The 45,796-nt window shown below is 37.1% G+C and carries 55 protein-coding genes (1 of these 55 only partly in view); 35 read left to right on the forward strand and 20 right to left on the reverse strand.

Going from position 1 to position 45,796, the window contains the following annotated elements:
• On the forward strand, positions 1-1,160 hold the 3' portion of the coding sequence (locus BQ3481_RS11115) for a cellulose synthase family protein (protein WP_157928318.1). 859 nt of this gene lie to the left of the window's left edge; the window shows 1,160 of its 2,019 coding nt (coding positions 860-2,019); its start codon lies beyond the left edge, outside the window; the stop codon is at positions 1,158-1,160.
• Here the strand turns inward: BQ3481_RS11115 and BQ3481_RS11120 are convergent.
• A complete protein-coding gene (locus BQ3481_RS11120; protein ID WP_157928319.1) occupies positions 1,157-2,554 on the reverse strand; it encodes a coiled-coil domain-containing protein in 1,398 nt (465 codons plus the stop codon). The two genes, BQ3481_RS11115 and BQ3481_RS11120, sit on opposite strands and share 4 nt — an antisense overlap.
• A gap of 245 nt (positions 2,555-2,799) precedes the next feature.
• Positions 2,800-3,177 carry a peptide-methionine (R)-S-oxide reductase MsrB gene (msrB, locus tag BQ3481_RS11125; protein ID WP_157928320.1) on the reverse strand — a complete coding sequence of 126 codons (378 nt, stop codon included), beginning with the start codon at positions 3,175-3,177 and terminating at the stop codon, positions 2,800-2,802.
• A 303-nt stretch (positions 3,178-3,480) separates the two neighbouring features.
• On the opposite strand from msrB, the gene BQ3481_RS11130 reads away from it, so the two are divergent.
• From BQ3481_RS11130 to BQ3481_RS11150, 5 genes are all read left to right on the forward strand, one after another.
• Complete coding sequence (locus BQ3481_RS11130; RefSeq protein WP_157928321.1) at positions 3,481-4,038, forward strand: hypothetical protein; 558 nt, start codon at positions 3,481-3,483, stop codon at positions 4,036-4,038.
• Positions 4,038-5,636, forward strand: a complete 1,599-nt coding sequence (locus BQ3481_RS11135) for a P-loop NTPase family protein (protein ID WP_157928322.1) — start codon at positions 4,038-4,040, stop codon at positions 5,634-5,636. The genes BQ3481_RS11130 and BQ3481_RS11135 overlap by 1 nt, the downstream gene beginning before the upstream one ends.
• A gap of 45 nt (positions 5,637-5,681) precedes the next feature.
• Entirely contained in the window at positions 5,682-6,101 is a 420-nt protein-coding gene (locus BQ3481_RS11140; protein ID WP_157928323.1) for a hypothetical protein, read from the forward strand.
• 232 nt (positions 6,102-6,333) lie between these two features.
• Positions 6,334-6,900 carry a hypothetical protein gene (locus BQ3481_RS11145; RefSeq protein WP_157928324.1) on the forward strand — a complete coding sequence of 189 codons (567 nt, stop codon included), beginning with the start codon at positions 6,334-6,336 and terminating at the stop codon, positions 6,898-6,900.
• 88 nt (positions 6,901-6,988) lie between these two features.
• Complete coding sequence (locus BQ3481_RS11150; RefSeq protein WP_157928325.1) at positions 6,989-7,837, forward strand: ZIP family metal transporter; 849 nt, start codon at positions 6,989-6,991, stop codon at positions 7,835-7,837.
• Between the two features lie 309 nt (positions 7,838-8,146).
• Here BQ3481_RS11150 and BQ3481_RS11155 read toward each other — a convergent pair whose 3' ends face one another.
• Both BQ3481_RS11155 and BQ3481_RS11160 read right to left on the reverse strand, forming a co-directional pair.
• The gene (locus tag BQ3481_RS11155; protein ID WP_157928326.1) at positions 8,147-8,452 is read right to left on the reverse strand and encodes a rhodanese-like domain-containing protein; all 306 of its coding nucleotides are present in this window, start codon (positions 8,450-8,452) and stop codon (positions 8,147-8,149) included.
• Between the two features lie 45 nt (positions 8,453-8,497).
• Positions 8,498-9,115: a class I SAM-dependent methyltransferase gene (locus tag BQ3481_RS11160; RefSeq protein ID WP_157928327.1), complete on the reverse strand. Its 618-nt coding sequence runs from the start codon at positions 9,113-9,115 to the stop codon at positions 8,498-8,500.
• 623 nt (positions 9,116-9,738) lie between these two features.
• Here BQ3481_RS11160 and BQ3481_RS11165 point away from each other — a divergent pair.
• A complete protein-coding gene (locus tag BQ3481_RS11165) occupies positions 9,739-10,335 on the forward strand; it encodes a hypothetical protein (RefSeq protein WP_157928328.1) in 597 nt (198 codons plus the stop codon).
• Positions 10,319-11,107, forward strand: coding sequence for a nucleotidyl transferase AbiEii/AbiGii toxin family protein (locus BQ3481_RS11170; protein WP_157928329.1), 789 nt, complete (start codon positions 10,319-10,321; stop codon positions 11,105-11,107). Before BQ3481_RS11165 ends, BQ3481_RS11170 begins: the two co-directional genes overlap by 17 nt.
• Positions 11,108-11,224: 117 nt before the next feature.
• On the opposite strand, the gene BQ3481_RS11175 is transcribed toward BQ3481_RS11170, so the two are convergent.
• The 7 genes from BQ3481_RS11175 to BQ3481_RS11205 form a co-directional block, all read right to left on the reverse strand.
• Positions 11,225-11,386 carry a type II toxin-antitoxin system HicA family toxin gene (locus BQ3481_RS11175; RefSeq protein WP_157928330.1) on the reverse strand — a complete coding sequence of 54 codons (162 nt, stop codon included), beginning with the start codon at positions 11,384-11,386 and terminating at the stop codon, positions 11,225-11,227.
• A gap of 3 nt (positions 11,387-11,389) precedes the next feature.
• Positions 11,390-11,611, reverse strand: a complete 222-nt coding sequence (locus BQ3481_RS11180) for a type II toxin-antitoxin system HicB family antitoxin (RefSeq protein ID WP_157928331.1) — start codon at positions 11,609-11,611, stop codon at positions 11,390-11,392.
• A gap of 232 nt (positions 11,612-11,843) precedes the next feature.
• Positions 11,844-12,098, reverse strand: coding sequence for a type II toxin-antitoxin system RelE family toxin (locus tag BQ3481_RS11185; protein ID WP_157928332.1), 255 nt, complete (start codon positions 12,096-12,098; stop codon positions 11,844-11,846).
• Entirely contained in the window at positions 12,099-12,332 is a 234-nt protein-coding gene (locus BQ3481_RS11190) for a hypothetical protein (RefSeq protein ID WP_157928333.1), read from the reverse strand.
• A 416-nt stretch (positions 12,333-12,748) separates the two neighbouring features.
• Positions 12,749-13,081: a hypothetical protein gene (locus tag BQ3481_RS11195; protein ID WP_157928334.1), complete on the reverse strand. Its 333-nt coding sequence runs from the start codon at positions 13,079-13,081 to the stop codon at positions 12,749-12,751.
• 311 nt (positions 13,082-13,392) lie between these two features.
• The gene (locus BQ3481_RS11200; protein ID WP_157928335.1) at positions 13,393-13,788 is read right to left on the reverse strand and encodes a hypothetical protein; all 396 of its coding nucleotides are present in this window, start codon (positions 13,786-13,788) and stop codon (positions 13,393-13,395) included.
• Complete coding sequence (locus BQ3481_RS11205) at positions 13,781-16,096, reverse strand: sensor histidine kinase (RefSeq protein ID WP_162287767.1); 2,316 nt, start codon at positions 16,094-16,096, stop codon at positions 13,781-13,783. The genes BQ3481_RS11200 and BQ3481_RS11205 overlap by 8 nt, the downstream gene beginning before the upstream one ends.
• 285 nt (positions 16,097-16,381) lie before the next feature.
• Between BQ3481_RS11205 and BQ3481_RS11210 the strand changes: the two genes are divergently transcribed.
• Positions 16,382-17,389, forward strand: a complete 1,008-nt coding sequence (locus BQ3481_RS11210) for a site-specific DNA-methyltransferase (RefSeq protein ID WP_157928337.1) — start codon at positions 16,382-16,384, stop codon at positions 17,387-17,389.
• A 114-nt stretch (positions 17,390-17,503) separates the two neighbouring features.
• On the opposite strand, the gene BQ3481_RS11215 is transcribed toward BQ3481_RS11210, so the two are convergent.
• On the reverse strand, positions 17,504-17,908 hold the full coding sequence (locus tag BQ3481_RS11215; protein ID WP_157928338.1) for a very short patch repair endonuclease: 405 nt from the start codon (positions 17,906-17,908) through the stop codon (positions 17,504-17,506).
• 73 nt (positions 17,909-17,981) lie between these two features.
• Between BQ3481_RS11215 and BQ3481_RS11220 the strand changes: the two genes are divergently transcribed.
• From BQ3481_RS11220 to BQ3481_RS11240, 5 genes are all read left to right on the forward strand, one after another.
• Entirely contained in the window at positions 17,982-19,097 is a 1,116-nt protein-coding gene (locus tag BQ3481_RS11220) for a hypothetical protein (protein ID WP_157928339.1), read from the forward strand.
• A 101-nt stretch (positions 19,098-19,198) separates the two neighbouring features.
• Entirely contained in the window at positions 19,199-20,185 is a 987-nt protein-coding gene (gene dcm / locus BQ3481_RS11225; RefSeq protein ID WP_394336737.1) for a DNA (cytosine-5-)-methyltransferase, read from the forward strand.
• Position 20,186: 1 nt separating this feature from the next.
• Positions 20,187-20,471 (forward strand): hypothetical protein, encoded by a 285-nt coding sequence (locus BQ3481_RS11230; protein WP_157928340.1) that lies wholly within the window; start codon positions 20,187-20,189, stop codon positions 20,469-20,471.
• Positions 20,472-20,514: 43 nt separating this feature from the next.
• The gene (locus BQ3481_RS11235; RefSeq protein WP_157928341.1) at positions 20,515-20,868 is read left to right on the forward strand and encodes a winged helix-turn-helix domain-containing protein; all 354 of its coding nucleotides are present in this window, start codon (positions 20,515-20,517) and stop codon (positions 20,866-20,868) included.
• A 79-nt stretch (positions 20,869-20,947) separates the two neighbouring features.
• Positions 20,948-21,892, forward strand: a complete 945-nt coding sequence (locus BQ3481_RS11240) for a PEFG-CTERM sorting domain-containing protein (RefSeq protein ID WP_157928342.1) — start codon at positions 20,948-20,950, stop codon at positions 21,890-21,892.
• Between the two features lie 104 nt (positions 21,893-21,996).
• Here BQ3481_RS11240 and BQ3481_RS11245 read toward each other — a convergent pair whose 3' ends face one another.
• Positions 21,997-24,675: a UvrD-helicase domain-containing protein gene (locus tag BQ3481_RS11245; RefSeq protein WP_157928343.1), complete on the reverse strand. Its 2,679-nt coding sequence runs from the start codon at positions 24,673-24,675 to the stop codon at positions 21,997-21,999.
• A gap of 180 nt (positions 24,676-24,855) precedes the next feature.
• Here BQ3481_RS11245 and BQ3481_RS11250 point away from each other — a divergent pair, with 180 nt between their 5' ends.
• The 3 genes from BQ3481_RS11250 (at position 24,856) to BQ3481_RS11260 (ending at position 27,697) form a co-directional block, all read left to right on the forward strand.
• Positions 24,856-25,314 carry a RusA family crossover junction endodeoxyribonuclease gene (locus BQ3481_RS11250; RefSeq protein WP_157928344.1) on the forward strand — a complete coding sequence of 153 codons (459 nt, stop codon included), beginning with the start codon at positions 24,856-24,858 and terminating at the stop codon, positions 25,312-25,314.
• A 38-nt stretch (positions 25,315-25,352) separates the two neighbouring features.
• Entirely contained in the window at positions 25,353-26,819 is a 1,467-nt protein-coding gene (locus BQ3481_RS11255) for an HNH endonuclease (protein WP_162287768.1), read from the forward strand.
• Positions 26,820-27,016: 197 nt separating this feature from the next.
• Positions 27,017-27,697 carry a hypothetical protein gene (locus BQ3481_RS11260; RefSeq protein ID WP_157928346.1) on the forward strand — a complete coding sequence of 227 codons (681 nt, stop codon included), beginning with the start codon at positions 27,017-27,019 and terminating at the stop codon, positions 27,695-27,697.
• Between the two features lie 102 nt (positions 27,698-27,799).
• Here BQ3481_RS11260 and BQ3481_RS11265 read toward each other — a convergent pair whose 3' ends face one another.
• The 3 genes from BQ3481_RS11265 to BQ3481_RS11275 form a co-directional block, all read right to left on the reverse strand.
• Positions 27,800-28,705 carry a DNA-methyltransferase gene (locus BQ3481_RS11265; protein WP_157928347.1) on the reverse strand — a complete coding sequence of 302 codons (906 nt, stop codon included), beginning with the start codon at positions 28,703-28,705 and terminating at the stop codon, positions 27,800-27,802.
• Between the two features lie 51 nt (positions 28,706-28,756).
• On the reverse strand, positions 28,757-29,416 hold the full coding sequence (locus BQ3481_RS11270; RefSeq protein ID WP_157928348.1) for a hypothetical protein: 660 nt from the start codon (positions 29,414-29,416) through the stop codon (positions 28,757-28,759).
• An 88-nt stretch (positions 29,417-29,504) separates the two neighbouring features.
• Entirely contained in the window at positions 29,505-29,855 is a 351-nt protein-coding gene (locus tag BQ3481_RS11275; RefSeq protein WP_157928349.1) for a hypothetical protein, read from the reverse strand.
• A 258-nt stretch (positions 29,856-30,113) separates the two neighbouring features.
• Between BQ3481_RS11275 and BQ3481_RS11280 the strand changes: the two genes are divergently transcribed.
• The 14 genes from BQ3481_RS11280 to BQ3481_RS11345 all read left to right on the forward strand — a co-directional run bounded on the left by BQ3481_RS11280 (position 30,114) and on the right by BQ3481_RS11345 (position 37,945).
• Complete coding sequence (locus BQ3481_RS11280; protein WP_157928350.1) at positions 30,114-30,956, forward strand: hypothetical protein; 843 nt, start codon at positions 30,114-30,116, stop codon at positions 30,954-30,956.
• Complete coding sequence (locus tag BQ3481_RS11285) at positions 30,943-31,968, forward strand: hypothetical protein (protein ID WP_157928351.1); 1,026 nt, start codon at positions 30,943-30,945, stop codon at positions 31,966-31,968. Before BQ3481_RS11280 ends, BQ3481_RS11285 begins: the two co-directional genes overlap by 14 nt.
• Positions 31,965-32,564: a hypothetical protein gene (locus BQ3481_RS11290; RefSeq protein ID WP_157928352.1), complete on the forward strand. Its 600-nt coding sequence runs from the start codon at positions 31,965-31,967 to the stop codon at positions 32,562-32,564. Before BQ3481_RS11285 ends, BQ3481_RS11290 begins: the two co-directional genes overlap by 4 nt.
• A gap of 152 nt (positions 32,565-32,716) precedes the next feature.
• Entirely contained in the window at positions 32,717-33,556 is an 840-nt protein-coding gene (locus BQ3481_RS11295) for a ParM/StbA family protein (RefSeq protein ID WP_157928353.1), read from the forward strand.
• A complete protein-coding gene (locus BQ3481_RS11300) occupies positions 33,550-33,834 on the forward strand; it encodes a hypothetical protein (RefSeq protein WP_157928354.1) in 285 nt (94 codons plus the stop codon). Before BQ3481_RS11295 ends, BQ3481_RS11300 begins: the two co-directional genes overlap by 7 nt.
• 392 nt (positions 33,835-34,226) lie before the next feature.
• The gene (locus tag BQ3481_RS11305; RefSeq protein WP_157928355.1) at positions 34,227-34,517 is read left to right on the forward strand and encodes a hypothetical protein; all 291 of its coding nucleotides are present in this window, start codon (positions 34,227-34,229) and stop codon (positions 34,515-34,517) included.
• Positions 34,514-34,678, forward strand: coding sequence for a hypothetical protein (locus tag BQ3481_RS11310; RefSeq protein ID WP_157928356.1), 165 nt, complete (start codon positions 34,514-34,516; stop codon positions 34,676-34,678). The genes BQ3481_RS11305 and BQ3481_RS11310 overlap by 4 nt, the downstream gene beginning before the upstream one ends.
• Positions 34,678-34,932 carry a hypothetical protein gene (locus BQ3481_RS11315; RefSeq protein ID WP_157928357.1) on the forward strand — a complete coding sequence of 85 codons (255 nt, stop codon included), beginning with the start codon at positions 34,678-34,680 and terminating at the stop codon, positions 34,930-34,932. The genes BQ3481_RS11310 and BQ3481_RS11315 overlap by 1 nt, the downstream gene beginning before the upstream one ends.
• A 402-nt stretch (positions 34,933-35,334) precedes the next feature.
• Complete coding sequence (locus tag BQ3481_RS11320; RefSeq protein ID WP_157928358.1) at positions 35,335-35,538, forward strand: hypothetical protein; 204 nt, start codon at positions 35,335-35,337, stop codon at positions 35,536-35,538.
• A 2-nt stretch (positions 35,539-35,540) separates the two neighbouring features.
• A complete protein-coding gene (locus BQ3481_RS11325) occupies positions 35,541-36,194 on the forward strand; it encodes an SWIM zinc finger family protein (RefSeq protein WP_157928359.1) in 654 nt (217 codons plus the stop codon).
• A complete protein-coding gene (locus BQ3481_RS11330) occupies positions 36,191-36,553 on the forward strand; it encodes an ArdC family protein (RefSeq protein ID WP_157928360.1) in 363 nt (120 codons plus the stop codon). Before BQ3481_RS11325 ends, BQ3481_RS11330 begins: the two co-directional genes overlap by 4 nt.
• A 105-nt stretch (positions 36,554-36,658) precedes the next feature.
• The gene (locus tag BQ3481_RS11335) at positions 36,659-36,988 is read left to right on the forward strand and encodes a hypothetical protein (protein WP_157928361.1); all 330 of its coding nucleotides are present in this window, start codon (positions 36,659-36,661) and stop codon (positions 36,986-36,988) included.
• Positions 36,989-37,064: 76 nt separating this feature from the next.
• Positions 37,065-37,487, forward strand: coding sequence for a hypothetical protein (locus BQ3481_RS11340; RefSeq protein WP_157928362.1), 423 nt, complete (start codon positions 37,065-37,067; stop codon positions 37,485-37,487).
• 284 nt (positions 37,488-37,771) lie between these two features.
• Entirely contained in the window at positions 37,772-37,945 is a 174-nt protein-coding gene (locus tag BQ3481_RS11345; protein WP_157928363.1) for an AbrB/MazE/SpoVT family DNA-binding domain-containing protein, read from the forward strand.
• Between the two features lie 218 nt (positions 37,946-38,163).
• Here BQ3481_RS11345 and BQ3481_RS11925 read toward each other — a convergent pair whose 3' ends face one another.
• Positions 38,164-38,286, reverse strand: coding sequence for a hypothetical protein (locus BQ3481_RS11925; protein ID WP_255408314.1), 123 nt, complete (start codon positions 38,284-38,286; stop codon positions 38,164-38,166).
• Positions 38,287-38,439: 153 nt separating this feature from the next.
• Between BQ3481_RS11925 and BQ3481_RS11350 the strand changes: the two genes are divergently transcribed.
• Positions 38,440-39,234, forward strand: coding sequence for a hypothetical protein (locus tag BQ3481_RS11350; RefSeq protein ID WP_157928364.1), 795 nt, complete (start codon positions 38,440-38,442; stop codon positions 39,232-39,234).
• Between the two features lie 28 nt (positions 39,235-39,262).
• Here the strand turns inward: BQ3481_RS11350 and BQ3481_RS11355 are convergent, their stop codons facing one another.
• From BQ3481_RS11355 to BQ3481_RS11365, 3 genes are all read right to left on the reverse strand, one after another.
• A complete protein-coding gene (locus tag BQ3481_RS11355; RefSeq protein WP_157928365.1) occupies positions 39,263-40,984 on the reverse strand; it encodes a hypothetical protein in 1,722 nt (573 codons plus the stop codon).
• Between the two features lie 154 nt (positions 40,985-41,138).
• Positions 41,139-41,807 carry a prepilin peptidase gene (locus BQ3481_RS11360; protein ID WP_157928366.1) on the reverse strand — a complete coding sequence of 223 codons (669 nt, stop codon included), beginning with the start codon at positions 41,805-41,807 and terminating at the stop codon, positions 41,139-41,141.
• Positions 41,808-41,828: 21 nt separating this feature from the next.
• Positions 41,829-43,709 (reverse strand): type II secretion system F family protein, encoded by a 1,881-nt coding sequence (locus BQ3481_RS11365; RefSeq protein WP_157928367.1) that lies wholly within the window; start codon positions 43,707-43,709, stop codon positions 41,829-41,831.
• A gap of 83 nt (positions 43,710-43,792) precedes the next feature.
• Between BQ3481_RS11365 and BQ3481_RS11370 the strand changes: the two genes are divergently transcribed.
• Genes BQ3481_RS11370 through BQ3481_RS11380 form a run of 3 tightly spaced genes read left to right on the forward strand, consistent with a single transcriptional unit; the run spans position 43,793 to position 45,259 of the window.
• Positions 43,793-44,227 (forward strand): hypothetical protein, encoded by a 435-nt coding sequence (locus tag BQ3481_RS11370; protein ID WP_157928368.1) that lies wholly within the window; start codon positions 43,793-43,795, stop codon positions 44,225-44,227.
• Positions 44,228-44,264: 37 nt separating this feature from the next.
• On the forward strand, positions 44,265-44,921 hold the full coding sequence (locus tag BQ3481_RS11375; protein WP_157928369.1) for a hypothetical protein: 657 nt from the start codon (positions 44,265-44,267) through the stop codon (positions 44,919-44,921).
• A gap of 23 nt (positions 44,922-44,944) precedes the next feature.
• A complete protein-coding gene (locus BQ3481_RS11380; RefSeq protein ID WP_157928370.1) occupies positions 44,945-45,259 on the forward strand; it encodes a hypothetical protein in 315 nt (104 codons plus the stop codon).
• Positions 45,260-45,796: the final 537 nt, after the last annotated feature.

A 45,796-nucleotide genomic window follows, 5' to 3' on the forward strand; every position in this document is an offset into this window, starting at 1 on the left:
AGTGTGCAGTCAAATTACTTGGGGATGTTGCAATAAAGAAAATACCTGTCGACACAAAAATTCAGGCATTTGTTCAACTCACACGACATATTGTACATCCGCTAGTTCTTGCACAATTTTTAATTCTACCAATACTTTTGGCTTCAAAAATAAATCTCTATGTGATAAGTGGCTTGCCAGCACTCACAATAGTTGCTTACTTGGCAATGGGACCTGTGGCATACATCTTGGTCATTCAACAAATGTATGCAAAAAAATGGAGATCAAAGACACTTTCCTATTTGTATTTGATAATCTATTCTGCTGGCATGTCTGTAAACAATACCGTGGCAGTTTTTGATGCACTCTTTGGAAAAAAAAATGAGTTTTTACGTACACCGAAATTTGGAATAATAAAAAATGATGACGATTGGAGAGACAAGGCTTATGCTCTCCCATTTACAAAAACTACTCTTCTTGAGATATTTTTTGGTGTGTACGGAATAGTCGGCATGTTTGTCGCAATATTTTCTAATAATCCTATATTCGTACCAATAATAGGAATTCAGGTAGCTGGGTTTCTTTACATCGCATATCTTAGCATCTCGCATTCAACATTTAAAAAAGGCAAATCAAGAGGTAGAGTCGAATCAAAGGCAGAAAAAATGGCAAACAATTACTATAAACTAGCATTGGCAGGTATACTTGGATTGATCGTAATAGGTGTGGTCATGGCCTTTGAAGAATATGGAAGTACCATTTATCCGCTTGATCAATCTAGGGGAATTCTAAGTAGAATTCAGGCTACATCTGATCCGCAAATCATTGCCAATGATATCAAAACTGTACAACAACTACTTCCAAAGTCTGGGAACCCTGTTTGGATATTTCCTACACAAGATACAGACTTTGGGATGATGCAAAGAGATCTTAGTACGATGTCGTCTACACTTGACAAAGTTTCGACTACTTCTGCAGATACTGCCGCATTTCACACTGGAATGCTGAATATTCATTCTCAAGCTACTACTATAACATTCAACTTACTCGATGCTACGCCATACATGTACGTCAGCATTTCTAACATGTTATTTGGTGTTGTATGGGTTGCAGTAATTATTGGAATCTTTGCACTTTTGAAGAAGAAAAAACAGAGCCTTGACAAAGACGATGAAAGCTAGGTAATATTCAATTCACGTCTTATTTCATCTACTGCTCGTATTCCGAAAAGATCACGAACCTGTTCTATTCTAATTGTTCTTTTTACAATGTCTGAACCAAGTTCTGTAATCAAAAGTCTGAATACATCTGTAAACCTTATTTCCCATCTGTCTGCACAGTCAAGAATTTTGGAGATGCTCCATTGCTTTACCTCTATAGGCAATGGCATCTTTGATTCTACTTCGATAGAAATTCGATCAAACAGATTCACAATGTCTCTAGTCTGCACTACCATTTTCTCTATGTCCTCTAATGTGCCATATTTTGATTCAGAACGCATTCTAATGTTTGACTGGAATTCTGACAAGCGGAGCAGACCCATGACCTCATGTGATGTATTTTGAGATGTCTTGTGAGTAACATTGCGAACATCCTGTAATTGTTGTGCAATCTCGTATGTTTTCTTGTTAAACTCTGATATTGATGCCGAATTTTTATTGAGCAGTTCTGCAAAATCTGATATTTTTTCATCAAGACTGTTACTCTTGTTAATCACGTTTTCTTTGAAGTTGATAAACTCAGAATTGATGTTTCTAATGTCATCCCCGAATGAAGACAAGGAATCTGTTTTCTTTATCAATGAATCAATCTCAGAACCAACATTTCTTATTTGAGAACTCAACCCTGATATGGAATCTGTCTTTGTAGATATGGTACCAATCTCACCTTTCAAATTTGATATGGCACCCTCTAATTCTGACATTTTTTCAGTTTTTGAGGCTATTTCCTTCGTACTTTGCCTTACCTCTTCAATCTCTTGATGTAGGTTGGAAAGTGACTCTGTTTTGGTTGATATGTCGCTTGTATTTTTTCGTAACTCCTCTATTTCATTACTGATATTAGATAATGATTCTGAACTAGTCATTACATTTTTAATTTCTTCACGTACCTTCTCCGTTTTTTCTGATACATGCATTATCATTTTGGTATTATTTCTAGTAGAGTCTAGATTATCTGCAATACTTTGCATGATTTTATTAGTATCTGGCATAGATTCTTGTTTGTCTCGAATTTTCTCTACGTGGTCCTGCAGTTTGTTTATTTGATTATTTATTTTGTCTATCAAGTTAGAATGTGCTTTGACTTGGGTCATCCCAGAAAACAGGCGTTGTGTATCTTCTTCAATTATGTTTATTTGTCTAGAATTTTTCTGAATCTGATCTAATGCAGAGTTTACTGATGATATCATGTCTTTAAGGGAGATTAGGATTTTTTGATTTTCTGCAAATATTTTTGACATTGTTTTCACTTCAGAAGCCAGAGTCTTGGTAGCGTCTGAAATTGAAGACATTTTCTTGACAACATCATGTGTAGAATCTTTTGGTCTTGATTCTGCACGTTTTGCTTTAGTCACTTTAAATTAGAATGAAGGCAACCGATAAAAGAGTTAGGGTTTGATTTTGTATGGTACAAAAAAAGAACCAGACTTAGTTATTCACTAATTCTGGATCGTGAAGACTTTCATGAAATGTCTTTGCTACCAACCCGTTTGCAGTTTCAAAGAACTGTTTTGGGCAAAATTCGCAATTTAACATATATTACGGTATCATACGGTACTATTAATAACAAGGTAACTTTGCTATTACCCTGATACATAATTTATTTTTCAAGTTTCAGAGAAACAGAATTTATGCAATATCGTAAACCTGTAGGATTTGGGCCATCATCAAATACGTGCCCAAGATGGGCGTCACATTTCTTGCATAATGCCTCAACTCTTAACATGCCATGGCTTGTGTCTTCTTCTGTCTTTACATTGTCTGCAATTGATTCCCAGAAGCTTGGCCAACCGGTTCCAGAATCAAACTTTGTCTCTGAGCTAAATAGTTCGGTTCCGCAACATAGGCACTTGTAAATCCCTTTTTCCTTTGAATCATGATACACTCCAGTAAAAGGCGGTTCTGTACCTTTCATTCTACACACAAAATATTGTTCCGAGGTAAGTTTGTCTTTCCATGAATCATTTTGTGGTTCCAATGTCCTTCTATTGGGTCATTTAGGATTTAATTCTTGAGTTAATATGCCAGTCTCATATTTTTCGTGCAGTCAGATACCCCAGGTATAATTCATCAAATGATATCAGAATACCCAATCATCATTCTGCAATGACACCTTATCTTATTATGCTTTATATTGTGACTGATCTGCATTTTTGGGGCGATTTCTTATGTGTAGCGCCTGTTCATATCAGAGATAACAAATCTTCACCAAATTGTTATCCTATGTCACCTTGGATATTAAATAAAATTTTGTAGAGCCTTGTATGTGAAAGAGGAAATATTGGAGAAAATCAGCGCTTCTGGAATAAGTGGGGTAAAGAAGGCTGATCTGAAAAAAATATTTGGAAAAGACTGTGAGAGCATGCTTGAGGAATTAAAGGCAGATGAGAAAATCTTTATTGAAAAAAAAGGCGTGGCATACTTTGTATGGACAAAAGAGAATTATGTTCAGCATGTAACACAAAACGATCCAAAATTCAAACTAATGCTTAACATGTTAGCAGGTGTGAACCAATCCATTGCAAAAGTGAAGGCTCATGCAGATGTTTTACAAGAAGAACTGGAACGATCTTCGCTACGCGACGATGCACATAAAAATGATGATTTTGAAGGAGTCTTTAACAGTTCATTAAATGAATCTTCTACATCTATTGGATGGATTCCATTCAATAAAATCAGAGAAAAGGTTTGTGAGAATCAAAATCTATCAAAAGAAAAATTCTACCAAATGACAACAAGCCTGATTGAGAATCACCAAGATAGGTATGAAGTATCATCTGGAGGTCAAGAAGGAATTGTGATGCGTGGACTAGTTCATGGTTATGTGAGGAAAATCTAATGTATCCATATAATTTAGATCTAAATCCATATCCAAGTAGTCCGACCCCCACGGAAAAAGATGCAAAGATACTTGGAGGCAAAAGACACAAAGAAGCAAAAGCTGCAGTGGTTGAATGCATAAAGGAACTAAATAGAAAAGTAGAGGGCAAGACTGCTGAAAATGGCGACTTTCGTGTAATCACTGTTGTACAAGACGTGGGTTCTGGTAAAACTCACTTGGCTCTACATGTCAAGAGTCTCAAAGGTCGATATAATGCAGAATGTTCCTATGTTGACTTGTCTACAATTTCGCCAAAGACTGTATCGGGAATTTATGATGCAATATTGAAGGGATTTGATAATGAATTCTTTGTACAATTACGATCAAAGTTCTTGAATTATCTGAGAGAAAATGCGGAACAAGGTGATAACTCTGCAAAAAAGGCGCTTGATTATACATTTGTAAATAAACTTACTGGCATGACGATAAAAGAAAAAACTGAGTATGTACTATCTGGAAAACAGTCTGTATCTTTAGAACACTTGACTGAATTTCTAATTCACAAATTTGACTATCATGAATCTATCTTGATTAAAAATGTTATATCTAATTCATTTGATGAAATTAAAAATTTGGAAACATTAATCGGAATGCTGTCCTCACTATCTAAACTGACTCACAGATTCTTGGGAAAAGTTCTAGTCTTTGAAATAGATGAGCTTGATGGAAATAAGGATTCAATTGAATTCGTCAAGGGTGTGATAAATGCTCATCTTCCAGCATCTGTGCTATTGTTGATAACCACGCCATCAGGCTATTTGGAGATTCAAAACGTTAATCCGTCTGTTTTTGACAGGCTAGAAAAAGCAAATTACAAAATAGATCTGGCAGGATCAAACTCTAAAGACGAACTTGCCGAGATTGTTACAGAGTACATAAAACACAGTGATAAAAATGGCAAATTTGGATCTGAAGAGCAACAAGAATTAAATGAAAAAATCCAGGTCTTGTATGATGAATTTGCAGAATTTCGAAATGTACGCTCTGTCATCAATATCTTGTACCAGGCAATGGAAAAGGCAACCCAATCAGATTCTAAAAAAATTGATGAATATGTAATTGATGACGCGATAAGGCAATCATATCCAGGACTTAGAGTGAGGGGAAGTATAATGAATATACCAATATCTGATTTCTTGACAATACGAAGAAATGAAGGAAATGATGAAAAGGAAATCAAAAACGCAGTAAAAAGTCTCACTGTTTTTGCCCAGAAAATGGGTACTATACAAAAACTAGAGAAACAAAATCTACTTCTTGATGCAGTTTATCAAGACAACTTTGGATCAAAAGTTGGATTGGCCGTGATTGCTGATGAATTAGGTATTCCTGACCTGGAACAAATCTCAGATATGTCAAAATCCGCAGTAGTGGATAGGCTAGTCATACTTACAAACAAAAAAATTCAGACTCCATACAATGCCACAGTTGTAAACATGGACAAGTCCAAAGTAGTGGATTTGATATACTTCAATAACAAGTATAATGGCAAAAAAATCACAGAAGAAGATAATGAGAGAATAGAACTTTTGGCAAAAACTCTAAGCATCATCTGATTTTATCGGTTATCTTTTTAAAAAAGTCATACGCATATTTCTTCTATGGTAAACAACGAGCTTGAAGAGCTTCTCTTGCAACGACACAAGGATGTGACATTGTTTGATTTTGAAGGAAAACAGGTGCCCTGTATTGTTGTGCCTGGTCAAAAATTTGATGATGTGATGAAAGTCATTGCAGGAAAACCGGTTTCTGTTGAGACAAATCTTAACATATTGCAAGATGGTCTTGGCCATGTTTTTGTTAGGATTACATTGCAATTCTCATATGGAAACATTGAAGAAAAATTTCTCATATATGCAAATGAGGCAGTGGATTTTTTTGAGGCGTTAGCGGAAACTGCATTGCTTGCCTTATCTTCTAATTCGCAATATGGAAACTCTAATGTGTTTATGATACAGTTGCCAAAACCTGAAAGAGCTCAGAATGCATTGGAAATAATCAGAAAGGGATTGCATAAGTAAATGCCGATATACAAGTATACAGCTTTGAAGAGGTCTCACACCATAAGGAGTCTGAAATACAATGCGGTTGCCGGTGTGCAGCCCCGAACGAGTTCTTTGATCCGCCCAAAGGAACTAGAATCTATTTGACTCGGTATTTTGCCACTGCTGTGGTTGTGTTCTCTGATTATAAAAACTGGTTACTTGACAAAAGATAAACAATTTATAAGATTGGAATGATGATCCAGCAGCTATGAAACAAACTGGCACGATATCTGTTATCCTAACTATTATCACAATCGTATCTATATCCCCTGCATTTGCGCAAAGTTCCATGTCTGGAATGTCTAACCAAAGTATGGGAAGCATGGCAATGGGCCAGATGTCGTATGACGTGATGGCCGGAGAAAAACATTTCAACATGACGATAAGCTCGACCGGAAAACTTCCGGCAAACCCGCGGTTCAGCGAGGAACAGAAGAGCATAAGCTTTGACGTTTCAGGAATATCATCGCAAGATTTTGTGCATTATGAAGTTGCAATACCAACTGATCTGTTGAGCGGTAATCTTACCGTTAGTCTTGGAGGAATCCCGGTAAAAGCAATCTCAGAGATGAATAGTTCGTTCACAGCAATCCATATCACTGTGCCAAGCTCTTTTGTAAAAAGTAACAACATACCAGATTCCACTACACTTGTCATTACTGGCACCCAGGCGATCCCAGAATTTCCAATCGGTTCATCAATTGCTGTTGCAACCGCATTTTCAGCACTGGTGATCATGGTAGGAAGAAACAAGTTCAAACACAGGCTACACTAACTCTATTTATTATTCCATGTTCTTGGAACACCCAAGTCATTTAAATTGAAGATTAGGTTGTCCTAATTCCAGTCAGTGATGATATTGTTTGATTGACTATACACAAATTCTAATACTTGGAGCAATAGCTGGATTCACTATATTTCTAGGACTACCTCTTGCCATACTTCAAAACGTCAGCTTACGAACCAAGGGATTTCTCAACGCGTTTGCAATAGGCATTCTGGTTTTTCTCATAATTGACGTCTTCAGCCAGTCCTGGGAGGCTGCAGAGACTGCTGCAAAAGATGCAGTCTCGGGAAAAGGAACGCTTGGAGACGCAACAATTGATCTTCTAGTCTTGTTTGGAGGAGTTGCAATTGGGCTCTTGGGTCTGGTGCTATACGAGTCTGGAATAATGCGAAGGTCTGTTCCGAACATTTTGTCGCTAAAAAATATCCAAGCCGGAGACGACCACCTCAAACAACTCTTCCACAAAGAGAGTGCATACAAGCTTGCAATGATGATTGCAATAGGAATAGGAGCGCACAACTTTAGCGAGGGCCTTGCAATAGGCCAGTCTTATGTTGCAGGAGAGATCGGTCTTGCAGTTCTTCTGATAATAGGATTTGGAGCTCACAATACAACAGAGGGTTTTGGAATAGCTGGACCATTAACGAATCTCATAAAAAAACCAAGCATGAGGTTTCTCTTGACAGCAGGTCTTGTTGGTGGGGGTCCTACATTCCTTGGAACGGTTCTTGGAAGCCTCTGGTATTCTCCTGTGTTATACATACTGTTTCTCTCAGTTGCTGGCGGCGCTTTGATCTATGTCTCTATGCTGATGTACAACGCCGGAAGAAAACAGACAACCAACACGGTGCTGATGGTTGGAATTCTTTTCGGTCTAGTTGCAGGGTTTGGCACTGACCTTATAGTCTCGCTTGGCGGGGCTTGACCGTTACACACATCATCGCTGAATTTTCCGCAGACCCATACACGACTCCAGTCGATGTGGCAAAGAGTGGATTGATTACGACGGCAGGACTATGCTCAACACGTCAGAGCAGGTAGTGTACAACCAAGCCATGAAAATTTCAGAGGAGGCCCGTAGATTTTTTTAAATAGCAAAATAACGAGTTCAAAAGGACTCGTCACAACAGTTTGCGCGGGAACCATAGTAATCACACTAATTTGTCATCTATCTAATTTTGATTTTGAAGATCAAAGAGGGTTTGGTTAAATTCAACACTTGACAAACATGGAATCATTTTTGATTTAACTTATTCCAAGCCTCAAATCCACCTTCTAGATTTACTGCTTGTATGCCACATTTACAAAGTTCTTCAGATGCAATATTTCCTCTATATCCAGCTGAACAATGACAAACTATTTTTTTACCTTTTAGGTGGTCAAGTTTTCCCTGTCTTGCGTTGCGTATGACAAGACCTAATGGAATGTTTATTGAGCCATCAATCTGCCTTCCAGCAAGCTCGTCTGATTCACGAACATCAATTATAACAAACTCATCTTTTTGTTCTCTAAGTTTTTCTGCACTAATTGTGTCTGCCATATTTTCTATCCTTTGAAAATGGATTTAAACATAATCCCAAATTTACTATTGTTTTCTAGTGGTAACAAGATAAAGTGTAGCAGGCTCTTCATATTCTTCTTTGATCTCAAATATCTTGAAACCTTTGACGAGATTCTCTATATCTTGTGTAGTAAAAAACCTAATCTGAAATCCATTGATGTCGTACACCTCATCATCTATCTTGATTCCTTTGCCATAGAATTTATCATTGTGATTTCTCACAGAAAAGAAATGAAATCCGTTACCTTTTAACACTCTATTAACTTCTTGAAATAAAAATCGTAATTCATCAGCTGTGAACCTCATACTAAATAGCATGTGGGAATATACTGCATCAAACATGCCATCGTCAAAAGGTAATGGTTTTTTCATATCACATACACGTGCATTTACGTGTAAATTCTTCTGCTTTGATTTTTCAAGCAAACCATTTATTGCAATCTGAGAATGATCCATTGCAGTAACTTTCAAGTTTTTAGACGCAAAAAATAGGCAATCACGTCCCTGACCGCATCCAATTTCTAATACATTTCTTAGGTCATTTTTCTTCATAGTATCATAACATGTGATTGCAAAATTGCTTGGCTCATCTCCGAAAAATGCAGCATCCTTTGCATAGACGTCATCCCATATGTTGTCCATGCAACGATTACAGATTATTGACTATTTGTTACTTCGGTACGGCAATCCAATTGGGTTTCTATTTCTTAATGCATGAATAAAAAATCTTGGACGGTGCCCACTACAACAATTCTAGCGGTAACCCCCCGGCCCGCACCTATCATATTCATAAAAATAAAATGATGTTAACATTGGACCCTTAACAAGAACTTTATAATACCTGTCTCACACCAGTCCATAAAAAATTTTAAACTAGAAGAAAGATACACGATTCTTTTATAGACATAAAAGGGGTCCAAGATGTCAGAATAAATGAAAAAAAATGTAATCCTAAGTTGCAATAGCAGTTGTTATTTCCTATGTGATCTTCACCTCAATCAATGAACCTCCATCCACCTCATTACCTACGCCACAAGTTGTCCAATCTGGAATAGAACCTTCCTATTCTTTCGTCGTTGTGTATAGTTGTGTGGGCAGCTTTAACCATTGACTCTAAGGCTAACCATGGGAAGTGTAGCACTATCTAGCTAAAAATTTCGTATAACGACTACAGGGCCATTATATTACTTAACTTTAAATATTAAGTAGTTTAGTAATATATTACTAATTTGGTATGTATATAAACAATAGTAATAGGTGTTAAAATGCAGAGGGGATACGTACGAGAAAGAATTCTGCGAGTACTACTAAATCACTACAAGGAAAGACTGACAAAATATAGGATTACAAAAGAGGCCCAAGCAAATATCGCATGGGTAATCAAAATTCTAAGAAGGCTGGAAAAGGAAGGAAGCGTACAGGGAACTGAAGTCAAGGATTACCACAAGATCATTCTACTATGGAAAAACTGGAAGATGACGCCAGAAAAGAGAGAATACATGATAAGAGATCCGCTGGAACTGCTCAAGAAAACCGATATGACATATGCTCTGACAACATACTCTGCGGAGAATCTGGTACAGAAATACCTGTTCCCTTCCAGAGTTGATTTTTACATAGATCCTGACGATCTTGCGAAATGGCACAAACTTCTTTCGGAAAATGGGCTTGTTGGAAAAGGAAATGTTAGAGTGTTAATGACAGACAAACATGTCTTTTACAACGCGATTGTTAAAGAAGGACTAAGTATAGTGTCAATACCGCAATTGATAGTGGATTTGTTGACAGAGGGTGCTGTTGCTGCGGAAGCAGCAGATATGCTGTTGGAAAAGGAGGAAAAAGACATTGTATCCAGACAATGAAACCAAGATATCGCAAGAGCATCTTACAGCAGTATTCTCGAATATGAAGGAACCTGTATGTCTTCTTGGAGGATGGGCTGTCTATCTAACGGTAAATGAAAAGTTCAATCAGGCCAACGGCAGAAATTATCTAGGTTCAAGAGACATCGACCTCGGGTTTCATGTGGAACTGAAGTGGTCTACAGCTGAATTACAAAGTTCTGCACTTGCGCAGTCAGTAAAAATCTTGAAGGATAGGGGGTTTGTGGGCGTAGGTTTTAGACTAGTAAAATACTATGACATGGATACGAAGAGGGAGATAACTGAAGCAGAGGCAAAGAAGAAACGACCGTATGAAATATTTCAATTGTACGTAGATACCATGTCGGATAATCCTCATGCCAACGCACAAAAGGTTCTAGGTTTTCCATTGCTTGATGAGCAACTACTATCTTATGTTTTCAGGGATGGAAGGTTCATCTCGCTGAGTGATTTTGGAGGCACATTCAAGATGCCAGCCCCTGAAATCTTGGTCTCTACAAAGTTAAAATCTGCACCGGACAGAACAAAAGATGACAAGAGAATAAAGGACATCTGTGACATATATGCACTTCTGTGGTATTCCAGTAAGACTCTCCCAGAATTGAAAAGAGAAGTTACTGCCATCTTGGGAAGGGAAAAAATTGTAGATACGATATCAAAATTTACAGATGAGGATTATTCCCAAGTATCTGCAGTCACTGGAATAGACAAAGCTGAAATAATCATGGTAATTGGAGAATTAACAAAGTAATTTATTGTTAAAAAAGTCTGGGACTGGTGCCCACTACAGTTCTGGCGGTAACCGAACCCGCTTAAACTTCTCTCAAAAATTGTTCTTTTGAAATCTTTGCCTGAAAAAGAATGGATCTCAAAGTCCCCCTTCCTTGATTGGATCTTGTCGTGGCAGAGTGACATACTTGCCGTCTTTATGCACAAGCTGAATGTGACTGCCACTTTGTCTGTCTACTACAAAGCCATGTTTGTGTAAAACCCTCAGAACATCACGAAAACGATGATTTCGTAAACTCAAATTTTAGGTTGTAATTTCCATGATCTTACTTTTTTCTTTCTTTGCTCTGTCTTTGATGTATTCTAAAACCAGATTAATTGCGTCAGCCATGTTGATTTTTAGCTCTTCCAGAATTTCACCTTGACTAATTGCGCCTGGAATCTCCAAACACTGGCCGCTATAGCCGCCCTCTTTTTCCTTGTTTACAAGAATGGTAAACTTTCTTGATTTCTGAGATATCTCCATACTTGTCATAACATGATATTATAATTAGTGTATTTTGTTCGCAATCTTGACTTGGTATGTATTACCTTTAATTTCAGCTGAATTAGCGTGACTCGAGTAAATTTTTACCTGTAACTCCCCGGACCAGCTAACATCTGTTTTCACGGGCCCTGTTTTTGAAGGACCATCTACAACTGATTTCATGGTAACCATCTGGTCCATGGAATTTTTTCATAAAAAAATTGGTTCAGAATTATCTCTTGTAAATTTTACCTCTATGATCAGTCTCTACAACAAAGATTATCATCTTGCTTTGCTGTAAATCCAAAATTACTCTGTAATTTCCCACACGTAGTCTATAAAATGGCGAATTGGTTAGTCTTATCACGGCTCTGAATGGATCTTCAACACAATCTAACACTGAATCATAAATCTTCTGAGCATTCTTCTTGTCTATTCTTTCTAATTGTTTAACGGATTTCTCAGACCAAATAACTTCCCATGCCATCTACTTTAGTCCTAATTTCCTTTTTACTTGATCTGATGTATATACACGTCCTGCTTTGATGTCTGCAATACCTTCTTCAATATTTCTAATTACCTCATCACTTAGTACATCGCCTTCCTGAGTAATTTTTAAAAGTCGAGCAATCACCATCTCGTAGGTTTCGCCAGGATGGTTCATTTGTTTTCTGAGATCATTTTTGAGCTTTTTAGAAAGCTTAATCGTGCTTTGTTCCATGGTATACTGCATTATACCATGGTATACTATGGTATAAAAATAGATCGCCACAAATTAAGAACGAAGGTTTCAATCCTAGTCTGTTTGCCGTATAATGAAAATAGGGACATGACAAAAGATGAGATCTATGAGTTTGTTTACAAAATGTTTCCAGTAAACAAGCTAGCTAGATGTTTTTTCAAAACTTGATAATATACTAGTTAATCGAGGGTTGGGCATACCCATGTGAAGACTATTTATTGTTATACTACTGAAGGCTGTAGAACTTGTTTCATGAACGTATATCATTTTGTAAAACAACTACAACGTTTAGACAGGTGTTTGTTACAACCAATTATCTTATGGTCTTTGCAACATCTAGAACTTTTTGGAGTTCTGCCGTAGTTGGGACTCGCTCGCTCTCGTATTTCGAATAATCATTGGAGCCGCCTACTAATTTTCTTTCTTACTTCTATATCATTGAAACTCCACCATCTCTTCAGTGCTCTGACATATCCCTTGATGTTGGTGCCTGCACTTTTCTTGTTTTCAAAATGAGTTATGACTTGGAGCAGAAAGTTGCTAGCAGCTTTGTCATTTAATCTTGCAAACTTTTGTGTTGTTGTATCAAATGTCTTGCATATGTGTCCTATTCGTCTAAAGTATTCTGCATCTGTTATCACACTTCCTCTTTCAAGATTCTCTACCCAAAGTTTGAATTGGTTATTTTTTAGATCCTTGTAGGGTGAGTTTTTGAGCAATATCTTCATTTTTTTGACTCCATCTTAAGAGAAAGTTGAGTAAAAAAGGCGAATCTCAGACCCGATTTGAAATGCGGTTGCCGGTTTGCAGTTCCGAACGGGTCCAAGTCCATGCCAAAAATCAAGTTTTTAGTGGATGTTTCCAATTTTATAATTCAAAATAGTAATTCGAAATGATAAACCTTTTGCAAAAAGATTAGACATTCATATGCTTAGTGACTCTGAGTTCTGGCAAAGTGATGTTTTATTTGCCATATGGAACCATGAATTTGATCTATACAACTGGAGCGTAGACACATGATAAGCAGTTTGAAAAATTATTACATTTTATTTTTCTTTAATTGTTCTCGCATATACTCTACAATAATGTTCATATGTTCTTCAGAACCATCATTATCAAAAAATCTATCGAATCCCACTTTTTGATATTCTTTTTCAAGTCCGGGTGCATTTGCATATGCACTACACCCGATCAGAATTATTTTTTTAAATTTTCTGTGGCTACTGACTATCTCCGCTATATCGGTTGCATATTTCTTCCCGTTTATGTCATCATCCGAAATTACTATTTTTGGAGAATTATTCATTATTGCATCATCGAGGCCTTCTATGTTTTTAATAAAAACTATTTTGAACTCAGTTGTGGAAAAGAATGAGGTTGCACCCATTATCATTTCATCCTGATCTTCAATGTATACGACAACTATCTCATTCATTTCTAAGTACCTTTTCCACGGGAAGCGATATCTTAAAAGTTACCCCGGTTTTGAATTCTGATTCATCCTCGATAGTTATTTCACCGCCATAATCTTTTACTGTTTCTTTTACAATTGGTAAACCTAATCCGCTACCAGCTCTGACTGATTCCATGTTTGCGGTTCTGGTCCAAAATAATTCAAAAACAAATTTACGGTCCATCTGAGGAATCCCAATTCCGTTGTCACTGAATTTGATGTATACGTATTTTTTATCGACTGCGGCAGAAATACGAATAGTATTTTTTTTGGCATCTAGTATTTTTTTTCTATCATCAGCCAATAGTTTTAATGATTTAATGGAATTGGATATGAGATTTAACAGGATGGATTGCAGATCCGCTTGGAACATTCTTAATTTGGGTAGATTCTTTGGTATGTCAATTATGAAATTTATGCCCCATCTTTCAAATATTCCACGCAATGAATTTTTAATGAAAACCAACTCATTGTATAAATTAATATCCTTTTTACGTCTGAATTCTTTTTTTCGACTACTCATAGCTGAGGTAAATGAGCCAATCAATGTCATATAGTTGCGAAGATTGACAATTGAGGGTTCCATGTATTCCAAGCTTTTTAGCATAATCTCTTTGTTAATTTCTGGTTTGTTTAATTCTCTCTTCAGAGTTCCGCTGTTTGATAAAATTGAACGCAGATAATCCCTGACCTCATGTGCAACCACTCCGGTAGTAATTCCGACTGATGCTAAATTTCTATATGCGTCCTTCTCATCCATCATTGCTTCTTTTTCTAGTTTGACACGTTCTCCCTCTACAACAAAATGTGATTGAATCTGATCCAAAGTAGAAAGAATACTTTGTTTTTCCATGATTGGAATTTTGGCATTATTGACTACTTGGTCTCTGATTTTTATTATGAATTTTGGTATTTCTTTTTTTGTTTGCTTTGCAACAATATCTGATCTATATTTTTCAGTAAATTTGTAATATTCATGAAGAGTTTGTAGCACGAATCTTTTCAAGTCTTCAAATGCATTATTCTCTATGATTTTTTCCCTTGTTGTTGTATCCATGATCTGTGAATTATTTTTAGCAGTAATTGATACCCATCCTATTACACTGTCATTAGCTAGTTTTCCTGCAGTAGCTCTTGCACGAGACTCCAATCCCAGCCAATCGTTTCCAGATTCTCCATATGGTCTGACTTTAAAACCATCACGATATATTCGAATACCGCCATATTTTTTGACATCTTCACGTATTGTTGCAACTTTTGTTTCTCCATAAAATTCAGTCCATCCGAGAGGTCTACCAGTTGGATCATAGGGAAATCCGTAGTAAGTCAGTTTGACAGGTCCACATAATGCCATTGCAGCCTCTTTCTCTTCATTTAGAAATGGAAACTCTTCAAGTAATTCGTATTTTACTCCTCTAACATTTGGGATGATTGATTCCTTTCTATATTCTGCACTGGTGAAACGGATCAAAGAATCCCCTGTTAATTCAGCTATGAAATGATACGGAGCTTTTTTTAGTATCCCGCCTTTCACTTCAACTGTTACCGTCTTTCCTCCTTTTTCATATGTTGCAGTTATTTTAAATGGAAAATCAGGATCTATTTCTTCAGGTAATACTAGTAACGACAATTCATCTAGAACTTTAGTAATTTTATTTTTTGTCCATATGTCTCTAAGATTTAGTAATTCAATTTTTAGTCCCTGTTCTGATTCATTTTTAGGTGAATATTCTATTGGAATCTTGATCTTATCGAAGGATTTTTTTGTTTTTTCAAATTCATCCCAATTATTATCGACTATTGTGGTGTACTTTGAACCTCTTGTTTTTGAATGTAAAATTGTTCTATGTGATAACCTTTCTACCGCAAATCTGCCTACACCTTTTTCTCCAATTACTCGGCGATTTTTTTCCGTTATCAGTTCGTCTTCTGTTTTGCTAACCCCGATCTTCATCCACTTGTCGCGAATCTGTTCAAGTGTCATACCTTTACCAGTATCTTCAATTATGATTGTTGTTTGATCTTTATATTTTTCTACAAGATTGTATTGTACTACGTACCATGGATCCTTTTTTACTAAATCATCCAATTCTTTTACCGGAGCATCGGGTTTTTCATTTTTTAGTTTTGTAAATAAAATCTTGTATCTACGGTCAAGAGCATTAACAGCGTTACTGAGAAGTTCAACATGATTGAATTTTATGGTAACCGCTTTCGCATCTGCATCATAAGAATTTTTTACTAATTCAAATAATGCTTGAATTTCGGTTGAAACTGATTCTCTTCCCAATAGTTTGGGCAGTTTACTGGCAACTGTATACTTTAAAAATTTAGGTTGTTTCAACATCATAACGATAAATTGATTAGTTTTTTAACCCTATCATCCATGTGCGTATTAAAACCGCTCTCATAAAATGGATTGAATTTCTTCCCGTTTTGTCATTAAGTGTTCTCTTCCTCAAAATCTGTAAATCCCCATATGTCACTGATGGCTACTGTAAGTGTAGGTGAATTGACCTATTTTATGACATATTTTTGGTCCTGGACTTAATTAGAAAAATATAGAAATCCATCAATGAACTCTAATCAAATCATTTGTGAAGATTCTACTGTGGCATTAAGAAAACTTCATAGTGCTTCAATAGATCTTATTTATCTAGATCCTCCATTTTTCTCAAAAAGAAGTCATCAGAAGACAACCGTCCAAGGAGAAATTCGTTCATTTGATGATAGTTGGGAAGGAGGTATTGGACAGTATCTTGATTTTATGCAAAAGATAATTTCTGAATGTCACAGGGTTCTAAAGAAAAATGGAACAATCTATGTCCATTGTGATTGGCACATCTCGCACTATCTCAAGGTGAATCTTGATTCTATCTTTGGTTATTCAAATTTTAGAAACGAAATAATCTGGAAAAGACATAATTCTCATAATGACACAAAACAGGGTGCCAGAATTTTTGGAAGAATACATGATTCGATATTATACTATTCCAAAGGGGATAATCCTACTTGGAATCCCATTTATCAGAAATACTCTGAAGAATATGTCAGAAAGGCATACAGACACTTGGAAGAAGAAACTGGAAGAAATTATGCACATGGAGATCTTGGTGGTCCGGGAGGGGCAGCAAAGGGTGATCCCTACTATACATTCTTGGGAATAACACGACATTGGAGATTTTCTAAGAAAAGAATGGATGAATTATACCGAATGGGAAAAATTGTACAGACCAAACCGGGAAATATGCCGCTACTAAAAAGATATCTGGATGACATGAAAGGAATTCAACTACAGGATATCTGGGATGATATAAAACCAGTCAGATCCTCCAAGGCTGAATCAACAATGTACCCCACACAAAAACCCATAAAGCTTCTTGAGAGGCTGATACACATCTCATCAAATGAAAAGGATGTAGTACTTGATCCCTTCTGTGGCAGTGGCACTACTCTAGAGGCTGCGGACAACTTGGGAAGAAAATGGATTGGGATAGATGTGAGCAAGACTGCCTGTGAGATTACAAAAAAGCGAATGGAAAAAAGAAAAGAAACAGAAAAAATCATGACAGTAAAAACATGATGTATTTTTCTAAGGTTTTTCATGCGCCAGAATTTTGTCTAGCCTCATATTCTACATAATTAATTTTTTTGAAATCGTTGGATTTGTAAAAAATATGAACTGAGAACTGTAATCCTAACCCTTGTCCAAATGTCTGATGATTCGTCTCTTGTATTTCTCCGGGTTTTTCATTATGTCATGCTCCCAAAACCTTAGAACCGACCATCCATCACGTCTGAGTTTTCTTGAAACCCTTCTATCTCTGGCCATGTTTCCTTCTATCTTGTCTTGCCAGAATTTCTTTGCAGGCTTCTTTTGGTCGTGATATCTGCAGCCATGCCAAAAATCTCCGTCACAAAATATTGCAATTTTTTCTGCTGGGATTATGAAATCAGGACTGCCAAACATTTTTGGATACATTTCAAACTTTACGCCCATGTCTGAGAGGGCCTTCTTCATTGCAAGATCTATCTTGGTATTGGATCCGCGTATTCTTGACATCACCCAGGAACGCTTCTCTGGAGTAAACACGTCTGTCATTTCTCATCAACTGCAAGCCCGTGAATGTGGTAATTGGCGGCAACTTTTTCTATGCTATCCACAGTAGTCCTACATGGCAGGGCAGGATAATTACATTAGTTTTTTCAAGAAATGGTTTCCTGTCAACAAGGCCAAGGGACTTCTGGCACAACTGTCTTTTGAAAACGAGTTTGAGAACGGATTTTTAAAAAAATATTCCGGAAATTTTTATCCAGGATGCTGGGTGATTAGCCCGAAATCACACGAATCACACAGGGCACGATATGCAGTTTTTATCCACAACAGAATTGAGGATGCATCAGGTGCGGGAAAGAACGTCGATTCGTTACTGGGATCAAAGAAGGAAATCTTCAACAAGATTGCACGATTTCTTGACAGCTCATCCTTCGGTGTAATCTATGCAGTTCCACATACTGCTGACGGACATCTTGACTTCTCCAAGCTTGACGGTGATGGATTTGATTCTCTAAAATGGAATCTTTTCATTCTGAATGGAACATCATTTGTTCTACTGGATGCAGGAAAATTCTTTTCAAAATGGAGGGGAGGAATGAGGCCGCGCAGGCCGCAGGAATCGCAGAAGTGGGACAGCAATGAACAGATCATCTCCAAGCTTTCAAAAATTCCTACGGAAAAACTTGAGGCATTTGTATTGAAGGAAATATTTTACACCGGGTTTCTGAAATCCGTCATAAAGGTTTCAACGGATGATCCTTATGATGTGGACAGTTTTATCATATCAACGCAAGACAATTCTGTATTTCCAGTAGAACTGAAGGAGAAGTCCCCCGTGTTTGAGAAATACAAAAAGGGGGATCAGATAAGGGAACACTATTTTGGAATAGACTCGGGCAGGATTTCATGTCTTGAAAGGATCTGTTCGCCTAATGATGCCAATGCATTCTATGTAGTAAGGGAAGTCGAGGATGGCAAGGATGGGAAGGAAAGGAATCTTGTAAAATGGAAATGCATGACACTCTCGGGAGTAATCATGGCGGCCTCATGGAATGCAATAGGCGGAGGATCTGGAATGTTTGGAAGCACGACCAGCACCGTCAAACTCCCATATGGAGAGTTTGCAGATCTTACAGACCAGACATTTTCTGAAGAAAACCTGAAAAAGGTCTCATCAAGAACAAGGGCCATGAAGATGATATCCGATGATTACCGATCATCCCTTCAAAAATGACCGGCCTGATCTTGATTCCAACTAAAAATTTTAAATAAATCAAACTAATGGTGACATGGTGTAGCTTGAAACACTTGATAACATCCCGGAGGTTAAGATAGATTGTGAAAAAGGACGCGTTTACATTCATTGATCTTTTTGCAGGAATAGGGGGAATGAGGCTTGCATTTGAAAGAGCCGGCGGAAGGTGCGTCTTTTCCTCGGAATGGAACAAGTTCTCCCAGCAGACCTATGAAGCAAACTTCGGGGAAGTGCCGGAGGGAGATATTACAAACATAAACGAAAATGATATTCCTGATCATGACATACTTGCAGGAGGGTTTCCATGCCAGCCGTTTTCAATTGCCGGAGTATCCAAGAAGCAGAGCCTCAACAGGCCGCATGGATTTGAGGATGAAACACAGGGCACATTGTTTTTTGATATTGCAAGAATTCTAAAAGCAAAGAGGCCCAAGGCGTTTCTTCTTGAAAATGTAAAGAACCTCCAGAGTCATGACAAGGGAAAGACCCTGAAGATAATACTGAAGACGCTGCGGGACCATCTTGGTTATGATGTTCATTACAAAATAATGGATGCAAAAGTTGTTGTTCCACAGCACAGGGAAAGAATATTTATTGTAGGTTTTTCAGAGCCGACAGAATTTTCATTTCCAGAAATTCCTGATAGAAAACTCATTATGCATGATATTCTGGAAAGCAAGGTGGACAAGAAATACACTCTGACCAAGGGAGTGTGGAACGCACTTCAGAGGCATGCTGCAAACAGCAAGGCAAAGGGAAACGGATTCGGATATGGCATGACCAATCTTGATGGTATTTCCAGAACACTGAGTGCAAGATACTACAAGGATGGGTCGGAAGTTCTGATTCCACAGAAAAATAATCCCGTTCCAAGAAGGCTTACTCCCCGTGAATGTGCAAGACTAATGGGTTTTCCGGAATCATTCAAGATTGTTGTCTCCGACTCGCAGGCCTATAGACAGTTTGGAAATGCGCTGGTGGTTCCGCTTGTTGAAGAGATTGCAAAGTCTGTTGTTGAATGTGTCCAGAGTAAAAAAAGAAGAATCACAATAGCGGATTATACTTGACATGGAAAAATATCTGAAGACGCTTTCACGTCCGGAGGCAAGACACCGATACTGGCACATACAAAAAGAAGGCAGGGAATTTTTTCCAGAGTCACTACAGGTCTTCAAGCTAAAGTTTGACGGCAAAATCTATGATATGAAAGTAAATCACAAGGACGACATTATGACAGGGCAGCTCTATGAAAAATTCAGGTTCATGGAAGGGGACAGGATAACTGTTACAAGGAAAAAGCAGGGAGTGTACGAACTTGAATCTCCTGACACAAAACCATATCCTGAACTGTAGATAAAATTTTTGTTTATTAACATCACTGTCTTTGATTTCTGTGATGGCTATTCCTGATCTTGAAACTATCATGCGTCCGCTTTTGGAATTTCTAGCTGACGGTAAACCACATGTCATGGACGAGGCGGAAAACCATCTTGCAAAAATCTTTGGACTTTCCGAGGAGGAAAAAAATAAAATGAAACCAAGCGGAAGTGAGACCCTGTTTCATAACCGAATCCACTGGGCCAAGTTCTACCTGAAAAAGGCAGGACTTGTAGAAAGTCCTCCAAGAAAACCATTCAAAATAACTCCCAGGGGAAGCACGGTTCTCAAGGAAGGCAAAAACAAAATAAAAATAACCTATCTGAAAAAGTTTCAGGAATTCTCCGACTTTGTAGACAGAAAAAATGACTAGTGACGGGTACAATAATAGATCCCATGCTCAACTAAATTCCATTAAAACTGATAAATGCCCGGGAACAAGAAAAAAGATATTGAATAAACGATTGGGCGGATTTGTATTATTTGCAATTATGATCAGTGCTGTCGGTATCGGTCCCGCTTTTGCTTCTCCATATGCAGTACAACAGAATCAAGTAATGGCAAATTCTACAGCCACATCTGGAAATACAACAACTACATCGTCAGCAAATACAATGACGAGTTCCTCGTCAACAAATACCATGATGAGTTCCTCTTCATCAGGTGCAATCACAGTTACAACCGACAAGACTTCATACAATGACGGAGACAAGATTGCAATATCTGGAAGTACGCAGGATTACATTACCGATACTCCAATTACTGTCATAATAATCAGTCCAATAGGAAACCTTGTAAAAGTTGATCAGGTCAATCTTGGTTCAGACAAGACTTTTTCAACATCAATAACGGCTACCGGCGCACTCTGGCAGGCCGCAGGTGCATATACCATAAAAGTGCAGTTTGGCGGTCCGGATAGAACGGCCCAGACAACCTTCCAGTTTGCAGGCTCTGCAGGAGGAGGACCCTCAGGACCAACAATGAAGGTTGACGGTACCGACTTTTCAGTTACATACAGCATTACAAACGGCAAGGTTATCGGAATGAAAATTGATACAAACTCAAAATCACTTGTCGTATCAATACAGACAACAGGTGACGGAGTACTTACAATGACACTCCCAAGAGGCCTTATTGATGCAAAGAATGGAAACACAGATGCCCCGTTCGTAGTAATGAATGACGGACAGGAGTCCACCTTCGATCAAACCAGTACTACGACAACTGACAGGACACTTTCAATTCCTTTCACCAGCGGAACATCACAGATTGAGGTAGTAGGAACATTTGCAATTCCGGAGTTTGGCACAGTTGCAGCAGCCGTTCTTGTCATTGCAATCGTATCAATAATTGCAATATCATCAAAGACGGAATTGCGATTCATTCCAAAATACTAGATTCTACTCTCTGTACCTGACAAACAATTTCAAACTTTCATACAAAACTGAATCGATGTATTACATAATTAGAAATTCCAAAATTAACTCATTAGATTCTCTCATCATGTAGAATGCAATAGTTTTCCCTTGATGGCCTGGTACAACAAATCATCATGTGAGTCATCAAACAAGTCTTGGACGAATTTACTTGGGTCCTGCTTCCACTCGAGTACCTTTCTTAGATGTTCTTCAAACGTGGGAAACGCATTTCTTTTTTCCTTTTCTACCAGTCTATCAAATTTACCCGTGTTTACGCTGCCTCTAAGTGCTAGAAAGATGATGATGATCTTGATCTTCTCTTCTGGAATGTTTTTTAATTTTGAATACATTTTTCTATATACTGATAGTTGCCTCTTGTGCTCAGATGCCTTGTCAGAATTTCTGTCCGTTTTGTAGTCTACAATCAGATACCCGTCATCATGCTGAAAAATTGCATCTATTCTACCTGTGAAAATCAGCCGGTCATCGTCATATTCAATCATAGATCGTAAAGGCATATCACATGTTTCTTCAGATGATACATAATGTAGTCCAGGGTATTGCTTTTTTAGATCGTCTATTGCATTGAGCCCATTTTCAACTGCCTTTCTCACATCATCCTTGTAATCCTCAAGCTTTGTTTGATTTTCTAAAATACTCTGCATTGCATTATGTACAGTGCTTCCAAATTCTGCAGCATTAGAGACAAATGGCATTTTAATTATATTTCTGAGAAGAAATTCGTATGGTTTTGTTGTAACGCTGGAATAAGAAAGATGTGTAATGCTTTTAAAATAATTAATTATAAACTGTTCAAGCCACCCGTCTTCTTGCTTTAGCAGTTTTTTTGAATCATCAAATCTTCCTGCAATAAACAACGAAAATGCCTCTGACAACCTGCTGTCAATTTTAGTTGCAATAGCATTTTCTGCATTAGAATCAATCTCAATTTCAGACAAATTTTCGACATAGTATTTTGCTTTGTCCTTGTCATCAGTTATAATAATTAATTTCTCCTTGGCTCTTGTAAATGCGACAAAATCAATTCTCAATGATTCCTCTACAAGTTCTTTTTTTATGTCAATACCACTGGATTCTAGTATTGCCTGTACAATGACATCGATAAAACTTGTCCTTGACGCACTAGACTTTGGAAGATATACTACAACATCAAAGTCTCTCCCTTTTGCCTTGTGTACTGTTGTAAGCGTTATTTTTGAATCAATGTTTCTTTCTGTGTAAGACTCTTCGGCTATGGCAATAAAGTCAAAGAGTCCGTCTATTGTGGGAGTAGGAAGGGACAGGTATTCATCTACCTGTTGCTTGATTGTAATTGCTGTAGAAAACCACTCGGCTCCTTTGGAGACACACAAAGGGTAGATTATATCGTCAAACGTCTTGTCAATATCTTCTCTTTTGAGCGATATGCCAAATGACTTGATTTTTTCTAGATTGTCACTACTTCGTTTTCTCTTATGTGACTCTGAAATCTCAAACGCCTCTTTGAGGGTAAAAGGGGAAAATATCGTAAATGTTGCAGATATCTTGTATTCTACCCTGTCTGAGATCATGCCTCGAAGATAGCTGATTATCTCACCTTTAGCCATCTCAGTTGTTGCCTGGGATGTAGTTGAGGAATATTGTATATTGCAGGAATCAAGAAACTGGGATATTTCTACAATCTGTGAGTTTGTTCTGGTTATGATTGCAACAGTCTTTTCCTTGTTCTCTTCTATTATTTTTTGAATCTGTGTCAGGTGTGCCCTTGTGGATATTATCTTTGGATGCTCACCTGCTTCCTTGATGGAATTAAAAGTTTCAAGTTGTTCTGCAAAGTCCTTTTTATTTGAAGTCCTTTGAAGAAAATTTGTCTTTGAATAATCAAGTATCTGCTGTGTACTTCTCCTGTTTGTTGAAAGAAGCATAGGCTGACAAGTTTTCATAAACCTTTCAAAGTTTTTTACAGATCCTCCCTGGAATCCAAATATTGCCTGTTTTGCATCACCTACAAGAAATATGTTCTCTCCTACCATTTCCACAATCTTGGCTTCAAGCTCATTCATGTCTTGCATTTCGTCAACTAGAACATACTGGAATTTTTTTCCGCGGAATTTTTCTATGAATATCAGCAACATGTCAGAATAATCTACTGCACCAAGCTTTGATTCCTCATAGTCCTTGTATGCAGAAACAAAATATTTCAAAAATGCCAGCATCTCGTCAAGCGTGTAAGTACTTTTAGTTTCATCGTATGTTTTTTCTATGATATCAGAAGTTTTTTTGACATTTATCTTGTCGTGGGTTATGCCAAAGCTCTTGATGTATCTCAGGGCGTTTTCTGACTTGGGTACGATTTCAGAAATAAGATAGTCCTTGGTATAATTGAATGCCTTGTTATTTTCATAACTCTCAAGTATGGCATACCTCATGGCGTTATTTCCTGTTATTTCTCTTGTAATCAGCCCTGCATCAACAAGATAGTTGAATGCAAAACCATGAAACGTATGTATGTTAAGCTTCATTATCTCAGAATCTGGAAACTTGCCTTTTGCCATCTCGAATATCTTTTCAAACATTTCCTTCTTTGCCTTTTCTGTAAATGTGATACACAAGATATTCTCAGGATTTACGCCGGTTTCAAGGAGCCTCATTACCTTCCATGATAATGTGGTAGTCTTTCCAGTTCCTGGATTTGAAACTACTATTGCATTATTGTCAAATTTTATTATTTTTTCTTGTTCTTGTGAGGGCTGAATGCTCAAAAATCTTCAGTTTTTGTAGAGGCGTTGAGGATATTAAATGCAGATCCCTTTTTCTATTTGTGATACACTACGGACAGATCATGGATTTTAAACAACTAAAAGATTTTATTGAAAAAAAAAAACGGGATTGGAGATAAAGACAGTCTGATTGGTTAAATCTAGGTATGACAACATATTGTGATGGAGTTTCGATTTAAGAAAAACATTGTAAACTTTAGTATACGAGATTTCGAACCTCTTACAGATAATGATGACACTATTGAAAGAAAAATTACTCTTCGAGATAGGATAAAAGAACAAATTAATTCAGACAAGATAAAAAAGATAAGAAATGACTATAAACAAAATCTGTTTTCTGTAAAAGTTATCTATTATCTCAATGCAAATACACTGGTTCGGGGAAAACATGAAAAAGACTTGGATAATATGACAAAAATTGTATCAGATGTTTTAACTGATTATCTCTCGGATCAAGATAAGGTAAAACAAGAAAAAAATGGTCTTGGATTAATGCACGATGATGTAGATATTCATGAATTGCATTTAATTAAAAAATTTGTTAAGATAGATTCTGATCAAGGACTTGACATTTCACTCTACAAATGGGGTAATAAAAAACCTAAACAAGATAATGCCTAGTATACAAAGTTCAATAATCCGGCGTTGAAAATAGAATGATGGTTCTTACTGTAGTAGAGGATGCAAAGCAAATCCTTGCTCTTCAGCAAAAATTCTCTAAGATATTAGAATCAAAATCTGATGGACATTTTCCTATGGAAGTTGGTAATACCAAATATCCTGATGATTATTCTCATACTGTATATGACTTTTCAAAACATGGATTCTGGTATGCCCATCATGAAACTCCAGGTGCGCCGTATCGTAGATATGTGAATGTATTTGGGATAACAGAAAAAAATGAACGGGAATTTGATACAGAATTTTTTTATAAAATAATCTGTGAAATTAATTTACCACCATCAGGAAATAACTGGTCCGTAGCAAGTGCTTTTGTGACGGATGAGGCTGGAAAAACCTACCTTGTACATTCTGGAAAAATAAGTGGTGGCAAAAATGCAATAGGGCAATCTGACTTTGAAAAACACTTTTCTGGCCATGGGAAATGGGGATTTGTAAAAGGAACTGCAGATCCAAGAAAAAGAGTTATCATCATATCTGAATTGGATGATAAGCAACTAGTTTCAAACCTTGCCGATTTTGTAAAACAAGTACACCAAATCAAAACATTGACAGAGGGAGGAAATCTTCCTAACAACCCCTCAATTCAAACAGAAAATAGAACTGTTACAAATAAGACACAATCTAGCTCTCGTCTTTCTGGTGATGAAAAAGAGTTTTCTGTTGCAAAAACTGGAATGAAATTTGAAGAGTTTTGGGCTCTTATACAAAAATCACCATCACTGACTCTTGAGACCTTGAAACGAAAAAAACCATTCAAGATGTCTTATGATTCATCAAATGATTCAGTAGTTGTAATTCCTGAGCATAAAAAAAATCCAAGGAAAATCTATAGAAATGAATTTGAGAAAGTCTGGAGTGTAGCAGAAAAAATACTTTTCAATACACTTCAGAAGACAATACATAAAAAAAATCTCAATTCTGCTTACCATGTTGCCATAATCGATCATTTTGTAAGAGATGAGATAGAAAAGTTATCTAGAACTTTTGAATACATTACTGGCAAAAAATACGAATCTGATGATACACAAACTGATGAGATGGAACAGTCCTATCTTGAATCAATTGAACTAAACAAAACCAAGGATGAAATTAGAAAAGAACTGAGAGATGTGAGCCCACAAACACCTCAGATGATTGAAGTACGAGGCAGGAAATGTAAAAGAGACAACAAGACCATTGTACAACTAAAAATATTACGTGATTTTAAATGCCAAATATGTGGGCATACCTTTAGACAGAAAAATGGCAAATTCTATGCTGAGGGGGCTCATATTGATAAAAAAAGTAAATTCGGGCCAGAAACTTCAAGCAACATTATGATCCTATGTCCCAACCACCACAGAGAATTTGATCTTGGTAATACAGAAATAATCAAACGCACTATGGATGAAATTATTTTCAAACTAAACGGAATACCGCATCGAATTAAACTTAGTTTATAATAATTTTTTAGATGTATGCAAGATGTTACTGGTAATTTCTACTAATCTCAAGTTATCTTCATTTCAACCGAATCCAGATTCATTTGGCAATCCCTTCAAAGGTTATGTGTAGGAATCTGTGTTCCAAGCATGGATCATAATTTTGATGCTGGGCAATGCTGGCAAAAGCTTAAATATTTACTGGTTGTAATAAGACCATGACATTAGCACTTGATGCACGCAAAGGGAACATGATGAGCATGGCTGTACCTAAGGATGACATTGAAATTACTAATTTTCGAAATTATGTTTTAAAGATTGAAGGGCAAGAATTGACATCAAGAAATAGTCAAGATAAGAAACTTTTGTTAAAGATAGGACGAGATGGTGTTTTATATTTGGAATTAATTGGTTCTGGTAAAAAACCAGTGGAGGATTTTTCTCTGATATATGCTTCTGTACCCAGTGGATATGCAAAGTTCCACCAAACCGAGGCAGCGAAAACCATTAGAGGAGTAAAAGGAAAATATCTTTATTTCAAAAATAAAGAAGATGATTTTATTGCATATGCTGTTGGGCCAAGTCAAAAAGTATATAGAATTACCTTAGGAAAAATTGCTGATAAAGATTCAAAATTACGAGTAGTGTTAGATAATCTTCCTATTGAACCATTCAACAAAGCATACTTCAACGATAAACTTCCATTTCATATAGTGGAAAATCGTCAACCAATAAAAGCAGCATTGGATGTTCTGGAAAAACTTGGTTATGTTAAAAAAACTGGTAGTTCGATTGGAATATCTGAAATATATATTAAGACTGACAAAATCTCATCTAAAACGGCATCACAAATTAAACTAGTAGAAGATAATAAAATAACTAGAAAAGATGGCCGATAACAAGTTATGAACACTTAAGCATAGTGATGCTTGCGTGTTATCGACTTATCTCTAGGAATTATTTTATTATCTAATCTACTTACTTATTTGTCTTTTGAGTCTCTATTTGTATTCATCAAGCGGCTGTGCCCACGTCTTGACTTTATTCCATTTTGGTACCATCTCTTCACAATCCTCATCAAATTCTAACATTAATGATTCATGCCTCAAGTTTGGTGGTTCTTTCAGTCTCTCTTTTGCAAGTTTGACATACTTTTTATGAATATCAATTCCAATGAATTTCCGTCCATATAGGTTAGCCAATTTTGTAGTTTGACCACTACCATTGAATGGATCTAATACTACATCACCACGATAGCTATAAAGATGAATTAGTCTAAAGGGAATCTCTTCTGGATATGGACATGGATGATCCAAATATCCCGGTGGTACTGGAGCAATATGCCAGACAGAATTTGCTATTTCTTTCCACAAAATTGGGTTTAGATTTTTAAATGCGTAACCAATCTCTCTTCTTAACTTATTTTTCCCTTTTCTCATGACAAGAATTTTTTCATGCATTATGTTGGCTCGGAAATATGATGGATAGGGATGTTGTACAAAACTTCCAGCTCTATTTGCGCCTCCTGTTACCTTATGCCATACAATTTCTTCATGTAAATTCCAACCCCGCCTGACTAACTCAGCTGTTAATAAAGCTGGTAGTGGCTCTAATGTTCCCTTGTTAATTTCATTTCCTATTACTATACAACAATAACCGCCATCCACAGTAACTCTCTTTACTGCGTCAAAAATTTCACCCATATCTTGGATGTATTTCTCTAAGGAGAGAGATAACTTTCCTCGATAATTCTTTCCAGGTTCATTACTACCATGTTTTACATGCATACCATAGTCTATTGCATTTCTATATGGTGGAGATGTGATAGTAAGATTAACAGAATTCTCTTCCATCTTGGATAAAGTCTCAAGGTTGTCTCCTTGAATTATTTGATTAATGAATTTCATCTGGAAACACTCCGATGTTCATCTCGGATCAAGGTTATTATGTTTTTACTCTCACAAGTTTATAATAAATTTTGACGGCACACTAGATATTTTGATCTGATATTTTGGTTCCCTAGGCTTTCCGTTAGAATTTTTACCTTGTTTGAATATTCCTATCCAACCATCTGTGATTGCATTTTTAATCTCTCTCATATTTGGTATGAATACAGCCTTAAGATCTGTGACATTTCCTGCCTTTTTTAGTACATGAGTTCCTTTGCCACCTGTACGCTTTGAGCCTTCCAACTTGTTTCTCCACTTTCTAAGAGATCCATCTTTATCATAGGTGAAATCGACATTTGCTATTACAAGGCCAATTCCTGATTCTTGGCCTATGACACGTTCAGTTGATCTTATGTCATTAAGGGGGGCCCAATCCAATGGTTTACCTTTGACATTGTGATTTGCTTTTAATTTTAAATCCCAGGCATATTCACGCTGATAATCAAATCTTGAACTATTTGTTATTCTTGGTCCTTTCCACCCTCCTAAAAATTTAGTTAATAAAGGAAAAGAATAATCTTGAAAGAAGAATGCTGCCCATTCGTCCTGTTTTTTGTGATTACTGAATCTATGTAACCATTGGATAGAATCTTTTCCCTCAAATCTCTTAGGAAAATATTGATCAAGAACTTTTAGGATTTCTAAGCCTTCTTCTTGTGGTGATAGCATCAGTACAATACACTGTGCAGAATGAACTTAACCTTTTCAAATAATGAGAGATTTAACCACTATTTTGAACTAGATGGGATCAAACCATTCATCTGGTTCTTTTTTTCAGTAGCGCAAGTTCAGGTAGTGCAAGGGCAAAATGAATGTGAATGCAATCATCTGCTTCATCCTGGCTGCAAAACATCTTGTTGTTTTTAAGATAAACCTCTGCTAGTTTCCCCGTCTTGTGATCTCTGAGTACCAATGTTTCCCCCACACTGATTTTTTCAATATATGGTGCATAGTTTTTCAAAAAATTATCTTTTTCCACATTCAACAAAAGAGTTTCATTGACATAATCTACAAGTGTTAATCCCTTTTCTTTTGCTTTATTTTTTACTTTTTGATATGTTGCTTCTTCTATGGCAACAGTTGGATTACGTTTCTGTTTGTCTTTCATCGACATGTCTTTGATATGTTAGTATATTACTAGAATATATGTTTTACATGTTAATAACACGTAAACAAAGAGTTGTTAACCCGTAAACTTTATTATTGACGTATTACATGTTAAGAACATGTTATTTACAAGTTTACAATTTGATTTTGAAAAACCTAGAAAGCAAGAGGGTTCAAGGATGCAGGATCTCAATAAATCAGTCAAGTTGGAATCAAAATGTGTTAAAATCAAGGCCAAATCTTTGGAGGAACCTGTGAATTGAGTCAAAGACAAAACCTCTCAAGTTACAACATGACGAATAACAAATGCCCCCGATGTAACAAACTTAGTCTGTGTGTCATGGATAATGAAATTTGTTGCAGCAAATGTGGAATTGTACTTGGACCTGATTACCAATTACAAGAGACAACTTCAAGCTCAAAACTAAACTTGTACCAGATTACTGAAGTGGGATGCAAAAAAGTGAATCTTGAATTTGCAAGACACATACATGAAAACAAGTCTGATGTATCCCAGATATCAAATGTCTGTGTAAAACTAGATCTTCCAATCTATGCTGCACAAGACATTAACATTGTATATCAAAAACTCTCAAAACACAAGCAGCAGGAAAGAAAGGCATATGCTGAGAAATTAAAACAACTCTTAGATCTGGTAGCAAAAGGCTTGGAAAAAGAAGAAAAAGTTGCTATTCTAAAAAGAACCAAGCCAAAGGGATGCACAAAAGCAAACATTGTAGCATTTGCATCACATCTAGCGTGTAGAAAGTATGGCCTCCCAAAATCTGACGCACAAATAATTGAAGCAATTAAAATGAATTTTGGAATGAAACGCACGTTTACTATTTTAAAGACATATTCATTGAACCGAATTACGGCTGAAAGCCTTGGAATTGTTTGTGATTATGATAAAAGCAATTACTATATGCGAATTCTACTAAATAAGATACGTTGCAAAATAGGTGATGGACCTCTTTTTAATAAAATACAACGACAGGCCATTGAGAATTTAACCCACATTACTGACACGCGAGAAAATACAAGAGCACAACGAGCCCTAGACCTTGCATTAGAGGGAGCGAAATTAAATGTTCAAGTATGAAGAAGCTATAGTAAATATCTCAAAACTAAAACCATGTCCTGTAAAAGTTACACTACATACTGAAAAGATGTTAAAGGATCTTACCGGTATAGTAAAAACAAATCCCGAGCAAATTGAACCAATTGTAGTTGCAATTCTTGGTTCTGAACAATACATTCTAAACGGTGATCTTCGTGTAAAGGCCTTTGAAAATGCAGGAAAAGATTCCATAAAATCATGGTGTATCAATGTCAAGACAATTTCAGATGTTGTAAGACTTCATATCGAACTGAACACACATGGTTCAATCAATCCAATCAAGATGGCTGAAGCTGTACGTTATCTTGAAAAACATAACGTGATACCATTAGTTGATAAAAGATATCTGGAACTTGCCAAGAAAACTTTGTACCCCAAAGTGCGCCAGGAATGGGACGACTTTATCATTACCGCATGTCAAAAGCATCCAAATGTAGATCTCCCTATTCATATCATAGAAAAAATTGCTGATTTCTCAACTGAAAAAGAGCAACTAACTGCAACAACTGTCATTTTGGATACAGTACGGACTTTAAAGCCCAACAGATTTGTCTTTCCTGCACCTCCTGCACTTGAGGTGATACTCTCATCTCTTACACAGAGACAATCTGAAAAAGAGATCATTGTCTTTGAGCCTCCTGAATCTGAAAAGAAAGGCTGGAAAAAACCAAACATGAAAGAAGCAGAGAATCTAATCCGGGGTTCATCACATAACAGTCTTGTACATTGTAAATGTGGAAGGGACCTGCTTTTGGACACAAAAACCCACCGGGTCTCAAATGTCAATTTTGATCAAGAGAACCAGTGCATAAAACTTGTAGATGGAGATGGCCAGGCAGCATATGTGGTACCGCCAACAGTCATCGAGTTTTTAAAAGTTGAAGACGGGCAATCACTCCGAATTGCTACCATCAATGGACCAAGAGAACTTGAAAAATTTGCAAAGAGTCTAAAATCAAATTCATTTAGAATGGTTATAGTCACTTCGAATTGATTCCAAAAATCCGGAGAAAGCTCTGGCCACATGTTTACGGGAACAAAAAATTATCTCCTAAATCCAAAGCATCGGAAATTATTAATTCACTTTATCCTGACAAGAAAAAACTATTTTCTATTCTAGTAAAAGAATATGGTATCAACATCCAATCAACACTAACCCGATTCAAGCATCAAGGACTTGTGATTCAAGATCCAAATGGCTCATACTATCTAACCAGTTTTGGTATCTGGTTTTCAATCTCAAACCAACTCGGTGTGACATTTTTGGAACTCTGCGCACTTGCATGTGCATGTTGTGTACAAGAAAGATTAGAGTCTCATGGTAGGGAAGGATTTTACATGTTGCCAAGTTTCGAAGAAATCTTCAAAAAATATTATTCAAAATCGCGGTTAGAAAAAGTATTCACCTATCTTAGAACAAATGGATTTGGTTTTAGGGTTACAAAAAAGAGTTTGAGAATCTATCCCAAAATACACAAGAAACTAATGCTACAATATGGAGAACATTTTCGATCCTTGGAAAAATGGCTTGATGAAATCCAGGAAAAAGAGTCTGATCTAGTTTCAGCAGCACTTGATGAATTGTCCTAAGACTACAACACCGATTCATTTTATTCTCATTTGCTGTTTTTATAGAATCATCATTCTTACTCTGGGAGGCTACAGACTTCCAGACCTTATCCCCAACGGTTTGAGGCCTCCCACTCATAATTGCCTTAAATATTTACAAATTATTTGCGGATATGACGGCAATTGGGCTTGATGTAGGAACAGGTTTTGTCAAATGTGTCTCCGATACAAAGAAAATCAAATTTCCATCGCTTTGTGCATATAGACAGCATGCAATCTGGGAAAGTAAAAAAGGAAAGATTGAGGCTGTGGGCTATGAGGCAGTAAAGATATCTGAATATCCAGATGCTGTGGTGATAAGGCCTGTCATGCTTGGTAGGCCAGTACACGAAAAAGGCTTTGAAGAACTGGTCAAAAAAGCAGTGGAATTGGTCTTACAAAACAACGATGCAATCAGACAAGAATCTGAGTTGGCTAAATTCTGCATGGTCATTGGTTTACCATATGAAGCAAGATCTCATGCTAAAAACATCCAGAAAATGATAACGCGATTATTCCATCCAAAGAGGTGTGATGTAGTACCACAGGTGCTTGGTACCTTGATTGATGTGGATTTATCCTCTGCAATTGTTACAAGTATTGGACAGGGCACAACCGAGATTGTTGCATTCAAGGATTATTCTGCAATCAGGGGCATCTCAATTCATCATGCAGTAAATGACATCAGCTCAAAACTTGGAACTTCTAAAACTGCCTATCTTGATAATGATATCTTCACAAACCCGCAGGTAAATCCACTTGTAACAATGCTTGCAGATTCAATACTTGATGACCTTAATGGGATGCGCCAAGACTTGCAGCACTTGCCAATAGTTGTATCCGGAGGAGGCATCATGATTCCTGGTCTAAAAGAGGCAATAGAAACAAGACTCTCACAGGATATCATCATACCACAGGATCCGGTCATGTCAAACGCGTTGGGCCTATTCAAACTTGCATCTCAGGAATGTTGACCAAATCTGAACGTAGATTTATTCATGACCCGAATTCGGTTTCTAAATCATACAAGGTCGTACTCAAAAGTAGAATCAACAAAAAGATTCGAAGATGTGGTTCTGATCTAAAACTCATTACAGAAAAAAATTCTGAATTACAACTGAACCTTGGAGTTTTTGCTGAACTTTTTTACTATAGTGAACCATTACGGAATTCTGTAATTTCTACAAAGAAAAAACATACTGACGCAAAGAGTCCAAAAATGTCAATTTTGGACATGAACAAGATGGCCTAGTCGTAACTCCTTATAAACAAATTAAATTTTATGCGTAAGCAACACCAGCTTACAAACAAAAAATACCGCATATGTCATTTGGCAACATCGCCACCAATTCTAGAATCTCTTTTGATTTTTTTAATCTACATCCAACAAACAACACAACTCTACATTGATTTGACATGTGATTATTACGGAATTCTGTAATGCTTGGATTGCCCATCTTTTGGGTAAACACCAACTACCAAAAATATCTGCTCGCAGTAAAATTTTCTATTGCAAAAAAATAGAACAAAGTGGATCTTCCACAACATCTAATTTTTTAAAACAAGATGTATGACATCACTACCAACCAGATAATATCACAGACATCAAAGTGCTACACCCATTTTTTACAGGAGGTAAAAAATATGAAAAACATACCACAACTATATGAAACAGAACAAACAGCAGCATCAGACAAAATGATCTATCAGAAATATGAGATACGCACAATTGGCTTTTACTGGCTAATTGCAGAACTTGATAGAAAAACAAACACTGCCTTTGGGTACGCCAATCTGCATGATGATTTCAATGCAGAATGGGGCTACATTTCTATCGAAGAATTGTTAGACAATGGTGCACAACTAATCCAAGATTGGAAGCCCTGTAAATTCAGTGAGGCCATGAAAATGATCAAGGAGGCACAAGGTCAATGATGCCAAAACAAACCATCAAACGAATCTTGAACGCATATGGCAAAGCCATAAACGAAATTCATTCACAGGGAATGACTCTTGATGACTATGATGAAAAAGAGATCATAGACATGGTTCAGGACATCTTGAATCACCCGCATCAACACAGGAGCGAATCTTGATGAAATCATACCCTGATGAACTGACCTTGGATGAATTCGATGACATGCTCTGGACTAGAGAAAAACAGTTTGGGCTTGAAGAGAAAGCCAACATCGAAGAGATAAAAAAATACGCAGAGAAAATCAGTGGCCAGATCTATACACAAGTAGATGGGGATCAAGACAGGATGTATTCCAAAGGTCTCCGATTTGTCAACAGGACTGGAATCTACGAAGTTGTCAGGCTTGACGGATGTGAATCTGACAATTCTTGATGCCATGGCTCTGCGAAAAACAAATGCACAGTATCAAGAAGAAATCCAAATAGGATTTTTCTGACCGAGCCAATTTTCTCCAAACCAGCAATACATAGCATAGGCTATGCGGACTCGGCCGACTGGTGTGAGAGATAAAAAATATGGACCAATTATTCCATGGTACAACACTAGTTGTCACCCAATAGATGCGGACTCAAATCCCATTTCCGGTCCATATGAAATTTTAGAATTCCAGTATTCGGAAACCAATGCAGAACAGCAATCTTCCCTGTGCCAAAATCACAGGATGAACGAGCACATGCTCCTGCAATAATTTTTACAAAAAATGCAGAATGACATCACTACTGGACAGTATAGACCGACTGGAATTCTAGCACAAACCAAAAGGAGGTAGTGTAAATGAATCAAAAAAACATAACAAATGAAATACAATACGCAAAAGGACAGTGCGACATCTGTGAGAAACTTGCCAACATCAGGATACCTGTAGCAGGTTCCGGTGCAAGTGTTTCCTACTTGTGCATCAGTTGCATAGAGGAGAGACAGATTGCAGTGCTCTTGGAATATGTCGAGAAATTTGACATAAAGACGGAGGCGTTGTAGAAATGAGTACAAGAAGCAACATACGAATCCAAAGTGGAAACAGAAAATTCCAGATCTACAGACACTGGGATGGATATCCAGAAGGAGTGGTACCAGACCTACAGGAATTTTTTGCCTGGAACAAAGGTAGGAATGACGACCTATCCTATACAATTGCAAACTTCTTTTATTTCTTCAAAAGAAGTGCAGAAGAAAATGAAGTAGAACAAAGAAAAGAAGACAAAAAGATTGAAGAAATAACAGGTCCAAGCTGGAAAAACCCAACTCATTTGAGCGGAATTCTGACTGGATATGGAATTGTTGAAGCACAAGACCCCGAACCAGAGACATGGATTGAGTGGTTTTACGTGGCAGACCTTGATGAGAGAACCATCACGTGCTATGAAATAGGCAGGACAGACCCACTCGTATGCGAACATGCGGAGCTTGTCTTCCACTCCAAACACCCGTTGGTTGCACCAGAAAAGAGACTGCTAGCAAATGGAATTGCAGTTGTGGGCAACAAATTTGAAGTGCCAAGCAAAACAACGCCAGGACAGACCTATACTGTAACATTGGAACCCGCTCACTGCAATTGCGCAGGTTTCAAGTACAGAAAAACCTGTTCGCATCTAAAGGCTGCAATTGCTGCATCAGGGGAGGCAGTGGCGCAATGACCATACAGAAAGCACTAGAAGAGCTTGGTAATATTGTCAAGCTCTTTTCTAGCCAAGAACTTCCGGAGATGTGCAAGCAGGTCTTTATCAAAAACGTAGGACCATCAAGAAAGTGGTCTTTAGGAAACAGGCTTGTCATGCTGTTGCATGGTACTGCCGACGCTAGAGGATACAGACAGTGGCAGGAATCTGGAAGATATGTCAAGAAAGGTGCAAAAGCATTCTACATCTTGGCGCCAATGATACGACACAAAAAAGTCGTAAACGAAGAAGGCAAGGAAGATGACGTAAAATTTCCTGTCGGATTTATCGGAATACCTGTCTTCCGATATGAAGACACTGAAGGAAAAGCAATTTAAGCATATCAGCCAGTAGAACTCCCACCACTGCTTGATGTAGCAGAAAAGTTTGGAGTCAAGGTAGAATATGGTCCAACTGTATTAGGTGAGGGAGGATCGTATAACTTGGTAACAAATGTAATCAAGTTGAGCCAAGAAAATCCGGACACATTCTTCCATGAACTTGCACACAAGGCACACTCTACATTTGAGAACCTAAAGCCAGTGCAGGATCCAGAACAGGAAACAGTAGCACAACTATCAGCATGTGTCTTGGCCAAGCTGTACGGATATGACGCGACAACTTTTTCCTGGAACTATATCGCATCATATGCAGAAGAAAAATCTCCTGAAGCAGTAGGAAGAATATGCATGAGGGTACTGTCCAAGGTCCAAAAGGTAATCACCTTGATCATTGAGACACATGAACAAAAGAATGCAGAAATTACTGCATAAAGTCTAGAAGATTAATTCAAGAAAATATCTAGACCTTAAAAACAAACGTCTCTTCTTTGGCATGTACAATTTTGACATGGAAAAGATAACGCAGTTCGAGCCAAGACCTGCATTGAAATTCTGGAATCCTACCTTGGATTTTGTTGGCATCATAGAATGCTTGGGTGAGATCAGGCATATCGTAAAGACAGGCAACATGAAATCAGACGTAGATGTTGTTGATGTCAGGATCCTCCAGGGAATAGAGACCATAGAAGAGATCTATGAAGAGATGGGCAGGGAAAAAACAAAGACAAGCCAAAAAGAGTATGCAAATGAAGAGCGCACTCTAACTTTGGCAAAATCTGTGTTGCGTACTGCCATGCCACATCTTGCACCACTCACAGGCAAGAAAATATTCATAGCCGGAAAGGGCAAAAAATCAGGCAAGAACTTCAAGTATGATGACTATATTGTACTGGAAGAGTCTGACGCACGAAAAGTGGGTCTGATACGTTGAGACTTGATTCTTGCAGGTCATGCGGATCAGATCAGATTCCATGCACGAGATGTGTAGTATGCCGAGAACCCATCGTATTTTTTTGCCAGACTTGTACTGATGTGGATTCAAAGCTACACATGCATTTTTGAGAAGAGATGGAACATAATATGATCTAAGGACAAAAATAAATGCAAAATGGGTGGGCAAGTCTCAGGTATGAGAAAACCTGTTACAATACTTTCAGTATGTAACACGGTAGCCCATCCCAATTATTTCCTTAAATCCAATAGGATTATCTTTCGGTGTTGGAAATCATTCTCCAGAAACAAAGGTCGCGAGTCAACAATGGTAGCAATTACTACAAGTATCGTATAACAATACCAGTACAAATTGTAGAGCAACTCCAATTAAAGAAGGGTGAGAAACTTGATGTCTCCATACTGAGAAATGTTATTGTAATCCGAAAAAATATTTAATAAAAAACTACATCAAAAATATATAATTCACAATTTTCTTGTTGCCCATATCTTTTATAGCTGACTTTCTTTTTTCTTTTAAATTATTTAGACTGTCTAACGACGTTTTCTTTTTACAAACTTGTGATCTCTTCCAGTTTTGATATCATTACCAGTTTAACACGTAAATTATTTCCAAATATTAAATCACGTTTCCTTGCTGTTTATTTATTATACAATCATTTCTTATCTGTGAGATATTCTGACAGTATAGCTCTTACCGTTTCAGGAACTGTTTCTATCATGCGTCTTTTCATCTCTTTTTCCAGCTTTGCCCCCATCTCATCTGTTACTGTCAACAAGTATTTTTTTGCCATATTTTTTAGTACAGTATCTATTTACAGCATCATATCTATAAATATTTTTAAATATTACATCCTGGTATATAGAATAGAGAACTATATGACATCCCAGACCAAAAAGAGACATTTTTCCCAAAGGAGCGTATTGGTATCATGATCTCCCTTCCTGCAGGCGTTAAAATAATCAAGTTTTACGATGCCGAGATGCAAAAAATAGGCAAAGGCATACTGTATCTACTAAACAATGGAATCATGTTTGAAAAGAAGGGAGAGGGTGTCAAGTTTGAGACTAATTTCGATTATCTAGCAAGTTTTGAAGCAACAAAAAAGGACAAGTTGCTTGTAGTGATTCGCACATCAGACGGCCGCAAGTCAGTTGAGTTTAAAGTGAATCTTGCCAATCAAGTCGAGCATGATATCACTCAGGTAAATCAAGAGTATGCTAGAAACACTCCACCAGATTTCATATCTGATATAAAAAATATTGAAAACCATGATGACAAATTCGATCAGAATGCACATTCACTTTCAGAGGCGCTCTGGTTCCAAAAGAATCAGAAAGATATTGAGAAATTCCTCAAACCTGAAAGAGTATCTTATCTTAATGAGTACATCAAGAACGCAAAAATCGGAACTCCAGATGTAGATCCGTATTTGTTACTGATAGATCATGAGAATCTAACTTACAAAGACTTTGTAGATTTGTCTGGATTTTTGAAGTGGAGATATAATACCATGACAGACAAAGAAGTAAATATGATAATTGATGTGTTTAGAGACTTTGATAATTTCTCTGTTAGTACACTTGAGATGGATGTACAAATCTGTCAACCGCTTGAATTAAAATTCAAAAAAGATGGATATAGTTTATACCAGTTTGTTGCTATTGTTGCAAGAGAAAAATTAGAAAGTAACAAGGATCGACCCCAAACTCCATCTCAAATTTAAAAAACATCCCAAAAAAATTACTGAGATTTTAATTTATCATGTACTTAGTTAATGTTTGAGATTTATCGTTCTGATGTAATGACCTTTCAACTTTGAAATTTTGAATAAAGTCCTTAACATTATCACTAGTCAGGCCGCCCATCTTCTCCAGATTGTAAGATATGTTTGCAAGCTTTTGAGGTTCAAACCCATGATTTACAATTGTTGCAGATACTGCTTTTGCAAAACTCTGTGTATCCCTGACTGGAACAGATTTGAAATATTGATGATCCAATATTTTAGAATAATTACCAGTCTCGATGGACTCATGTGCTAGATTTAACAAAGTAGTTCCGTTTTGCAGGTGTATTCCTGCTTGCTCTTCTGGGACTGGAATGGTTGCAAGCCTAGTCATCACTCCTGCTGAATTTTCTGTAAGGGCATGATCTACAACTGGCTGTATCACTGAATTGCCGTATTGGTGTGCCACGTCTTGTGACGTTTTCATAATTTGAGAGCCAGCGCCTCGCATATCATATGCCAAGTCTTTTGCACCTACGCGTCTTAGGGCATGAGAGCCAACATTTGACAAACCTTGTGCAATACCGCCAAACCCTCCTGCCAATCCTCCTCCCATTGCAGCTTTTACCATGCCAATGCCTGATATTGACTGGCCCATCTCTGCTGCCCCTTGCTGTGCAGACATTGCAGCACCATATGCACCGCTTCCAATTCCTCTTCCACCTTGAATTGCCATCATTCCCATCATGCCTCCAAAGCCTGTAGCTGTTGATGCCATTGACGTTATGGAACTAAACAAGGAACCAAGAAGTGGAACTAAAATTGTTGGAATAAATGTTGAAAGTGTAAGCACTGCAACAGACGCAAACCATTGCTCTTCTACTGGATGAGTTGTTATACCACCAAGGTATGCTGCACCTGTTACCATGACAAGTGCTGAAAATATTGGAACAAGTGAGAGGCCAAACAAAGTATCATAGAGTCTTTTTGTTATTCCCTGGAACCATGGCACAAGTGAGAGTATCATGATAACAGGTAGTCCTGCAATCAATACTGCTGTTAGCACCTGTCTTATTGCTGCAAACATGTATGTCAAAAATGACAGTATTAGTGAAAGTATCGACCCAATTGCACCAAGTATCAAAGCTTTTCCTTGATCTGAGAAAGTAGATAAAATATCCGAACCGTTGAATAATTGTACAAGATTATTTAGAACTGAATTGTCTACCTGCGGTACTTTACCTTGTGATATTCCCATTCCGTTGATATCGTCAAATACCTTGACAACAGAATCAGGAGTCTGGCCTGTATTTGCAGGATCCATTATTGCTTTTGATCCTAATTCAATTACACTAGCATACAGGTCCCAAATTGGAGGAAAGCCAAATAAAATTACAAAGTATAATGTACCTTTTGAAATAATTCCAAATGCTGTTGATGCAGGAACAACTTCTATCTGTTCTAGCATGAATAAAATTCCAGCTATCATCAAGACTGCTGCAATTGCCCAAATTATTCCAGACCGTAACATGTTGTAAACTGAGAGGAGCGAATCTGTCTTGTCGTGTATTGTATCAGGATAATCTCCTGTCGTGCTGAACTTTGGCATGCTCGTTGTAAGTGAAACATAGGAATTTTCCAATGTAGTCATGAAGACCTTGCCTACACCAATCATTATGGCAATGATGGCAATAGTTGATATCAGAATTATAATCGAGTCTAACCCAAATCCATTTCTTGATTTAAACACAAAATCAATAGGTAACGTACTTTTAAAGCGGCAAGCTTGAGTGTTTTACTAGTTTCATGGCAAGTTTACACTTCCATCCTACGGAAGAATTTTCTGCTCTACGATGGAAGTAATTTCTAACTCTTCAGGTTCTAGGACTCGAATGTGTATAAGACTAGAATATTACAAGAAATAAAACAAGTGCAACTAGCATAAATGGTAAAAGTGGGAATGCCGATGATACATAACCTGTAAAATCACCTGCAAAATCTTCATCGGGGTTTGGTTTGAAATGAAATGAAAACTTGTCACCTGTCTGTGATGGTATAACAAACTTTTCGTAGCTTCTTTTCCTATGCATGGTAAGAAATGCAAGTATCTTACGATGTAATTTTTCATTGATTCCATGAAATAGATTGCCATGTAACATGTCTGAAAGATTGTATGCAATATTGTAAAACGTACCAAATAGTCCTAGCAATAGAGTTGTTGCCAGTGCAACTAGTACTGAAACTGGCATCTCATTGAATATGGGAAATACAACTGCAAGTGCAATTATGGCAAGCCCGTCTGCCTGACCAAATGCTTTTGTGAGAAACCATGTTGTCCCAATTATTGTACCTATGACCAGAAAAAAAATGGTAGTAAAAGATGGCAGCGGGGCTAGAAAATATAATACAATTCCAGGGATTGCAAAAATCAACCAGATTCTATCGTCTACTTGACGTGTCTTTATGTCAAAATATGATGCTACTGATAACATTGTCAATGCCATGATCTGTCTTAGAACAAGTATGGTGCTGGGCTCTAGCATGGGAAGAAAAATTGTATTTCTTTTTAACACAGGTTTTTGGCATACTATAATTTAAAAAATGGACGGAAGATATGGGGAAATCAAAATGGCAATGATTACTATGATTGCTGTAATTGCCACATTTTTTGTATCCTTGAGGGTAAACATGCTGATCTTGGTAAAGACAAATCCCATGGCCAGTGATGATATCACTATTACAATGTTGATGGCATCTACAAACTCTGGTGTTATGGCAAATGCACCACCTACTCCCAAATTGCTAAAAAATGACAAGTTCGAACTCATCTTTGTTAGCAATGAGATAGACGTCTTTGACACAAAAACCATGATGATTGGACCAATGTACACTAGCAACATTTGCATACGTAATGCAGACATTGTTGATTTTTTTGTAGTGGTAACATCTGACACAAATCTGGTCAGGTGTTCAAGAGTCAATGGTGTTCCCCCTCCAGTGTCTGCAAGTTTTCCTAAAATAAATAACACTAGTTTGGTTATCCATGACTTGTCTTCTATGCCAGCAATGCCAGATAGTGTTGCGCCAGATTTTAACTGCGAATAAATCATTCCAAACAATTCATTAAAATATTTATTATATTTTCGCGTTCCATACAGTCTGTATAGCGATATTGTCATATCATATCCTATCTTTCTATACTCTGTTACATCTCGGAGAAATTCAGGTAATGCATTTTCAATATTTTTGATTCGCAAAAATTGCGGTGTTGTGTTAAACATGTTTGCCAATGCAAACCCCAGCACACTTGATGTGATTACAAGCCAGGGTGCTTGGCGCAGAGCTGACATGGCAATTGCAATTATTATAGCAACCACAAAGGCAAGATTTCCAATTGTTATCTTGTTCAAATTTCTTGGCTGTGCAGAATCTATCATGACAATTAATCCCATACTCATCATGGGAATTCCTATTACGCCTACAAGCAAGAGAAGTGTAACAGATCCCCCCGGTAAAAGAAATGAAGTTGCAATCAAAAATGTAGGCATTATCAAAAGTATTATCAACAATATCTCGCCAAAGGTTGTTGCAGTTCCCAAGTATCTCTTGAGATCTTCTTTTAGGGATTCAAAGAAGGATTCAGCTTCTCTCTCAATTAGATTTGTAAGATCTCCACCTGTCTGTGCCGTTGCTACATAACTCAAAAGAAATGACTGAAATGCCCTGTTTGGGTGATGCAGTGCTATATCATTGAGGGCCTCAAAGATGTCCATCGCAAACATGGTGACATTACGATAAGCCATCTTGGCATCAGTTTCTATAATCTCAAACAGCCCATTGTCTATGATTTCAACTAGCGAGTCATACAGCGTTTTTTCTACACTTTGCATTATTGATGCATATTTTGTAAAATATGCCAGTTCGTGGTTGATTGCCGTCTCACGTTTTGATTTGGCAAGTCCGAGTGCCATTCTTGGATAAAACATGATTCCCATTGGTAGTATGATGAGGACAAAAAATAATGGAGTTACCAGGATTCCTAATGCAATGGCAACTGGAAGTATGATGATAACAAACAAGACAGAAAATGACATGCTCTTTTTTATCATGTTAAGCGAGTTTGCAGGCTTGCCTGACATCCGAATCTCGCTTTCAATCTGACTGCCAAGTTTTTTCTGTAATTTTTGAAATATTGGTATATCAAGTATTGGTTTTGAGATAAAAATTGGTAGGTTGATTGACAAAGGAATTATTCTGGCAGATGGTTTTTTTGTATTTGGTGTGTTTAATTTTTGAAACAAATGGAATTTATAAAATTTCTCAACGAGTTTTTTCCAATCAAACTTTTTTGATGTACGTTTTACTAAAATGATTAGCAACCCTGCTGTTGAAATCCCAAAGACGGCCAGATTATTGAACGCCAATGATAGCCAGATTATTGCAACAAGGGCAACTATTACATGATTATAATTCACACATTACAACAAGATGTGATTAAAAAGATAAAATCCAAAGGTTCTGGGTTCTGGTTTAAAAACAATATGGCATTTGACCGTTGATGTATAAGCATCAAAAAAGAAAAGCAATGTCGCAATCAATGGAAATAGCATTGATTATTGGAGTCGTAATTGCTATCGTGGGAGTTGTTGCATTCTCTGTTACTGGAGGAGTGCAATCGTTGGTACAACGCACATCAGTCAGTATCTCTCACAGTGAATTTACAAAGACCTTCAATGGGACATACTATCTTACCGTTGATGTCAAAAACGATGGCAACAAAAAACTGACCAGCTTAACTGCCCAAGTGCAAGATTCTGTACCATATACTCTTGCTCCATTGCCTCTAATACCTGGTCAGACAGCAAGCTATTCTGGTAAAGTAATTCCAATTCCAGCCAATCCTACATCTGGAACCCAATTACCCTTGATTGTAAAAGCCATATCCGATGATGGGTCGGTGACATCAAAGACCGGATCGTTGTTTGCTCCATAGCAAAATCCCTTTTATTTTATTTTTTTTCATGATGTAATTGAGAAACCTGGAGATCCTGTGGTTTGAAGATGTAAGTGCATTAAACGAACCAGTACTGTCTTTTCCTATAATTGGGAGAATTTCTATGAGGCAATTTTTCATTTTGGGTCTTGCTTCAATGATATCTTATTTGATATTTTCAAGTTCACACAGCATATTTGCTGTAATTCCTGAAGGGATTGGAGCATTCTTGGCGCTAACAAAACCAAAAGTTACCTCATCAGAGCAAATGGTAATCTCCATGGTTTTATTTTTCATGGGGAGACATTATGATACTGGAAACAAAAAGAAAAAGGCAAAGAGCAAAAAGTTATCAAGTTCAAGTAAAAAACTCGGTCTTGCCGATTCATTAATTGAGGATTCGCAAGAAAATGAGATTAGGACCATCACAGTGTCAGATCTTTCAAGACCGTATAGATTCAAGGTTAAACTTGTAGGTCCAACTGGAAAGGTTCTTGCTAACAAGAAATCCAAAGTATATCTTGATGGAACTTACTTGGATGCATTGACTACTGATATCAACGGGGAATTGGAAACTATAGTCATACCAAAAACTCAAGGCAAAAAAAACATTACAGTTTGTGTAGATGAACAAGTTGAACCAGTATTTTTAGAAACCATCGAAGTGAAAATGCACCAAGAAAATCTGGCTTAAATAATTCATTATTTTATGATATCATGTTAGACCACGCCGCTGGCGAAGAAGTAAACATGAGCAACAAGTATTCAAAAATGATGATAGCTGCTATTGGAGGTCTTGTACTGATACTGATTGCACCAACATTGCTAAGTTACATAGCTGGTGTCGATATAACATCAGGCAAGGTAAATACATCTGATGCCACTGCATTAATTCCACCAGATCTATTGAAACGCACCTTTGGAGCAGGTCAGCTTATCGGAGGTATAATTGCAGCCATAGTTCTTGCCATAGGTGGAATCAAGCTAGAGTTAAAAAAAAGATTAGCACCTCGCTTGGATTTGCCCCACTGATATTACTTGGAGTTGGCATTTCATTTCCTTGGTGGCTATCCCTTTCATTTTTCACATTTTGGCTGACATTCTTTTTATTGGATGTCAAAAGCACAGTTGGATTCAACGAATTTATAAAATATGAGACAAATGTAATGGTACGATTATTTTCTCGTAGATTTACCCCTAAACAATCACTGGTACTTCAAATTCTATTTGAAATTGTCATTATTTTCTCAGGGTCTATTTTTGATCTTAGACTTGATATGTCACCTGCAGGCATCATTGCTCTGGTTTTTGGGATTACACACATGACGGCATGGCGTTCAAACAAAGAATTTGTTGTTACGTAATTATGCGTCCAATCAGACTTTTCAATTCTATAAAAGTTTTGGATTTGAATTAATAAGACAAAGAGAAATCAAAACTATCCAAGATTTAGTTTTCTGGTTAAAGACTTGTTTATTACAATCATGTCATTAAAACTGCTGTATGGATGTTGTTGGTGATAAGAGGGACTTTAATCCTGTGTATGAAGATCTTTCTGATGGACCAATA

The organism is Candidatus Nitrosotalea okcheonensis (genome assembly GCF_900177045.1).
Classification (GTDB): Archaea; Thermoproteota; Nitrososphaeria; order Nitrososphaerales; family Nitrosopumilaceae; genus Nitrosotalea; species Nitrosotalea okcheonensis.

Bases quoted from the DNA above. Each gene is read 5' to 3' on its own strand.
- BQ3481_RS11135 (WP_157928322.1), top strand. From the start codon at position 4,038: ATGTATCCATATAATTTAGATCTAAATCCATATCCAAGTAGTCCGACC.
- BQ3481_RS11140 (WP_157928323.1), top strand. From the start codon at position 5,682: ATGGTAAACAACGAGCTTGAAGAGCTTCTCTTGCAACGACACAAGGAT.
- BQ3481_RS11145 (WP_157928324.1), top strand. From the start codon at position 6,334: ATGAAACAAACTGGCACGATATCTGTTATCCTAACTATTATCACAATC.
- BQ3481_RS11155 (WP_157928326.1), bottom strand. From the start codon at position 8,452: ATGGCAGACACAATTAGTGCAGAAAAACTTAGAGAACAAAAAGATGAG.
- BQ3481_RS11160 (WP_157928327.1), bottom strand. From the start codon at position 9,115: ATGGACAACATATGGGATGACGTCTATGCAAAGGATGCTGCATTTTTC.
- BQ3481_RS11165 (WP_157928328.1), top strand. From the start codon at position 9,739: ATGCAGAGGGGATACGTACGAGAAAGAATTCTGCGAGTACTACTAAAT.
- BQ3481_RS11180 (WP_157928331.1), bottom strand. From the start codon at position 11,611: ATGGAGATATCTCAGAAATCAAGAAAGTTTACCATTCTTGTAAACAAG.
- BQ3481_RS11185 (WP_157928332.1), bottom strand. From the start codon at position 12,098: ATGGCATGGGAAGTTATTTGGTCTGAGAAATCCGTTAAACAATTAGAA.
- BQ3481_RS11190 (WP_157928333.1), bottom strand. From the start codon at position 12,332: ATGGAACAAAGCACGATTAAGCTTTCTAAAAAGCTCAAAAATGATCTC.
- BQ3481_RS11195 (WP_157928334.1), bottom strand. From the start codon at position 13,081: ATGAAGATATTGCTCAAAAACTCACCCTACAAGGATCTAAAAAATAAC.
- BQ3481_RS11200 (WP_157928335.1), bottom strand. From the start codon at position 13,788: ATGAATGAGATAGTTGTCGTATACATTGAAGATCAGGATGAAATGATA.
- BQ3481_RS11210 (WP_157928337.1), top strand. From the start codon at position 16,382: ATGAACTCTAATCAAATCATTTGTGAAGATTCTACTGTGGCATTAAGA.
- BQ3481_RS11215 (WP_157928338.1), bottom strand. From the start codon at position 17,908: ATGACAGACGTGTTTACTCCAGAGAAGCGTTCCTGGGTGATGTCAAGA.
- BQ3481_RS11220 (WP_157928339.1), top strand. From the start codon at position 17,982: ATGGCAGGGCAGGATAATTACATTAGTTTTTTCAAGAAATGGTTTCCT.
- BQ3481_RS11230 (WP_157928340.1), top strand. From the start codon at position 20,187: ATGGAAAAATATCTGAAGACGCTTTCACGTCCGGAGGCAAGACACCGA.
- BQ3481_RS11235 (WP_157928341.1), top strand. From the start codon at position 20,515: ATGGCTATTCCTGATCTTGAAACTATCATGCGTCCGCTTTTGGAATTT.
- BQ3481_RS11250 (WP_157928344.1), top strand. From the start codon at position 24,856: ATGGAGTTTCGATTTAAGAAAAACATTGTAAACTTTAGTATACGAGAT.
- BQ3481_RS11255 (WP_162287768.1), top strand. From the start codon at position 25,353: ATGGTTCTTACTGTAGTAGAGGATGCAAAGCAAATCCTTGCTCTTCAG.
- BQ3481_RS11260 (WP_157928346.1), top strand. From the start codon at position 27,017: ATGACATTAGCACTTGATGCACGCAAAGGGAACATGATGAGCATGGCT.
- BQ3481_RS11265 (WP_157928347.1), bottom strand. From the start codon at position 28,705: ATGAAATTCATTAATCAAATAATTCAAGGAGACAACCTTGAGACTTTA.
- BQ3481_RS11270 (WP_157928348.1), bottom strand. From the start codon at position 29,416: ATGCTATCACCACAAGAAGAAGGCTTAGAAATCCTAAAAGTTCTTGAT.
- BQ3481_RS11275 (WP_157928349.1), bottom strand. From the start codon at position 29,855: ATGAAAGACAAACAGAAACGTAATCCAACTGTTGCCATAGAAGAAGCA.
- BQ3481_RS11285 (WP_157928351.1), top strand. From the start codon at position 30,943: ATGTTCAAGTATGAAGAAGCTATAGTAAATATCTCAAAACTAAAACCA.
- BQ3481_RS11295 (WP_157928353.1), top strand. From the start codon at position 32,717: ATGACGGCAATTGGGCTTGATGTAGGAACAGGTTTTGTCAAATGTGTC.
- BQ3481_RS11300 (WP_157928354.1), top strand. From the start codon at position 33,550: ATGTTGACCAAATCTGAACGTAGATTTATTCATGACCCGAATTCGGTT.
- BQ3481_RS11305 (WP_157928355.1), top strand. From the start codon at position 34,227: ATGAAAAACATACCACAACTATATGAAACAGAACAAACAGCAGCATCA.
- BQ3481_RS11310 (WP_157928356.1), top strand. From the start codon at position 34,514: ATGATGCCAAAACAAACCATCAAACGAATCTTGAACGCATATGGCAAA.
- BQ3481_RS11315 (WP_157928357.1), top strand. From the start codon at position 34,678: ATGAAATCATACCCTGATGAACTGACCTTGGATGAATTCGATGACATG.
- BQ3481_RS11320 (WP_157928358.1), top strand. From the start codon at position 35,335: ATGAATCAAAAAAACATAACAAATGAAATACAATACGCAAAAGGACAG.
- BQ3481_RS11325 (WP_157928359.1), top strand. From the start codon at position 35,541: ATGAGTACAAGAAGCAACATACGAATCCAAAGTGGAAACAGAAAATTC.
- BQ3481_RS11330 (WP_157928360.1), top strand. From the start codon at position 36,191: ATGACCATACAGAAAGCACTAGAAGAGCTTGGTAATATTGTCAAGCTC.
- BQ3481_RS11340 (WP_157928362.1), top strand. From the start codon at position 37,065: ATGGAAAAGATAACGCAGTTCGAGCCAAGACCTGCATTGAAATTCTGG.
- BQ3481_RS11350 (WP_157928364.1), top strand. From the start codon at position 38,440: ATGATCTCCCTTCCTGCAGGCGTTAAAATAATCAAGTTTTACGATGCC.
- BQ3481_RS11370 (WP_157928368.1), top strand. From the start codon at position 43,793: ATGTATAAGCATCAAAAAAGAAAAGCAATGTCGCAATCAATGGAAATA.
- BQ3481_RS11380 (WP_157928370.1), top strand. From the start codon at position 44,945: ATGTTAGACCACGCCGCTGGCGAAGAAGTAAACATGAGCAACAAGTAT.